Annotated in this window: 48 protein-coding genes, 1 tRNA gene and 1 riboswitch (2 of these 50 only partly in view); of the genes, 14 read left to right on the forward strand and 35 right to left on the reverse strand. The window is 62.0% G+C overall.

Annotated elements, in window-relative coordinates; all coding sequences use genetic code 11:
- A protein-coding gene (locus ACTJKL_RS19855; protein ID WP_440853616.1) for a vitamin B12-dependent ribonucleotide reductase crosses the window boundary here: on the forward strand, positions 1-1,319 show its end. It extends 2,473 nt beyond the left edge of the window; 1,319 of the gene's 3,792 nt are visible here — the last part of the coding sequence; the start codon falls outside the window, past its left edge; its stop codon occupies positions 1,317-1,319.
- Positions 1,320-1,541: 222 nt separating this feature from the next.
- On the opposite strand, the gene ACTJKL_RS19860 is transcribed toward ACTJKL_RS19855, so the two are convergent.
- The gene (locus ACTJKL_RS19860; protein ID WP_440853617.1) at positions 1,542-2,180 is read right to left on the reverse strand and encodes a glutathione S-transferase family protein; all 639 of its coding nucleotides are present in this window, start codon (positions 2,178-2,180) and stop codon (positions 1,542-1,544) included.
- 187 nt (positions 2,181-2,367) lie between these two features.
- Here ACTJKL_RS19860 and ACTJKL_RS19865 point away from each other — a divergent pair, with 187 nt between their 5' ends.
- Entirely contained in the window at positions 2,368-2,526 is a 159-nt protein-coding gene (locus ACTJKL_RS19865; RefSeq protein WP_018097708.1) for a hypothetical protein, read from the forward strand.
- Positions 2,527-3,482: 956 nt separating this feature from the next.
- A complete protein-coding gene (locus ACTJKL_RS19870) occupies positions 3,483-3,848 on the forward strand; it encodes a hypothetical protein (protein WP_440853618.1) in 366 nt (121 codons plus the stop codon).
- A 24-nt stretch (positions 3,849-3,872) separates the two neighbouring features.
- On the opposite strand, the gene ACTJKL_RS19875 is transcribed toward ACTJKL_RS19870, so the two are convergent.
- Positions 3,873-4,856 (reverse strand): DUF1775 domain-containing protein, encoded by a 984-nt coding sequence (locus ACTJKL_RS19875; protein ID WP_440853619.1) that lies wholly within the window; start codon positions 4,854-4,856, stop codon positions 3,873-3,875.
- A 92-nt stretch (positions 4,857-4,948) separates the two neighbouring features.
- Positions 4,949-5,344, reverse strand: a complete 396-nt coding sequence (locus ACTJKL_RS19880) for a hypothetical protein (RefSeq protein WP_440853620.1) — start codon at positions 5,342-5,344, stop codon at positions 4,949-4,951.
- Between the two features lie 156 nt (positions 5,345-5,500).
- Positions 5,501-5,588, forward strand: a riboswitch (glycine riboswitch).
- Between the two features lie 142 nt (positions 5,589-5,730).
- On the opposite strand from ACTJKL_RS19880, the gene gcvT reads away from it, so the two are divergent.
- The 3 genes from gcvT to gcvP are packed head-to-tail and all read left to right on the forward strand — an operon-like array spanning position 5,731 to position 10,113.
- Positions 5,731-6,870: a glycine cleavage system aminomethyltransferase GcvT gene (gene gcvT / locus ACTJKL_RS19885; protein WP_338283111.1), complete on the forward strand. Its 1,140-nt coding sequence runs from the start codon at positions 5,731-5,733 to the stop codon at positions 6,868-6,870.
- Between the two features lie 16 nt (positions 6,871-6,886).
- Positions 6,887-7,249 (forward strand): glycine cleavage system protein GcvH, encoded by a 363-nt coding sequence (gene gcvH, locus ACTJKL_RS19890; protein WP_029962390.1) that lies wholly within the window; start codon positions 6,887-6,889, stop codon positions 7,247-7,249.
- Positions 7,249-10,113 carry an aminomethyl-transferring glycine dehydrogenase gene (gene gcvP / locus ACTJKL_RS19895; RefSeq protein WP_440853621.1) on the forward strand — a complete coding sequence of 955 codons (2,865 nt, stop codon included), beginning with the start codon at positions 7,249-7,251 and terminating at the stop codon, positions 10,111-10,113. Before gcvH ends, gcvP begins: the two co-directional genes overlap by 1 nt.
- Positions 10,114-10,333: 220 nt before the next feature.
- Here the strand turns inward: gcvP and tig are convergent, their stop codons facing one another.
- Positions 10,334-11,809, reverse strand: a complete 1,476-nt coding sequence (tig, locus tag ACTJKL_RS19900; protein WP_018097716.1) for a trigger factor — start codon at positions 11,807-11,809, stop codon at positions 10,334-10,336.
- Positions 11,810-11,983: 174 nt separating this feature from the next.
- Positions 11,984-12,068, reverse strand: a tRNA-Leu gene (locus ACTJKL_RS19905).
- A gap of 1,141 nt (positions 12,069-13,209) precedes the next feature.
- On the opposite strand from ACTJKL_RS19905, the gene ACTJKL_RS19910 reads away from it, so the two are divergent.
- The 3 genes from ACTJKL_RS19910 to trmFO all read left to right on the forward strand — a co-directional run bounded on the left by ACTJKL_RS19910 (position 13,210) and on the right by trmFO (position 15,311).
- Positions 13,210-13,353: a DUF1127 domain-containing protein gene (locus ACTJKL_RS19910; RefSeq protein WP_003529522.1), complete on the forward strand. Its 144-nt coding sequence runs from the start codon at positions 13,210-13,212 to the stop codon at positions 13,351-13,353.
- Between the two features lie 303 nt (positions 13,354-13,656).
- The gene (locus ACTJKL_RS19915; RefSeq protein ID WP_003529520.1) at positions 13,657-13,800 is read left to right on the forward strand and encodes a DUF1127 domain-containing protein; all 144 of its coding nucleotides are present in this window, start codon (positions 13,657-13,659) and stop codon (positions 13,798-13,800) included.
- A 92-nt stretch (positions 13,801-13,892) separates the two neighbouring features.
- On the forward strand, positions 13,893-15,311 hold the full coding sequence (gene trmFO / locus ACTJKL_RS19920) for a methylenetetrahydrofolate--tRNA-(uracil(54)-C(5))-methyltransferase (FADH(2)-oxidizing) TrmFO (protein WP_018097718.1): 1,419 nt from the start codon (positions 13,893-13,895) through the stop codon (positions 15,309-15,311).
- A 34-nt stretch (positions 15,312-15,345) separates the two neighbouring features.
- Here trmFO and ACTJKL_RS19925 read toward each other — a convergent pair whose 3' ends face one another.
- From ACTJKL_RS19925 to yajC, 5 genes are all read right to left on the reverse strand, one after another.
- Complete coding sequence (locus tag ACTJKL_RS19925; protein ID WP_018097719.1) at positions 15,346-15,801, reverse strand: hypothetical protein; 456 nt, start codon at positions 15,799-15,801, stop codon at positions 15,346-15,348.
- Positions 15,802-16,504: 703 nt separating this feature from the next.
- Complete coding sequence (locus tag ACTJKL_RS19930) at positions 16,505-17,347, reverse strand: phytoene/squalene synthase family protein (RefSeq protein WP_018097720.1); 843 nt, start codon at positions 17,345-17,347, stop codon at positions 16,505-16,507.
- Between the two features lie 21 nt (positions 17,348-17,368).
- The gene (locus ACTJKL_RS19935) at positions 17,369-17,755 is read right to left on the reverse strand and encodes an Mth938-like domain-containing protein (protein WP_440853622.1); all 387 of its coding nucleotides are present in this window, start codon (positions 17,753-17,755) and stop codon (positions 17,369-17,371) included.
- A complete protein-coding gene (secDF, locus tag ACTJKL_RS19940) occupies positions 17,755-20,331 on the reverse strand; it encodes a protein translocase subunit SecDF (RefSeq protein WP_440853623.1) in 2,577 nt (858 codons plus the stop codon). The genes ACTJKL_RS19935 and secDF overlap by 1 nt, the downstream gene beginning before the upstream one ends.
- A 166-nt stretch (positions 20,332-20,497) precedes the next feature.
- Positions 20,498-20,830, reverse strand: a complete 333-nt coding sequence (gene yajC, locus ACTJKL_RS19945; RefSeq protein WP_011975343.1) for a preprotein translocase subunit YajC — start codon at positions 20,828-20,830, stop codon at positions 20,498-20,500.
- 340 nt (positions 20,831-21,170) lie between these two features.
- Between yajC and ACTJKL_RS19950 the strand changes: the two genes are divergently transcribed.
- Positions 21,171-22,046, forward strand: a complete 876-nt coding sequence (locus ACTJKL_RS19950; RefSeq protein ID WP_100674024.1) for an ATP-binding protein — start codon at positions 21,171-21,173, stop codon at positions 22,044-22,046.
- Between the two features lie 104 nt (positions 22,047-22,150).
- On the opposite strand, the gene ACTJKL_RS19955 is transcribed toward ACTJKL_RS19950, so the two are convergent.
- The 15 genes from ACTJKL_RS19955 to ACTJKL_RS20025 form a co-directional block, all read right to left on the reverse strand.
- On the reverse strand, positions 22,151-23,692 hold the full coding sequence (locus ACTJKL_RS19955; protein ID WP_440853624.1) for a LysM peptidoglycan-binding domain-containing protein: 1,542 nt from the start codon (positions 23,690-23,692) through the stop codon (positions 22,151-22,153).
- A gap of 261 nt (positions 23,693-23,953) precedes the next feature.
- Positions 23,954-24,607: a biotin biosynthesis protein BioC gene (locus ACTJKL_RS19960; protein WP_440853625.1), complete on the reverse strand. Its 654-nt coding sequence runs from the start codon at positions 24,605-24,607 to the stop codon at positions 23,954-23,956.
- Positions 24,608-24,847: 240 nt separating this feature from the next.
- Positions 24,848-25,501 carry a protein-L-isoaspartate(D-aspartate) O-methyltransferase gene (locus ACTJKL_RS19965; protein WP_018097726.1) on the reverse strand — a complete coding sequence of 218 codons (654 nt, stop codon included), beginning with the start codon at positions 25,499-25,501 and terminating at the stop codon, positions 24,848-24,850.
- Entirely contained in the window at positions 25,498-26,268 is a 771-nt protein-coding gene (gene surE / locus ACTJKL_RS19970; protein ID WP_102762919.1) for a 5'/3'-nucleotidase SurE, read from the reverse strand. The genes ACTJKL_RS19965 and surE overlap by 4 nt, the downstream gene beginning before the upstream one ends.
- Before the next feature lie 28 nt (positions 26,269-26,296).
- On the reverse strand, positions 26,297-27,580 hold the full coding sequence (gene serS, locus ACTJKL_RS19975) for a serine--tRNA ligase (RefSeq protein WP_440853626.1): 1,284 nt from the start codon (positions 27,578-27,580) through the stop codon (positions 26,297-26,299).
- 134 nt (positions 27,581-27,714) lie between these two features.
- On the reverse strand, positions 27,715-28,557 hold the full coding sequence (gene tatC / locus ACTJKL_RS19980) for a twin-arginine translocase subunit TatC (RefSeq protein ID WP_018097729.1): 843 nt from the start codon (positions 28,555-28,557) through the stop codon (positions 27,715-27,717).
- Entirely contained in the window at positions 28,554-29,201 is a 648-nt protein-coding gene (gene tatB, locus ACTJKL_RS19985) for a Sec-independent protein translocase protein TatB (protein WP_100674030.1), read from the reverse strand. The genes tatC and tatB overlap by 4 nt, the downstream gene beginning before the upstream one ends.
- Before the next feature lie 73 nt (positions 29,202-29,274).
- The gene (locus ACTJKL_RS19990; protein WP_003534564.1) at positions 29,275-29,481 is read right to left on the reverse strand and encodes a twin-arginine translocase TatA/TatE family subunit; all 207 of its coding nucleotides are present in this window, start codon (positions 29,479-29,481) and stop codon (positions 29,275-29,277) included.
- A gap of 94 nt (positions 29,482-29,575) precedes the next feature.
- On the reverse strand, positions 29,576-30,685 hold the full coding sequence (locus ACTJKL_RS19995; RefSeq protein ID WP_440853627.1) for an ABC transporter ATP-binding protein: 1,110 nt from the start codon (positions 30,683-30,685) through the stop codon (positions 29,576-29,578).
- A gap of 63 nt (positions 30,686-30,748) precedes the next feature.
- Positions 30,749-31,468 carry an SMC-Scp complex subunit ScpB gene (gene scpB, locus ACTJKL_RS20000; protein WP_440853628.1) on the reverse strand — a complete coding sequence of 240 codons (720 nt, stop codon included), beginning with the start codon at positions 31,466-31,468 and terminating at the stop codon, positions 30,749-30,751.
- Positions 31,461-32,300, reverse strand: a complete 840-nt coding sequence (locus tag ACTJKL_RS20005) for a segregation and condensation protein A (protein WP_164867107.1) — start codon at positions 32,298-32,300, stop codon at positions 31,461-31,463. Before ACTJKL_RS20005 ends, scpB begins: the two co-directional genes overlap by 8 nt.
- Before the next feature lie 72 nt (positions 32,301-32,372).
- Entirely contained in the window at positions 32,373-33,407 is a 1,035-nt protein-coding gene (gene nagZ / locus ACTJKL_RS20010) for a beta-N-acetylhexosaminidase (RefSeq protein ID WP_338283131.1), read from the reverse strand.
- Positions 33,408-33,515: 108 nt separating this feature from the next.
- On the reverse strand, positions 33,516-36,368 hold the full coding sequence (locus ACTJKL_RS20015; protein WP_440853629.1) for an SPOR domain-containing protein: 2,853 nt from the start codon (positions 36,366-36,368) through the stop codon (positions 33,516-33,518).
- A gap of 63 nt (positions 36,369-36,431) precedes the next feature.
- Complete coding sequence (gene argS, locus ACTJKL_RS20020) at positions 36,432-38,189, reverse strand: arginine--tRNA ligase (RefSeq protein WP_100674035.1); 1,758 nt, start codon at positions 38,187-38,189, stop codon at positions 36,432-36,434.
- Positions 38,190-38,286: 97 nt separating this feature from the next.
- Positions 38,287-39,504 carry a deoxyguanosinetriphosphate triphosphohydrolase gene (locus tag ACTJKL_RS20025; protein ID WP_100674036.1) on the reverse strand — a complete coding sequence of 406 codons (1,218 nt, stop codon included), beginning with the start codon at positions 39,502-39,504 and terminating at the stop codon, positions 38,287-38,289.
- A 216-nt stretch (positions 39,505-39,720) separates the two neighbouring features.
- Between ACTJKL_RS20025 and erpA the strand changes: the two genes are divergently transcribed.
- Entirely contained in the window at positions 39,721-40,050 is a 330-nt protein-coding gene (gene erpA, locus ACTJKL_RS20030; RefSeq protein ID WP_018097738.1) for an iron-sulfur cluster insertion protein ErpA, read from the forward strand.
- An 84-nt stretch (positions 40,051-40,134) separates the two neighbouring features.
- On the opposite strand, the gene ACTJKL_RS20035 is transcribed toward erpA, so the two are convergent.
- Positions 40,135-41,598, reverse strand: coding sequence for a phospholipase D-like domain-containing protein (locus ACTJKL_RS20035; RefSeq protein ID WP_440853630.1), 1,464 nt, complete (start codon positions 41,596-41,598; stop codon positions 40,135-40,137).
- Between the two features lie 208 nt (positions 41,599-41,806).
- On the opposite strand from ACTJKL_RS20035, the gene xth reads away from it, so the two are divergent.
- Positions 41,807-42,598 (forward strand): exodeoxyribonuclease III, encoded by a 792-nt coding sequence (xth, locus tag ACTJKL_RS20040; protein WP_440853631.1) that lies wholly within the window; start codon positions 41,807-41,809, stop codon positions 42,596-42,598.
- 59 nt (positions 42,599-42,657) lie between these two features.
- Here the strand turns inward: xth and exoR are convergent, their stop codons facing one another.
- Together exoR and ACTJKL_RS20050 are read right to left on the reverse strand one after the other, a co-directional pair.
- The gene (gene exoR, locus ACTJKL_RS20045; protein ID WP_003534542.1) at positions 42,658-43,464 is read right to left on the reverse strand and encodes a two-component system ChvIG regulator ExoR; all 807 of its coding nucleotides are present in this window, start codon (positions 43,462-43,464) and stop codon (positions 42,658-42,660) included.
- A gap of 371 nt (positions 43,465-43,835) precedes the next feature.
- Positions 43,836-45,125, reverse strand: a complete 1,290-nt coding sequence (locus ACTJKL_RS20050) for an OmpP1/FadL family transporter (RefSeq protein WP_338283136.1) — start codon at positions 45,123-45,125, stop codon at positions 43,836-43,838.
- Between the two features lie 298 nt (positions 45,126-45,423).
- Here ACTJKL_RS20050 and ACTJKL_RS20055 point away from each other — a divergent pair, with 298 nt between their 5' ends.
- Positions 45,424-45,597 (forward strand): hypothetical protein, encoded by a 174-nt coding sequence (locus ACTJKL_RS20055; RefSeq protein ID WP_440853632.1) that lies wholly within the window; start codon positions 45,424-45,426, stop codon positions 45,595-45,597.
- Here ACTJKL_RS20055 and ACTJKL_RS20060 read toward each other — a convergent pair.
- The 7 genes from ACTJKL_RS20060 to ACTJKL_RS20090 form a co-directional block, all read right to left on the reverse strand.
- Positions 45,594-48,437, reverse strand: a complete 2,844-nt coding sequence (locus tag ACTJKL_RS20060; RefSeq protein ID WP_440853633.1) for a valine--tRNA ligase — start codon at positions 48,435-48,437, stop codon at positions 45,594-45,596. The genes ACTJKL_RS20055 and ACTJKL_RS20060 overlap by 4 nt on opposite strands.
- A 255-nt stretch (positions 48,438-48,692) precedes the next feature.
- The gene (locus ACTJKL_RS20065) at positions 48,693-49,445 is read right to left on the reverse strand and encodes a PopZ family protein (RefSeq protein WP_440853634.1); all 753 of its coding nucleotides are present in this window, start codon (positions 49,443-49,445) and stop codon (positions 48,693-48,695) included.
- A gap of 791 nt (positions 49,446-50,236) precedes the next feature.
- Positions 50,237-51,607 (reverse strand): outer membrane channel protein TolC, encoded by a 1,371-nt coding sequence (gene tolC / locus ACTJKL_RS20070; RefSeq protein WP_100674043.1) that lies wholly within the window; start codon positions 51,605-51,607, stop codon positions 50,237-50,239.
- 276 nt (positions 51,608-51,883) lie between these two features.
- Positions 51,884-52,543, reverse strand: coding sequence for a protein-L-isoaspartate O-methyltransferase family protein (locus ACTJKL_RS20075; RefSeq protein ID WP_018097746.1), 660 nt, complete (start codon positions 52,541-52,543; stop codon positions 51,884-51,886).
- A gap of 306 nt (positions 52,544-52,849) precedes the next feature.
- Complete coding sequence (gene exbD / locus ACTJKL_RS20080; protein WP_100674044.1) at positions 52,850-53,275, reverse strand: TonB system transport protein ExbD; 426 nt, start codon at positions 53,273-53,275, stop codon at positions 52,850-52,852.
- A gap of 6 nt (positions 53,276-53,281) precedes the next feature.
- Positions 53,282-54,259 (reverse strand): tonB-system energizer ExbB, encoded by a 978-nt coding sequence (gene exbB / locus ACTJKL_RS20085; protein ID WP_440853635.1) that lies wholly within the window; start codon positions 54,257-54,259, stop codon positions 53,282-53,284.
- Between the two features lie 221 nt (positions 54,260-54,480).
- Entirely contained in the window at positions 54,481-56,886 is a 2,406-nt protein-coding gene (locus ACTJKL_RS20090; protein ID WP_440853636.1) for a ComEC/Rec2 family competence protein, read from the reverse strand.
- 305 nt (positions 56,887-57,191) lie between these two features.
- On the opposite strand from ACTJKL_RS20090, the gene gltA reads away from it, so the two are divergent.
- Positions 57,192-57,671, forward strand: the beginning of a protein-coding gene (gene gltA, locus ACTJKL_RS20095) for a citrate synthase (protein ID WP_003537363.1). Its footprint extends 810 nt past the window's final position; only the first 480 of its 1,290 coding nucleotides appear in the window; it begins with the start codon at positions 57,192-57,194; its stop codon lies beyond the right edge, outside the window.

Genomic DNA, 57,671 nt, shown 5'->3' on the forward strand with positions numbered 1-57,671 from the left:
ATGTCTGCGGCGCGATGACGCTCGAAGGGGCACCGTTCCTGAAAGCAGAGCACCTGCCGGTCTTCGATTGCGCCAATCCCTGCGGCAAGATCGGCAAGCGCTACCTCTCGGTCGAAAGCCATATCCGCATGATGGCGGCCGCCCAGCCCTTCATTTCGGGTGCAATCTCCAAGACGATCAACATGCCGAACGAGGCGACCGTCGAGGATTGCAAGAACGCCTACATGCTCTCCTGGAAGCTCGCGCTGAAGGCGAATGCGCTCTACCGCGACGGTTCCAAGCTCTCGCAGCCGCTGAACGCCTCGCTGATCGAGGATGAGGAAGACGAGGACGCGATCGAAGAGCTGATGCAGGCGCCGGCAGCCGCCCAGGCGGTCGCCGTCACCGAGAAGATCATCGAGCGCGTCATCGAGAAGGTAGTGCGCGCCCGCGAGAAACTGCCGAACCGTCGCCAGGGCTATACCCAGAAGGCGATCGTCGGCGGCCACAAGGTGTATCTGCGCACCGGCGAATTCGGTGATGGGCGCCTCGGCGAGATCTTCATCGACATGCACAAGGAAGGTGCGGCCTTCCGGGCGATGATGAACAACTTCGCCATCGCCATCTCGCTCGGCCTGCAATATGGCGTGCCGCTCGAAGAATATGTGGAGGCCTTCACCTTCACCAAGTTCGAGCCGGCCGGCATGGTCCAGGGCAACGACGCGATCAAGAACGCAACGTCGATCCTCGACTATGTCTTCCGTGAGCTTGCCGTTTCCTATCTCGGCCGCCACGACCTTGCTCATGTCGACACCTCCGACTTCAGCAACACCGCGCTCGGCCGCGGCATTCAGGAAGGAAAGACCAACCTCGTCTCCACCGGCTGGACCCGCGGCTACAAGCCGTCCATCGTCGGCGGCACGGGCGAGCGCTCCGAACCGAAGGGGGCTTCGACGGCCGCCCCGGCCCGCGCCTCGGCCGGCGCTTCCGTCACCTCGATCTCCGGCAATGCCGTGCGCAAGCTGGAGCCGGCAATCGCCGCCGCCACCTCCGAAGTCGTCGCCTTCAAGCGCGATTACGAGGAACGGGCCGTCGAACTCGCCGAGGAGATTGCCGAAGAAGCGGAACAGGAGGTGACTGCCCTCTTCTCCGACAAGGCCGCGGCAGAGGCCGCTGCGGCAAAGTCCGAGGCAAAGAAGGTCGAAGCCGAACGCCGCGCCCGCTCGATCATGCAGGGCTATACCGGCAACATGTGCTCCGAGTGCCAGAACTTCACGATGGTGCGAAACGGCACGTGCGAGAAGTGTGACACATGCGGCGCCACGAGCGGGTGCAGCTGAGATAGGCGGCGGAAGTTGTAATCAGCCATTGGTTACGACGCACTCCCACTGAAATGACGCAGTAACAGATATGGCCGCCTCCCTGGAAGCGGCCATATCGCTGTTCTGCAGGGGGATTTTGAAAGTCGCAGCGGCTGAGAATAGTCCTATGCGTCGTTCGAAATATGATCGTTCGGCATTGAGCTGTTCTATCCGTGGGCTTCCCGGAAGAGGAAACTCGGACTATGCGGGCCGCGTCTTCTCCATCGAGCGCCTCACCGAGATCCGCGCCCACCACGCCGCCAGATTCTCCTGTTCCCGGAGCATCTCCTGCCCCTCCCGCGCCCTGAGGAAATAATCGAATATCGGGGCGGCATAGAGGTCGGCGAGCGACATGGTCTCGCCTGCGAGCCATGGCGACGCCCCCATGAGATCGGACAACGCCTTCAGGCAGGTCCTTGCTTTCGGCAGCGCTGCAGCGAATACCGCTTCGTCGGCAACTGCGCCGCTTGCCGGCTTTGAGACGCGCTCGACGTAGATCCCCCAGACCAAAGCGGGATAGGCGTAGTTGTCCGCGATGCTGACGATCTGGTTGCAGCGGGCGCGTTCCCGTGGATCGAGGGGCTGAAGCTGCCTCCCGTCGAATACCTCGTCGACATAGCGCGCTATCGCGCCGGTCTCATAAAGCCTGAAGCCTGCATGGTAGAAGGCGGGAATGCGGCCGAAGGGATGTCGCTCGAGGTAGTGCGCTGGCGGCCCCTCGGCAGCGAAGATGTCGACGGGGACGAGTTCGTAGCCGATCTCCTTCTCGGCCAGCACCAGCCGCACGATCCGCACGTAGACACTGTAGTCCGCTCCGAACAGGCGCGGTCTTTCCGTCATTGCATTCTCCCCTTGCATCAATATTTCGTCCTAAGATGTAGCCGGCTTTCGCGGCATCGATGCGACGAGACGCGGGCAGCGTTCGTCTCACGAAGGAAAAAGCAAAGGAGTCAATGTGAAAGCGATGGACTGCCGCCTCGGGATACCGCAATTTATGCGCGTCTGACGAAGCAGAATCGGAGAGTTCATGTCCCTCAAATATTTGACCGCCCTATTGGCGCTTGCCGTCCTGTCGGGGTGCACCAGCACCGGCGGAAACAACACGACCTATGCTCAATGGTACGGACCGAATCCGGTTCCCAATTTCAGCGCCGCGAGCCCCGGCGGTGTTCGCGTAGGCTATTAAGCACCTGGACCGGCCAAGGAAGCTCGCGGAATTTCGCAGCCGCCTATGTTCTTCAAGGTGTGGATAAACCGGTTCCCCTGACGGAGGCGGCACAGTCGCAGCGCCTCCGTTTTGCCGTTGCGAGCCGCCGCCGCTTGGGTCGCATTGGATTTGGCCACGCAGAGGCGACGATGATCTCGGAGGCGATCACCTCGGCGGGATTAGACCATGATAGTAATCCCCGTCACCGCCGACCACCCGGTCCCCGGTGTGCGAGCACGCCGCCAGCGTGGCGAGTGCGAGCAACAACACGATCTTGCGCATAGGCCCCCATACCTTTCCTAACAGTTTGACGGCCATTGATATTCTGCCATTCGCGCCGGATCAATTCCAAACCTGTCGATCTGCAACTTATGCGACCGGTTGCCGGCCGAAGTTGGGACATGCGGTGCGCGGGCGCCTCTCGTGAGGCGCACCGCGACAGCCCTCTTGCGACGCGACTGAAACGAGTTCGTGCGCCGCGTTTCGGGCTTCGCTTCATGCTGTCGTTCTTAAAGCCGCTATGGGGCTGGGCGACATGCTTCAGAAAGGCGTCGGGGGTACGACGCCGGTATAGTATTGGCCTTCCCCCGCATAATACCGTTCGGCGCTGGGCCTTCCCGTTTGCGAGCACGCGCTGAGAGCAAAGATCGCCAACAACAATACGATCGCGCGCATGGATTTACGTCCTTTCGTGAGTGACCTTCTTCAATATGACTTTTATGAACTAAATTTTTTGCCGGCGCAGAAGCCGCGCCGGCTCTCGGTTACGGCTGCGATTGTACATACCGTTCAACCGACGGTACACAAAATTGCGCAACGTTTAGCCCGCAGCCCTCGAATCGTTACGATTTTCTTAAAATTCGATCACCCGATTTCACCTGCTCGCAATCGCAGTCTGGCACAGGAAAGGATTATCGTGCCCGAGGACTGACAGGATGACCCAGGTCGTTACCATCTCCGCGACGACGGCGGCCTATGCGGCGGATGCATCGAAGCCGCCCACGCGCCTGCGTGGCGATGGACCTGTCGACGAGGCAATCACACTGCTTTCCGCGCGCGGCCAAGAGCAGGCGGCAGTCCCGAAGATCAGAAGCGCGCTGCCGCTGCACCTCATGCTGATCGGCGCAGAGCGCCGTCTGCCGCAACAGACGCAGGCCGAAACGCTGCGCCGCTATCTCGAAAACGCCGAGGACGAAGACGGCCACGAAGAAGATCGCCGGCAGGAAGATGGACCTGCCGGCGACGAACCGGAGCAAGTTGCGCTCACCGACATGCTCGACCGGTTCATTCAGAGAACCTGAACCGATCAAGGATCACGCCGGCAGCTACTGATGGCTATGCCCGGAATGAGCGCTGCCCGCCGCCGTGCCGACCGGCAGGACATAGTCGACCTCGCCGGCCTTCTCGAAGGTAAGCGTCACCGGCACCATGTCGCCCTCGGCAAAGGGCTTCTTCACCTCCATGAACATGAGATGCAGGCTGCCGTTCTTCAGCTCGACTGCTTCACCGGCGGGAACGGCGATCCCGTCCTCGAGCTTGCGCATTTTCATGACGTCGTTCTCCATCGTCATTTCGTGAAGTTCGACTCGGCCCGCGGCCGGGCTCTCGACGGCAAGCAGGCGGTCGTCGGCACTGCCGTCGTTCCTGACCACGAAGCCGCCGCCGCCGACCTTGGCACCGGGCAGCATGGCCTTCACGGCTCCGCCCGAGATCTCGAGATCGCCGACCTTGACCGCTTCGGCCGCGGACTGATGATGCCCTGCGTGAGCGGAGTGCTCATCGCCGCCCGTCGCCATGGTGACGGTGATCGTTGGCGCCGGATGCTCGAGGGAATGGGCGTCCTGGCCCTCCGCCGCCACCTGATCCCAGACCACCTTGCCGTCGGCGCCGCAAAGCTGCGTCGTCGGAAAGGTAAGCACGGTCTCCTTGTCGAAACCCGCGAGTTTCCCGCGCATGACGAAGGTGTCGTAATGTTCGTCGGGAAGGTTGCCGCCTTTCCAGCGGATTTCCAGCGGACCGGAGGAAACCTTGGTGCCGTGATCGTCATAGGTCTTCCGGTAGTCGCCCTTGATGATCTCCAGCTCCCAGCCGGGCTTCGGCTGGGGCTTGGCAAAGACGAACCCCTCCGGCAACTGCACCCGTATTTCGGTCGTCGCCTTGCCGTCGCAGCCATGCGGCACCTGAAGGGTGGCGTTGACGGTCGTTTCGGCCGGCGCGCTATCCTTCTCGAATGTCGCATGGGCATGGGCGGGACCGGCCACGGCAACTGTGAGGCCGGTGGCAAGCAAGGAAAGTCTGATCTTGTTCATGTCGTAATCTCCGAACCACGTGCCGGAACGCGGCCTTCGTGGATCAATGCCGCATAGCAGCGCAAGAAATTCTGGGTTGGATTCGAGGAGATCTACGGTTGGGCCGGCGGACCGCGCGGTGGCGGCAACAGGCGCAGGGGCAGAAGCACCGCCTCGGCGGCGACGATCGGCGTTCCGGCAATCCAGTTGCCGTTTTCGGCCGTCGAGCTTTCATCGGGCGCCGCCGGCAGGAGCACGGAGGCGGCGAGCCGGCACGCTTCGCAGACGGGAGCCAATGACGACGACTTGCCGTGGCCGGTGTCATGATCGACGCCGCCCGTGCCGAAGCAGATATCGGCGAAGGTGCCGTCGGGGAGAAGATATTCGGCGGAGATCGCCGGGCCGATGGCTTTCGCAAGGGCTGGCTTGTGAGCGAAGGACAGGAATAGGAGTGCGAAGGCTGCGAGCAGCCGCACCCCAATTCCCCATTTCCGCTCGCGCCCCGTCATGGCCACCTCTCTTCGGTCTTCCCTATCCGCTGCCCAGGAAAATTGCAAAGGCCGATTTTGCCGCACCGGTCGCGGAGGATGAGGCCAGGGCGACAAAAATATGTTTGGTCGCGACATAGGCCCTTGCCAAAATCCGGCCTTCGCCGTTATCTGGATTCGACCTTGTTGGGAGAAACCGGTTCGATCCGGTGCCGAAGGAGCAACCGCCCCGGAAACTCTCAGGCCAAAGGACCAGCAAGGTGCCGGTAGGACTCTGGAGAGAAGCGTTCGCGCTCGCCGAAGGGATAACAATCTCAGGCAAAGGGACAGAGGGGGCTCGAATTTGTCGGCGCATGACGCCGGTATTGTGAGCCGGCGCGAAGACGCGCCAGACCTGGAGGCCGGACTTGGAAGACGTTTCCACCTTGAAACACACGCCGTTGCACGCGCTGCATCTTTCGCTCGGTGCGCGCATGGTGCCCTTCGCCGGTTACGACATGCCGGTCCAATACCCGGAAGGCGTATTGAAGGAGCACCTGCATACCCGCGCCGCCGCCGGCCTTTTCGACGTGTCACACATGGGGCAGATCGTCGTGCGGCCGAAATCGGGAAAAGTCGAGGACGCGGCGCTGGCGCTCGAAAAGCTCGTGCCGGCGGATGTGCTCGGCCTCCGGGAGGGCCGGCAACGCTACGGCCTCTTCACCAATGCCGCCGGCGGTATTCTCGACGACCTGATGATCGTCAATCGGGGCGATCATCTCTTCCTGGTCGTCAACGCGGCCTGCAAGGATGCCGATCTTGCGCATCTCAGGGACGGCCTCGGCAGCGCCTGCGACGTGACCATGCTGACAGACCGTGCCCTGATCGCCCTTCAAGGGCCCCGGGCCGGAGCGGTTCTGTGCGAGCTGTGGGCGGACGTCGCGTCGATGCGCTTCATGGATGTCGCCGAAGCCGACCTTCACGACGTGAGCTGTATCATCTCCCGCTCCGGCTACACCGGCGAGGATGGCTTCGAGATTTCCATTCCCGCCGACGCGGCTGTGGATGTGACGCAGCGCCTGCTCGAACATCCCGACGTCCTGCCCATCGGGCTCGGCGCTCGCGACTCGCTCCGCCTCGAAGCGGGGCTTTGTCTCTATGGCAACGATATCGACACGAATACGAGCCCGATCGAAGCGGGCCTCGAATGGGCAATCCAAAAAAGCCGCCGCGCCGGCGGTGAGCGCGCCGGGGGCTTTCCGGGCGCCGGCCGGATACTGGCCGAGCTCACCGACGGAGTTTCCAGGCGGCGTGTCGGCCTGAGGCCCGAAGGCCGGGCGCCCGTGCGCGGCAATGCCAATCTCTTTGCCGATGCGGAGGGCAGGACGGCGGCAGGAACCGTCACCTCCGGCGGCTTCGGTCCGAGCGTGGATGGACCGGTCGCCATGGGCTATGTCGCCGCCGAGCACGCCGAAATCGGCACCAGACTGTTCGCAGAGGTGCGCGGCAAATACCTGCCCATCGCCGTCACTGCCCTGCCCTTCATCAAACAAACCTACAAACGCTGATCAGGAGAACCTGCGTATGCTGAAATTCACCGAGGAACACGAATGGCTGAAGATCGAGGGCGACGTCGCGACCGTAGGCATCACGGAGCATGCCGCGGGCCAGCTCGGCGATCTTGTCTTCGTGGAGCTGCCGGAAGCGGGTGCCAGCTTCTCCAAGGGCGACTCGGCCGCGACGGTCGAGTCCGTGAAGGCGGCATCGGACGTCTATTGTCCGCTTGATGGCGAAATCGTCGAGGTCAATCAGGCGATCGTCGACGATCCGTCGCTCGTCAACAGCGATCCGCAAGGCGCGGCCTGGTTCTTCAAACTGAAGCTCGCCGATCCGGACGCTGCCAATGCGCTCCTGGACGAAGCGGCCTACAAGGAGTTCGTCGCCTGATGAGCATGCCCAAGGACTTTACCTTTACCGATTACAAGCCTTACGACTTCGCCAATCGACGTCACATCGGCCCTTCGCCGGCCGAGATGGACGAGATGCTGAAGGTCGTCGGCTATCCCAGTCTCGACGCGCTCATCGACGACACCGTGCCGCCGTCGATCCGCCAGCGGACGCCGCTTGCCTGGGGCGAGCCGATGACGGAGCGCGAGGCACTCGACAAGCTGCGCGAGACGGCGAACCGCAACCGGAAGCTCGTGTCCCTGATCGGTCAGGGCTACTACGGGACCATCACCCCGCCGGTCATCCAGCGCAATATCCTCGAGAACCCGGCCTGGTACACCGCCTATACGCCCTATCAGCCGGAAATCAGTCAGGGGCGGCTGGAAGCCCTGCTCAATTACCAGACCATGGTTTGCGATCTGACCGGGCTGGACGTCGCGAACGCCTCGCTGCTCGACGAGGCGACGGCTGCAGCCGAAGCCATGGCCATTGCGGAGCGCGTGGCAAAGTCAAAGGCGAAGGCGTTTTTCATCGATGAGAACTGCCATCCCCAGACGATTGCGCTCCTGAAGACCCGGGCGGAGCCGCTCGGCTGGCAGATCGTCGTCGGCGATCCCTTCGAGGATCTGGACGCTGCCGGCGTCTTCGGCGCGATCTTCCAGTACCCCGGCACTTACGGCCATGTCCGCGACTTCTCGGGCCTGATCGCCAAACTCCACGAGCAGGGTGCAATCGCCGCCGTCGCAGCCGATCCGCTGGCGCTGGCGCTTCTGAAATCTCCGGGTGAAATGGGCGCCGACATCGCGATCGGTTCGACCCAGCGCTTCGGCGTTCCGGTCGGCTACGGTGGTCCGCACGCCGCCTATATGGCGGTCAAGGACGCCTACAAGCGCTCCATGCCCGGCCGCCTCGTGGGTGTGTCGGTCGATGCACGGGGCAACCGCGCCTACCGGCTGTCGCTCCAGACCCGTGAGCAGCATATCCGGCGCGAGAAGGCGACATCGAACATCTGTACCGCGCAGGTACTGCTTGCCGTCATGGCCTCGATGTATGCGGTCTTCCATGGTCCGGACGGATTAAAGGCGATCGCCCAGAGCGTGCACCAGAAGACGGTGCGGCTTGCCATGGGATTGGAAAAGCTCGGCTATACCGTCGAACCGGATGTCTTCTTCGATACGATCACCGTCGAAGTCGGCAAGCTGCAGGGCATCATCCTCAAAGCCGCCGTGGCCGAGGAGGTAAACCTTCGCAAGATCGGAACGACCAGGATCGGCATCAGTCTCGACGAACGTTCGCGGCCGGTCACGCTCGAGGCCGTCTGGCGCGCCTTCGGCGGCGATTTCAAGGTCGAGGAATTCGAACCGGACTACCGCCTGCCGCAGGAACTGCTGCGCACCAGCGCCTATCTCACCCATCCGATCTTTCACATGAACCGCGCCGAGAGCGAGATGACGCGCTACATGCGCCGCCTCGCCGATCGCGATCTTGCGCTCGACCGCGCAATGATCCCGCTCGGCTCCTGCACGATGAAGCTCAACGCGACAGCGGAAATGCTGCCGATCACCTGGCCGGAGTTTTCGGAAATCCATCCCTTCGTGCCGACCGACCAGGCACTCGGCTATCAGCATCTGATCGAAGACCTGTCGCAAAAGCTCTGCGCGATCACCGGTTATGATGCGATCTCGATGCAGCCGAACTCGGGTGCTCAAGGTGAATATGCCGGTCTGCTCGCGATCCGCGCCTACCATATCGCCAACGGCAACGCACATCGCGACGTCTGCCTGATACCGACATCGGCGCACGGCACGAATCCGGCCTCGGCGCAAATGGCCGGCATGAAGGTGGTGGTCGTCAAGGTAAGCGACGCCGGCGAGATCGACATGGACGATTTCCGCGCCAAGGCGGAGCAGTATGCGGACTCCCTCTCCTGCTGCATGATCACTTATCCCTCGACGCACGGCGTGTTCGAGGAGAACGTCCGCGAGGTCTGCGAGGTCGTGCATAAGCACGGCGGCCAGGTCTATCTGGACGGCGCCAACATGAATGCGATGGTTGGCCTTTCCCGCCCCGGCGACATCGGCTCCGATGTCAGTCATTTGAACCTGCACAAGACCTTCTGCATTCCGCATGGCGGCGGCGGCCCCGGCATGGGCCCGATCGGCGTCAAGTCGCATCTCGCCCCCTTCCTTCCGGGACACCCGCAGACCGACGGGCACGAGGGCGCCATTTCCGCCGCACCGTTCGGGTCGGCCTCGATCCTGCCGATCTCCTGGAGCTACTGCCTGATGATGGGCGGCGAAGGCCTGACGCAAGCGACCAAGGTCGCGATTCTCAACGCCAATTACGTCGCCGCCCGGCTGAAGGGTGCTTATGACGTGCTCTACAAGTCGGCGAAAGGCCGGGTCGCGCATGAATGCATCGTCGACACCCGTCCGCTCGCCGAGCGCGCCGGCGTCACGGTCGACGACGTCGCCAAGCGCCTGATCGACTGCGGCTTCCATGCGCCGACGATGAGCTGGCCGGTCGCGGGCACACTGATGATCGAACCCACGGAATCGGAAACGAAGGCCGAGCTCGACCGCTTCTGCGACGCCATGCTGGCAATCCGCGAAGAGGCCCGCGCCATCGAGGACGGCCGGATGGACAAGGTCAACAATCCGCTGAAGAACGCGCCGCATACGGTCGAGGACCTCGTCGGCGACTGGGACCGGCCCTATTCGCGCGAGCAGGCCTGCTTCCCACCGGGCGCCTTTCGCGTGGACAAATACTGGTCGCCGGTCAACCGTGTCGACAATGTCTATGGCGACCGTAATCTCGTCTGCACCTGCCCGCCGATCGAGAGCTACGCGGAAGCGGCGGAATGACGATGTGATCCGATCGGGTGCGGTTCAAGCGCCGCGCCTGCGTGCCACGTCAAAAGCCCGGCTAAGCCGGGCTTTTTGCTGGTCTAAGCATTTCCAGGAGAAGTGTGCAGCGGTTTTCGGTCGGAAGGTAATTTCAAGGCCTTAGAGGGTTCACTAACGGTTCCTCTAAAAAAGAAAAAGCCGCCCGGAGGCGGCCTCTTCCTATCTCTGAGAGATGCGATTACTCGGCGCTCTCGTCCGCAGCCTTCTTCTTGGCCGGGGCCTTCTTCTTCGGCGCGGCGGCTTCTTCGCCCTCGCCGGCTTCGGCCTTGGCGGCTGCCTTCTTCTTGGAGGCCGTCTTCTTGGCCGGCTTTTCGTCGGCTTCGTCGTCAGCCGTCAGCTCTTCCTTCGAGACCTTCTTGTCGGTCACCGAAACCTCGGTGAGCAGGTGGTCGACAACCTTCTCCTCGAAGAGCGGTGCGCGCAGCGAGGCGGCAGCACCGGGCGTGTTGCGGAAGTATTCGAGGATTTCCTTTTCCTGTCCCGGGAACTGGCGCAGCTGCTCGAACAGCGAACGCTGCATCTCGTCATCGCTGACCTGGACGCCGGCCTTTTCGCCGATTTCGGAGAGAACCAGGCCGAGGCGGACGCGACGCTCGGCGAGCTTGCGATATTCGGCGCGCGCTTCTTCTTCCGTCGTGTCTTCATCGGCAAAGGTCTTGCCGGCCTGCTGCAGGTCGGTGTTGATCTGGCGCCAGATGTTCTCGAACTCGGCATCGACGAGGCGCTCGGGCGTATCGAACTGATAGAGTTCGTCGAGCTGATCGAGAAGCTGGCGCTTGACCTTCTGGCGGGTGATCGAGCCGAACTGGCTTTCGATCTGGCCGCGGACGATTTCCTTCAGCTTGTCGACGGATTCGAGGCCGAGCTTCGTTGCCAGCTCGTCGTTGATCTCGATCGGGGCAGCGGCAGCGACATCCTTGACGGTGATGTCGAAGGTTGCTTCCTTGCCGGCAAGGTTGGCTGCCGGGTAATCGGCCGGGAACGTGACCGTGATGGTCTTTTCATCGCCGGCCTTTACGCCGACAAGCTGCTCCTCGAAGCCCGGGATGAAGCGGTTGGACCCGAGCACGAGCTCCGCATCTTCGTCCTTGCCGCCGTCAAAGGCTTCGCCGTCGACCTTGCCGAGATAGTCGACCGTGACGCGGTCGCCATTGGCAGCCTTGCCCTTCTTCGATTCGTAAGTGCGGGCGCTCTCGGCGATGCGCTGGATCTGCTCGTTGACTTCATCCTCGCTGACGTCGACGACCTCACGGGTGACCTTGATGCCGCTTGCATCCTTGAGTTCGATCGGCGGAATGATTTCGTAGGCGACCGTGAATTCGAAATCGGCTTGGGCGCTCAGGATCTTGTCGGCTTCTGCCTCGTCCTCGGTCATCGCGATTTCGGGCTGGGTGGCCGACTTTTCGCCGCGGCTCGTGAGGATTTCCGTCGGCTTTTCACGAACGATCTCGTTGACGAGATCGGCCATGATCGACTTGCCGTAAACCTTCTTAAGGTGCGCAACCGGCACCTTGCCGGGACGGAAGCCGTTGATGCGAACACGATCCTTCACTTCGACGAGGCGCTCGTTCATCCGAGCCTGCATTTCGTCGGCCGGGATAACGACCTTGAGTTCGCGCTTCAGCCCTTGAGCGAGCGTTTCGATAACCTGCATGTTAAAACCTTCACTTCACGTTGACAGTGCTCTTCCCTTGAAAGGCTAGGCGAGCACGTGAGCCGATCCATTTGCCGGGAGTGGCTTTACGCAATTCCGACCGCTTTGCAAGCAAAATGGCGCCTTGCCGGCCCTCCCAGCGCCGAATACCGACGCGTGACTGCTATATCGTCCTGGTGCGGGTAGAGAGACTTGAACTCCCACGCCTTGCGGCACCAGAACCTAAATCTGGCGTGTCTACCAATTTCACCATACCCGCGTTCAGACGACCGCACCGCCCAATCGCATTCCTCACAAGATCTCATCAGCGGAATGCCGCGGATATTCTTGGGCCATGCGAAAGGTTCAGGGCTCCCGAGCGCGGCGTCTCTATAACACTCGTTTTCATCGGATCAAAGGGAAAATGCTCGCGCCCGTTGCCCGCTCGCAGCCACGGCTTCGAACGGGCAGCTCGAGGCTCCTTAGCAAAGGATGCCGGCAGAAACGTGATGTTGTGTTCCGCCGTATGACAGCCACTGGATCCTCGCCCTCCATCGGCGGGACGGCGAACGGCAATCCGCGTTGCGCAATCCGCATATCTTCCATGTGGACATTGCACTGCACAAATCGATTTAAGGCCACTATATTCCAAATCAACGAAGCGCCGCGGTGATAGCCGAATGGACGCCGGCGGGCATCATCGCCCGCAGCGGGAAATCCCGCGAAGATCCGAGCCTGAGCTCGACAGAATTCGAAGCTGCGCACTCCTCCTCCCATCGCCGCTTCGATAGGATTGGCAATACTCCTCCTCCCAGTTGCCAATCGCATTTATGACGCCCGCCGGTCCTCCTCCCCCGACGGGCGTCATTCTCCCCTCAGATATTCCGTACGGCACCTCCATCTGCCCATTTTTTCGGCATTTTGCGATCGTCCGACGCTTGAGCCATGCATCATTTGCATAGGTGCCATTCCCGGCGGCCCCTAGCAGAATCCGGGGGTTCGGCCTATATTCCAATCATCGATCGGGCAGCGCACTCCTCCTCCCAGCGCGCCCGATACGGATTGGCGACACTCCTCCTCCCGGTTGCCAATCAGATCAAGCAACGCCCGCTGGACCTCCTCCCCCAGCGGGCGTTGTTTATTTCTGCCAACTCCCTTGCTCCGAGAATCGCACAACGTGCCGCGCGCTCTGATAGACCGCCAAGGTCTTTGGAACGGTCTGGAAATGCGCAAGAGGCCGGCATCGGCAACAAAAGGTTAAGCTCCGGTTAATGCCACCGAAAAGCTTTGCACGCCGCGCATGGGTGCGATGCAGCATTAGCTCTGTAATCCTGGCTCAAACCGATTATACTCCGGTTCATAAGATGACGGCCAGCAAGAGAGATAGAGCGCTGGCGAACGACCTAGAAAGGAATAGGATCATGAACCTCGCACGTTCTTTCAACAACTGGCGCAAGTATCGTCAGACCTGCAACGAGCTCGGCCGCATGAGCGACCGTGAGCTGACTGACCTTGGCATCGGCCGCGCAGACATCCCCTACGTTGCCCGTCAGGCAATCAAGTAAGCATCAAGCTTTCGCCAGATAATGGCCGTTCAAACGCCTTCCGGTTCTCCGGCGGGCGTTTTTTATTCTGCTGAGTCGTTCTGATCTCGTGCAGCAATCCCTGCAAAAGCAACTTAACCGAAACTTAATCGATGGCGCAATTTCGGACCGGCCGAGATGCATGCCCACGAAACGATCGATGCACTGCACAAATGCATAGCAGATGCATCTACTTTGCACTCCATCTTCCAGTTAGACGAGCGTATAAGAACCTCAACGACGCAGACAATCACTGTCGCGAGCGATCTTCTTGAGGAAACGACCATGAACCCGATTCGCATTGCAAAAAGCTGGATCAACTACCGCCGTACCGTTGCCGAGCTGGGCAGCCTTTCCAACCACGCTCTGAACGATATCGGCATTACCCGCTACGACATCCGCAACATTGCGGCTCGCTCCTTCCGTTAATCGGATCGAGCATTGCTTGGCTTGAAGACGGCGCCCTCGGGCGCCGTTTTCGTTTCTTGGAAGCGACGGATGCCTGTGGTAGGAAGCCGCCCATGAATAAAACGACATCCTCCCATTCGCCCATCCACATCATTGGCGGCGGCCTCGCCGGGTCGGAAGCCGCCTGGCAGATCGCCGAAGCGGGCGTGCCGGTCATCCTGCATGAAATGCGCGGCGTGCGCGGCACGGATGCGCACAAGACCGAGAGCCTCGCCGAACTCGTCTGCTCGAACTCTTTCCGCTCCGACGATGCGACCAGCAATGCCGTCGGCGTGCTTCATGCGGAGATGCGTCTTGCGGGCTCGCTCATCATGAGATGCGCCGATCTCAACCAGGTGCCCGCAGGCGGTGCGCTCGCCGTCGATCGCGAAGGCTTTGCCGAGGCCGTCAGCGCAGCGATCGCAGACCACCCGCTGATCACGGTTCTGCGGGAAGAGGTCGGGGGCCTGCCGCCGAAGGACTGGGATCTCGCCATCATTGCGACGGGCCCGCTGACAGCACCGGCCCTCGCCGAGGCGATCCGCGCGGAGACCGGCGCCGATGCCCTGGCCTTCTTCGACGCCATCGCACCGATCGTCCATGCCGACACGATCGACATGGACATCTGCTGGCATCAGTCGCGCTACGACAAGGTCGGCCCGGGCGGCACGGGCAAGGATTATATCAACTGCCCGCTCACACAGGAGCAGTATGACGCCTTCGTCGATGCGCTCATCGCCGGAGACAAGGCCGGCTTCAAGGAATGGGAAGGCACACCCTATTTCGACGGCTGCCTCCCGATCGAAGTCATGGCAGAGCGCGGCCGCGAGACCCTGCGTCACGGGCCGATGAAGCCGATGGGCCTCACCAACGCCCATAATCCCTCGGTCAAGCCCTATGCCGTGGTTCAGCTTAGGCAGGACAACGCGCTCGGCACGCTCTACAACATGGTCGGCTTCCAGACGAAACTGAAATACGGCGCGCAGGGCGAAGTCTTTCGGATGATTCCGGGGCTCCAAAACGCCGAGTTTGCGAGGCTCGGCGGCCTGCACCGCAACACCTATATCAACTCGCCGACGCTCCTCGACAATTCGCTGACGCTCAAGTCACGTCCGGGCTTGCGCTTTGCCGGCCAGATAACCGGCTGCGAGGGCTATGTGGAAAGCGCGAGCATCGGCCTGCTGGCGGGCCGCTTCGCCGCGGCGGAACGCAAAGGCGCCTCACCCGTCCTACCTCCGGTGACCACGGCCTTCGGTGCTCTCCTCAATCACATCACCGGCGGCCACATCGTCTCCGACGACGAACCGGGCAAGCGCTCGTTCCAACCGATGAACATCAATTTCGGACTGTTTCCGCCGCTCGAACCGGGCGCCCTGACGAGGCCGGAGGGTGCCAAACGCTTCCGTGGCAAGGAGAAGGCACTCGCAAAGAAGCAGGCGATGGCGTCACGCGCGCTGAGCGATTGCGCAAGCTGGCTCGGCAACGCCGTCTGACGAGCGACGAGAACTCCGTTGCGGATTCAGCCGGTCAGTCCAGACCCTGCGCCGCGTCACCCGGTGCTTCCAACTCCGATTTCGGACTGAAGGTGCCGAGCAGCCAGAGCGAAACCTCGGCTGCCTCGGCGGCCGTCCGAAACTCGAAAGCGTTGTCCAGATAGGCGAAATCCGGGAAGTGGACAATCAGCCCGCGCCCACTCTCGGACGTGTTGACCCGCACCTTGCCGGGCTGAATGACGTGGCAGACATAATGCGTGCCGTGCGATTGTATGAATCCGGCCTTGCCATCGTGCAGCCGCAGGAAGATCGCCGTTCTGTCGACGGTCGAATGCAGCGCCCGGATCGCTTCGTCCGGGAATGCCCGGCCGAATTCCACGATCGCCGACCCGGCATCCGGATTGTCGGCGTCGCGCTCGGCGCGTGCGTTCATCCGAATATAAAATACGCAGACGGCGGCGATCGCCACCAGGAGCAGTAACCAAAGCATCGCGTGGGTCCCTTGATCGCGACGGGATTTCGATTGAGAAAGGTCATATCCCGCGAGACTTGCGCCAGCGTGACGGGCGAGCGCCTAGCGAATGATTTCTCGTCTAAGACGGGCGCTGTAGCACTTTTCGGAGGACCACACCCTCTCCACCTCATCCCTGTGCTCGTCACAGGGATCCAGCAGCGCCGCGTCGGCGGCGCGGGAAGCGTTCTTTCAGCCCAAGGACTTGGTCTGGCTGGATTCCTGTGACAAGCACAGGAATGAGGGACCGGGGATATGCGGCTGAAGCGAAACGGGACGCTGTGTACGGGCGTGACTTGGGGCCCTCCGCGACGCCTCGCTATCTTCACGGTTTATGAAACGCGCCGAGGACCGCACCCTCTCCACCTCATCCCTGTGCGCGTCACAGGGATGAGAGCAGCGCCGCGTCGGCGGCGCGGGAAGCGTTCTTTCAGCCCAAGGACTTGGTCTGGCTGGATTCCTGTGACAAGCACAGGAATGAGGGACCGGGGATGTGCGGCTGAAGCGAAACGGGACGCTGTATACGGGCGTCACTTGGGGCCTTCCGCGCCGCCCCGCTATCTTCATGGTTTATGAAACGCGCCTAGGGACCGCACCCTCTCCACCCTCATCCTGTGCTCGTCACAGGATGAGGAGATCAAACAAGCGGCGGCGGGTATCCGGAATCTCAACAGGCCTTCGTCTAAAACTGCCGGCGCCGGCTCGCCCGCCACATCCGCCATTGCCGCTGCCATTGCGGCGGCCGCAGTGGCTGACGAAGGATTCGCACACCGGCGGCCTCCGCGCGATCGAACACCGGTTCGGCCAGGGCCACGGGAAGGAAGGCGGAGAAATTCCGGGCGGAGATCGCGCCTGCACTTTCACGTGCCTTGGCGAGATGATCGCGACCGAGGCCGCAGAAGGCGCGAACGGCCCTTTCGATCGCACTCTCGTCGGTTCCGGCAAGAAGCGTTTCCCGGTCGAGGCCCGTTGCGCTCAAAAGCTCGGCAGGAAGATAGACCTGGCCACGCCCGGTATGAACCGGCAGAAGCAGCAGGAGACCGGCGACCGTCTGAGCAACCCCGGCATGACCGGCTGCGTCTGACGATTTCGCAGCATTTTCGGGGTCCAGGATGAGAGATGAAAGCTGAATGAGCGCCGATGCGGTTTCGCCGGCATAGCCCTCCAGCGCCGCCCTGTCCTGCATCGGGTCGTCGTAAAGATCGAAAATGCGTGCATCGATCATGTCCTGCAGGACGCGGACAGGAAGGTGATGCTCGCGGATGCAACGCAGGAGCGCTTCGGCCAGCGGATGCCCCGCGCCGTCCGACTGCTGGTTTTCGAGAATGTCACGCCACCACTGCAACCGGATCTCGCCGGGGAGCGGCTCCTTGACCGTGTCGCGGACACGGGCGATCTCCGCGTAAAAGGCATAGAGCGCCGCGAGCGAGTGGCGCTTCTCTGCAGGAGAAAGCAGACAGGCCAGGTAGCGATCGCGGTCGGTGTCCCGCAAGGTTGCGAGAATCTGATCATCGGACTGTTGCACGCCGGATTTCCTTCGAACGCCTCACACCGCGATCAATGCCGCGGCGACGGCCCGCGATTCCGCCAGCATTACGTTATAGGTCCGCACCGCCGCCCCCGTGCTCATCGGATCGGACGAGATGTTGGCGGCCCTGAGCGCCTCCTTCAGGTCACCAGGCAAAGGACGGATTTCCCGGCCGGTGCCGACGAGCAGCACCTCGATGTCACGCGCCTCATCGAAGATGCGCTGGAATTTCGCGACCGCGAGCACGTCGCCTTCGGCAACGTCCCAGGCGTAGATACCGGAAGGCAACATCAGAACGGACCCGCGATGCGACATATCGGCGAAGCGGAAGCCGCCATTGCCGTAGGCGTCGACAGGCGCGCGTCCCGGAAAGTGCGCTTCGCGCATTTCGATCCCTTTTGCCATCACACCGCACCCTTTGCTTCCGTCTCCGACGAGGTATCCCGGTCCGCCGGGTCCTCCGTGCCTCCAAGACGATTGTTTCGGCGATTGAAGAGGATGAGCAGCGGTCCCGCGACATAGATCGAGGAAACGGTGCCCACAAGCACACCGAATATGAGTGTCGCGCTGAAGGACTGGACGAGACCACTGCCTCCGAACAGATACAGCGCAACGAGAGCAAGGAGCGTCGTCAAGGCGGTCAGGACGGTCCGCGACAGGGTCTGGTTGATCGACGTGTCGATCAGGACCGAAAGCGGCATCCTTCGATAGCGCACCAGATTTTCCCGGACTCGATCATAAATCACCATGGTGTCACTCAGCGAGTAACATACGATCGTCAGCAGCGCTGCGATGCTTGCGAGGTTGAATTCGATGCCCGTCACGACGAGGAACCCGAGCGTCAGCAGCACATCATGCAACGTCGCGACGATGGCTCCGACGGCAAATCGCCGGCCGAAGCGGAGCCACACGTAAAGCAGCACGGCCAGCACGGCGGCGGCGACGGCGAGCGACCCTGCCCTCGTCAACTCGCCGGAAACCCCGGGGCCAACCACCTCGACACGCCGGAAGACATACTGATCCTCGAGTTCGGAGCGAACCAGCCCGACGGCCGTCTGCTCGGCATTGTCGCCGGCTTCCTGCGACGGGATACGGACGAGAACGTCTCGCGCCGATCCAAGTTCCTCGACTTGAACCTCTCCGAGGTTCAATTCATCGAGACGGGCACGGATGTCGGCCCCATCAGCGACGCCGGTCCGTGCCCTCAATTCTATGACGGAGCCGCCCCTGAAATCTGCTCCCATGTTGAGCCCGAGGCTCGTCAGGAGAACCAGCGAAGCGAGCGACAATGCCGTCATCAGAATGAAGACCGGATTGCGGATCGCCATGAAACGGAAATCCGCCCGACTGAAAAATCCCGTCCGGATGCCGCGCGGCAGACGCCGCGGCAGGCGGCGGCGATACCACCCGCGAATGAGGCGGCGTGTCAGGCTGTGCGCCGTCAGAATGGTGGTGACGCTGCCGATGGCAAGCGTAACCGCAAAACCCCGAATGGCGCCCGACCCGAGATAGAGGAGGATTACGCCGGCGATGAAAATCGTCAGATTCGCGTCGACGATGCTCCTCAAGACGCGCTCGAATCCGTCGTCCAGCGCCCTTCGCAAGGGTTTGCCGCTGGTACGCGCTTCTTCCCTCAGCCGCTCATAGATGAGAACGTTCGAGTCGACCGCAATTCCGATCGTGAGGATGATCCCGGCAATTCCGGGCAATGTCAGCGTGGCGCCGGTGACGGACAGGACCGCGATGATCAGCACGACATTGACGATGACGGCAATGACGGCGACGACACCGAAGAAGCCGTAGAAGCCAATCATACAGGCTGCGACGGCAATGGCCGCGATCAGGCCCGCCGTGAGGCCGTTTGCCACGGCGTCGGCGCCGTCCTCGGGACCGACGGTACGCTCCTCGATGACGGTCAGCGAAACGGGAAGCGGGCCGGCACGCATCAGGGCGGCAAGGTCGTTCGCCCCGTCCTCCGAGAGATTTCCGGAAATCCGGACGCTATCACCGGAAAGCGCGCCGTCTAGAACGGACGTCGAGATAACCTGCCCGTCGAGCACGATCGCGAACTGCTTCCGTGGATCCGACTGCAGGACCGGCGCGATCCGTGCGGCAGCCCCGGCAGTAATCCTTGCATTGACGACAGGTTCGCTCGTTGCCGGATCGAAGCCCGGTTGCGCCTCGACGAAGTCCGGTGCCGCAGCAAAGGCGTGTCTCTCGACCAGGTAGGGTATTGGTGGATCGTCCAGCGAATAGAGGACCTCGGACCCCGCAGGCGGCCTCGTATCCACGGCCTGTTGTGCCGGCATCGAGGAATCCAGCCACTTCAGAGCGACATCTCCTCGCTGTCCGAGGAGATCCTTCAATCTTTGCGGCTGGTCCAGACCGGGGACCTGCACGCTCAGCCGGTCACCGCCGCGACGCTCTATGATCGGCACGACCGCGATGACTTCGCCGACCCGCCGGCGTACGACCTCGATGGACTGGGCGACGGCATCTGAGACCCTGAGATTTATGCCCTCGTCCGTCAGGCGAAGCCGAAGCGTGTCGCTGGTCGCGCTTCCCTCGTAGACCAGTTCCTGTATGGAACTCCCGAAAAAGCCGCCCTGTCGAACGGGGGCGACCAACGCCTTCAGCGCGTCGCGTGCCGCTGGTGCTTTCGTTGCATCGCGGAGACGAAACTGCAGGCTCTGCCCGCTTCCTGACAGCCCCGTATAGCGGATATCCGCCTGTCTCAGGGCATCGGCGATCGTGTCGATGGTCGATTGCAGGCGCTCCGCGACGATGTCTTCGCGGCTGACCTTCAGGACGATATGGGAACCGCCCCTAAGATCGAGCCCGAGCGGCACCTGCCGATGCGGCAGCCAGATCGGCCAGTCGGCAAGCTGCTCTCTGGAAAGAAGATTCGGCAGTGCGAAGGCGAGGCCCGCAAGGACGACCAGCCAGATGAGAATGTTCTTGAACGGCGACAACCTGGGCATATTTCGAAATGCTCCATCCGCCGGTCTCTGCCGGTCGCGGCCCTTGCCCTAACCACGGTGATTTTGGCCTCGCGTCGCCCCAAAATCAAACCGTGATCGATGCCGATATCAAGCGCGGTATGCGGGCGAAAACCGCGCACGCTTCTTCACGTTCCCCGCGCCGGATTTATTCCTTGACGGGCTCGCCCTTCACGCGAACTTCGGATACGCCGCTGCGCACAACGCGGACTTTGGTGCCCTCGGCGATCTCCACCTCGAGCTCCGTATCGTCGACGACCTTGGTCACCTTGCCGACGATGCCGCCGCCGGTGACGACCTGATCGCCGCGCCGGATGTTCTTCAGGAGCTCTTCGCGGCGCTTCATCTGCGCACGCTGCGGCCGGATGATCAGGAAATACATCACCACGAAAATCAGCAGGAATGGCAGGATGGACATCAGAATATCGGCGCCGCCGCCCCCAGGGGCCGCCGTCTGCGCGAAAGCTTCGGTAATAAACATCGATCACTCCTTGAGTTCAAATTGCGCGCTTGCCCCCGCGGCAAACCTGCCGGAATATAGGCAAGCCGTCCCGTAACGCAAATCGTCGGTACACTTCCCCGTTTCTCCTGCCTCTGGCACAAATTCCGCAGCAGGAGAACCCCCTGGTTGCAGGCTGCCGGTCTTTTCCAGCGCAAACCGCCGTGCTACCGAGAAAAACGCCGCCGGCGGCAGCTTCAACGGATTCGACCGGAGGATGAACGTCGCGGCGATTCAAGGATTTGGGTTAAGCCGGCGCACGCCCGTTATCGCGCGGGTCGGCCGCTCATGTTCGAAATCCAGCCTGCCGGAGATAGATGAAATGCCCGAAAGCAAGATCGACGTCCTGCTCAACGAAATACAGAAGCTTTCGGCCGCGATGGAGCGCATCGCCGGACCGGCATATGCCGTCAATGACTGGCATGAGGCGGAGTGTTTCGTCTGGGCACCGGCCACGCGCCACCTGCAGCCCGTCCCTAACCCGAATCGCATCGATCTCACGCTCATTACCGGCGTCGACCACGTCCGCGACATTCTCTTCGACAACACGCTTCGCTTCGCTGACGGCTATCCGGCAAATAACGTGCTCCTCTGGGGTGCCCGCGGGATGGGCAAATCGTCGCTGGTCAAGGCCGTCCACGCAAAGGTCGCCCACGACACCGGAAGCGCACTCAAGCTCGTCGAAGTCCACCGGGAGGATATCGCCACCCTGCCCGTGCTGATGGAAATCCTGAAGGCGGCGCCGATGCCCGTGATCGTCTTCTGCGACGATCTCTCCTTCGATCACGACGACACCTCTTACAAGTCGCTGAAGGCGGTGCTCGACGGAGGCGTCGAGGGGCGGCCGGCAAACGTTCTGCTCTATGCGACGTCCAACCGTAGACACCTGCTTCCCCGCAACATGATGGAAAACGAGCAATCCACCGCCATAAACCCCTCGGAAGCCGTCGAGGAAAAGGTGTCGCTATCCGACCGCTTCGGACTGTGGCTGGGTTTCTACAAATGCAGCCAGGACGACTATCTGGCGATGGTTGACGGATATGCGCGGTACTTCAAATTGCCTCTCGAGCCCGAAGCGCTGCATGCCGAGGCTCTTGAATGGGCGACGACGCGAGGATCGAGGTCCGGCCGCGTCGCATGGCAATTCATTCAGGATCTGGCCGGTCGTCTGCGCAGACAGCTCGACGCTCCTGCCTAATCGCACTTGGCGTCAGCCGGCGTGATCGCAAAAGCGCCGCGCGTCTTGCCAGACACACGGCGCTTTCGGTTTGCGCATAAGCCGGGAGCGGCCGGTGCTACGGCTTATTCCAGATAGGTCGCAGGGTTGACCGGGGTCGCATTCTTGCGCACCTCGAAGTGCACTTGTGGCCGGGTCGCTCTGCCTGTCATGCCGGAAGATGCGAGCGTCTGGCCGCGTTGGACTTTCTGACCGCGTTGGACCTTGAGTTCGGCAGCGTTGCCGTAAACCGTCACCGTACCGTCGTCGTGGCGCACCAGAACGGCATTGCCGAGTTCTTTCAGGCTGCTGCCCGAGTAGATCACGACGCCGTTCTCGGCTGCCTTGATGGGCGTCCCCTCCGGCACCGAAATGTTGATGCCATCGTTTCGGTTGCCGTCGACATTGGCGCCATAGGCCGCGACGACCGCGCCACGGACCGGCCACCGGTACTTTCCGATGCCGGTCGATTTCGGAAGATCCTCGTCACCATCCGACCGGATGGCAACCTCCGACACGCTTTCCTTGGCGGCAAGCGCCTTGGATTCGGTCAGCTTACCCTGCTCGGTCGAAGCCGCCTGGGCCTCGTTCTTCTTGGCCGAAACAGAAGCCGTGACCACCGCATCGGTCGCCGGCGTTTTCGCCGAGGCGCTCGGGATGTTGAGTTTCTGCCCGATGCGGATGGCTTCTGTCGTAAGCCCGTTCGCCTGCTTCAGGGCAGCGACCGAAACGCCGTTCGCCTTGGCGATTCGGTTGAGCGAGTCGCCCGGCTTGACCGTATAGGCACCATTTCCACCGCCCTCCCCGGCGCTGTTGAGCTTGCCCGCCGCGACATCGCTACGGCTTTCGCTCTTTTCACGCGACTGGGACTGGCCGGGGAGGATCGCCACCTCGCGCTGATCGGTCGGCAGCGGAGACGGACGCTTCTTGCCGCCCTCCACGTCGGCAATCGAACCCGATGCGGCCGCCTTTGCGGCGCTGCCTGCAGTACCGAACGCCGGAATGACGAGCCGCTGGCCCGGCTCTACCTGGCTTGCCGATTTCAGGCCATTCGCCTTCAGTATCTCCTTCTCGGGGACGCCGAAGCGTCTGGAGAGAACAGTAATCGTGTCGCCTTGACGGACCATGATGGTCGGCGCGTTGGAGGCGCTCCAGCCACCCTTGCTGGACATATCCTTGGCAGCCCCCGCCAGCGGCTCCGCCTTCGGGAGGGCAGCAGCCTGCGACGCGAGGGAGGCGGTCTGAACCTGCGGCTGCCGAGATGCGGCGGATGGTTCATCGAGGCTCGTGCGCTGAACGCTCATCGGCGTCGATGCGACACGGGCGCTGGATACCGGCGAGGCCGCCGCCGTATTGTAGCCTCCGTTGCCGCTGCCGGAGGGGTAGGATTGACCGAGCGCTGCGTTGTTCCCGTAGGAGGGCGCCGCACCGCCGCTCGCGACATCGCCTCTCGGTACCGTGCTCGAGCCCTGCGGGATCGCACCCGTCATTATGTCGTCGGACCGCGAAAAGAGCCCGCCGAAGCGGCTGGCGTCAGAACTGCAACCGGTCGCTACACCCGCAAGCAGGATCGCCGCACAGAGACGGATCATGGACTTGCCTGCCTGGGGAGATACAAATTTACGCATGACGCTTTACCCACTCCGAACGCAACTCGCTGTAGAAGGATTAAAGCGCATTAGAGTTACCGCCCGGTTAAAGACGGCACCACTTTGGCGAAATGCTAACCATAGCCGCACCGAAGCGGGCGTTTTCCGGTCATACGTGCGCTGCGGAACCGGGATCGCCAGAGCACCTCCAGGAAAAGTGTGTAACGGTTTTCCGTGTGGAAGTGCGCAATTCCAAAAGTGGCAGAGTGTTTCACTGTTTCGGCGAAACAGTGAAACACCCTATAGCAGCTCGGAATAAAGCCGTTCGATTTCCGACATCGGTCTCGGCTCGGGCGCATTTACCTCATAGCTGATGTTGCACGCATCCCAGGCGAAAAAGGCGCGCTCCGCCGGCGACATCGTAGTTGGGGCCGGCGAAGGGACAATCTTGTCTTCTTCGAGAAACACGCTGACGAGGTTCTCGAACTTGGCATCTATGTCGAGGCCGCTGTCCGCATCATAGTCGAGCGAGCGCAGGCCCGCGACCGCCGCTTCGCGCGTCCCGAAATAGCGCAGGCTGTTCTGATCCTCCGGGCGAAGGCCGTCATAATAGTCGATGAAGGCCCGGTAATATGCCCTGTAGTCACCGGTTTCGGCGAGCTTGCCGAACGCCTGGTACTCGCGTGCCGCAAGTTGCGGCGAAAGACGATTGTTCCACTCGTCCTTCGTAAGCGGCGGCAATTTCTCAGGCGTTCTTTTGGCCCGGCCGAGATAGAGCAACGCGTCGGCGGACAGCGAAATGCGCGGTGTCGGGTCGACGAAGCCCGCAGGCGCAACCAGCGTCCCGCTCTCGCCTTTGTCCGCGGCAGCAGCCTGGTCGGCCGAACGCCCGGCGAGATTTCCCAAGCCATCACCGGACGCAGCGGCAGCGTTCAACCTGTTCTCGATCTGCATATGCCGTCTCCGTCTGTCGCATGACGACTGCGATGCGGAGCAAATGCGTACTCCGCGTCATCTCATGCCGTCCCGGCCTGGATCACGATGATTTCAGGTCGGGTACCTAAAGAGGGAAGCTTGCGCGGGGCTGGAGCGGGTTAAGATTGTATTAACCCGCTTCCGGGAGGCGCACGAGATCACGATGTTTCAGGTCGGGTCGGCCTAAAAGATGAACGTCATCGATTCCAAGAAATTAGACTAAAGGAACGACGCTACCTGTGGGACGATCGGAAGGTAAGGCGCATCGAACAGGTCTTCCCGGTCGAAGCGGCTACCGGTGCGGTTGACGCGAACGATACGGCAATGCGTTTCGCTCATCATGATCGGCACCAACAGCGTGCCGCCGGAGACGAGATGATCGGAGAACGTCCGGGGAAGGCTGTTGAACGCAGCGGTAATGAGTATCCGGTCGAAGGTGCCCTCGCCCGGCACTCCTGCACTGCCATCGGCCTGGCGGACGACGACGTTGCGCACGCCCGCCTTCTCGAGGTTTTTCTGCGCCGAGGCGACGAGTGTCTGGTACCGCTCGATCGTCAGTACGCGCTCGGCGATCCGCCCCATCACGGCCGCGGTAAAGCCGCTGCCGGTTCCGACCTCGAGTATACGCTGGCCCGGCTTAAGATTGAGACAATGCAGGAGCCGCACAGCCATGTCGCAGCCCTCCATGAACGAGCCGCAATCGAGCGGAATCAGCCGCTTGGAGTAGACTTCGTCCTGGTATTGCGGCGGAGCGAAGAGCGTCCGCGGCGTCTGCTCCACAGCCTTCAGCAGCTCATGATTGACGATGCCGCCCGAGCGAAGCCGCAGCGCCATCGCTGCAAACCCCTCCTGCTGCGAAATTCGTCCGCTCAAGCGACACTTCCTTCCCGCAATGCCCGCGCGATGCGCTCCTGAGCGGCATGATCGGTCATGTCCAGTTTAAGCGGGGTTACCGAAATCCTGTTGTCTCGAAGAGCCCTGATGTCGGTGCCGGAACGGAAATCGCCGGCACGTTCGCCGAAACGGAGCCAAAAATAGGGAAAGCCGCGTCCGTCCGTGCGCTCGTCGATGCTGAGACCGAATTCGAGCTTGCCCTGCGACGTGACTTCAACGCCCGCAACGGCATCGACGGCGCAGTTCGGAAAGTTCAGGTTGATAAGCGTTCCGTCCGGCAGGTCGACTCCCATCAATGTGCGGATGAGCGCCGGTGCGTGCGTCTCTGCTACATCCCAGGGAACGTCGCGGCCAACGGCATATTGAAAGGCCTGGCTGAGTGCGATCGAGCGAATGCCCTGCAGCGTTCCCTCGATAGCGCCGGCCACGGTTCCGGAATAGGTGACATCGTCCGCAAGGTTTGCGCCGACATTGACGCCGGAAAGGACGAGGTCGGGCTTGCGATCAAGAATCTTCTTGACCGCCATGATAACACAATCGGTCGGGGTACCCCGGAGCGCAAAGCGCCGTTCCGAAACCGGGCGCAGACGCAGCGGCTCCGAAAGCGTCAGAGAATGGGCAAGCCCGCTTTGGTCCACTTCCGGTGCCACCACCCAAACGTCGTCCGATATCGTCCGGGCGATCCGTTCCAGCACGGAGAGGCCCTCGGCGTGAATGCCATCGTCATTCGTTAACAGGATGCGCATTGCCGGTCTTCTTCCGCTTCATTCGTGCTTAGGCCGATTTCTCGATCCGCCGCAGGCCGCCCATATAAGGCACAAGGACGTCCGGCACCGTGATCGAGCCGTCGTCATTCAGGTAATTCTCGACAACGGCAATCAGCGCCCGGCCGAGCGCGACGCCGGATCCGTTGAGCGTGTGGACGAACTTCGTCCCCTTCTCTTCTTTCCCGCGGTAACGTGCGTTCATCCGACGGGCCTGGAAATCGCCGCAGACGGAGCAGGAGGAAATCTCGCGATAGGCGTCCTGCCCCGGCAACCAGACCTCGAGATCATAGGTCTTGCGCGCGCCGAACCCCATATCGCCGGTGCAGAGCGTCATGACGCGGTAGTGCAGGCCGAGGCGCTTGAGCACCTCCTCGGCACAAGCGGTCATGCGCTCGTGCTCGTCGATCGAACTTTCGGCGTCGGTGATCGACACCAGTTCGACCTTGTTGAACTGATGCTGGCGCAACATGCCTCGGGTGTCACGACCGGCGGAACCGGCCTCTGAGCGGAAGCACGGGGTCAGCGCAGTGAAGCGCAGCGGTAGTTTCTCACCGTCGAGAATCTGCTCCCGCACCATGTTCGTCAGCGGCACTTCCGCAGTCGGGATCAGCCAGCGCCCGTCGGTCGTGCGGAAGAGATCGTCGGAGAATTTCGGCAACTGGCCGGTGCCGTACATCGCATCGTCGCGGACGAGCAAGGGCGGCTGAACCTCGATGTAACCATGCTCTGCGGTGTGCAGATCGAGCATGAACTGGCCGAGTGCCCGCTCGAGCCGGGCGAGCTGGCCCTTCAGGATGGTAAAGCGCGACCCGGCGATCCGGGCCGCTCCCTCGAAGTCCATCAGTCCCAGCGCCTCGCCGATCTCGAAGTGCTCGAGAGGCTTGTGATTCCAGCCGGGCTTGGCGCCGACGACCCGCGTCACGACATTCGCGCTTTCGTCCGCGCCGACGGGCACGTCGTCGAGCGGCGTATTGGGGATGCGCGACAGCGCGTCCGAGAGCTCGGCCTCGATCTGACGGCTTTCCTCTTCGGCCGCCGGCAACGCATTCTTGAGGTCGGCCACTTCGGCCTTGAGCCTGTCGGCCAACTCGCTGTTCTTCTGGGCCATCGCCGCGCCGATCTCCTTCGACGCGGCATTGCGCCGCGACTGCATGTCCTGCAGGGATTGGAGGACCGCGCGGCGACGTTCGTCAAGTGCGATCAGGGACGCCGACAATGGCTCCGCACCCCGTTTCGCCAGGGCGTCGTCGAGCCTGTCTGCATTCTCACGGATCCATTTGATATCGAGCATAGTCGTTCCACGCGTTAGTTGCTGCAGGACGTCGGAGCCGCTTACGGCGAAATCCTGCAGCGATTCAGAATGCCACAGCGCCCCTTGCGCGTGCGAGGAGCGAGGGCGCCGTGAACGGCGCAAGACGTCCGCGGTCAGCCCTTGGCGGGGTCAGCCGTCTCGGACGAGCTTTCCTGCTCAGAGGCAGCCTCGCGCTCCAGGGCCTCGGCAGCCCTTCGCCTTTCGACGAGTCGCGCCGTGTAGATTGAAATTTCGTAGAGAAGGATGGCTGGCAGCGCAAGGCCGATCTGGGAAACCGGATCCGGCGGCGTCAGAACCGCTGCGACCACGAAGGCGATCACGATCGCGTATTTGCGCTTCTCGGCGAGCCCCTGGGCGGTGACGAAGCCGACACGCGCGAGGAGCGTCGTGATGACCGGCAACTGGAACACCAGACCGAAGGCGAAGACCAGTGACATGATGAGGCTGAGATACTCGGACACCTTCGGCAGGAGCTGGATCGCGACCTGCCCTTCGCCGCCGCCCTGTTCCATGGCGAGGAAGAACCACATGACCATCGGCGTGAAGAAGAAATAGACCAGCGCGCCGCCAAGCAGGAACAGGAGTGGCGAAGCGACCAGGAATGGCAGGAAGGCAGCGCGTTCGTTCTTGTAAAGGCCGGGTGCAACGAACCTGTACACCTGCGAGGCGATGACCGGAAATGCGATCACCAGCGCACCGAACATCGCAACTTTGATCTGCGTGAAGAAGAACTCCTGCGGCGCCGTGTAGATGAGCTCGACGTTGCGGTGGCTGAGCCCGGCCCAGCTCACGGCCCACTTGAACGGCAGAACAAGGAGGTTGAACAGCTGCTTGGCAAAATAGAAGCAGACGAGGAACGCCACGAAGAAAGCGCCCACCGCCCACATCAACCGCGTGCGCAGTTCGATCAGATGCTCGATAAGCGGCTGCGGCCGGTCCTCGATATCGCGGCTCATGCGTCACCTTTCTTGCGCGAAGCCGCGCGCGTCTTCGACTTGCTCGCAGCCGGCGCTTCGCCCGGCGCCTTGCGCGCCGGCGACTTCTTCGGCGCCGTTTCGCCTGCGGCCTTCTTCGTGACGGAAGCGCCCGACTTCTTCGATTGCGCTCTGGACTTCACGGCAGGTTCCGGTTCGCTCGCCTTCGGCGCGTCGGCGGCACGGTCCATCTGTCTCGATGCCGAGCTCACCGCTGCCGCCGCCACCTTATCCGTGGCTTTTGCCGCCGTTTCGCCGGCGGCGTCGGTACTGACCGGTTCGACCAGCGGTTCGGGCGTCGTGGAGGCTGGCGGCCTGTCGGGCGTGGTCGCCTTCTGCAGATCGGATTTGATCTCGTTACCGAGCTGCCGCAGCGGATTCATCGCATCCCGCAATGCCGCGGTCGGATTGAGGCTTTGCGCATCGCTGATCGTCTTGCGAACGTCGTCGAGATCGGCTTCGCGCAGCGCCTCGTCGAACTGCCGCCGAAAATCGGACGCCATCCCGCGCATCTTGGACGTCATCCGTCCAAACGCGCGCAGCATCGGCGGCAGGTCCTTCGGACCGACGACGATGATCAAGACGATTGCGATAACAACAAGCTCGGTCCAGCCGATATCAAGCATCCGACGCGCCCTAAAAACCCGTGATGCGGGCTACCGGGTGCCTGTCGCACCCAGCCCCGTCAGCTTCCGACCGTCAGCGGACTTCGTCAGATTTGTGGTCGACGGTCTTGCCGTCGATCGATTTGTCGGCCGAAGCGACCTCGTCGTCGCCCATGCCCTTCTTGAAGTTCTTGATGCCCTTGGCAACGTCGCCCATCAACTCGGGGATCTTGCCGCGGCCGAACAGCAGCAGAACCACCGCCAGAACGATCAGCCAATGCCAGATACTAAACGAACCCATCCACTTACTCCCTCGAGACCCTAAACAGATTAGAGCCCAGCACGTTGTCATTTTTCAGGCGCACCCTCCGGGCAAGCCATCCTCTTGGCGGACCCTAAGGTGTTGAGGCGTCTTTTTCAAACACCAATATGTCGCGCTCGTTAACGGAAAGCGTGACGTCACGCAATCCTTGCGGCAGCAAATCGGCGCGGATGCGGGCGCGAACCGTGCGTTCGGACTGCGGCACGGCGAGTTCCAGAAGCTCCACGACGCCCAGGAAGCGCCGGGATACGATGCGTGCCGGAATTTCTCCACCGGTCTCGTCGAGCCGGATGCCGGAAAGACGCACCGCTACGCTCAGTGGCTGCCCCTCCGTATATTGCCCTGTTGCCACAACCCCCAGCGGCGTTTCGACATGGCCGTCCCGCACGCGCGCATCGAAGACGTTAATTTCCGAGAAGAAGCCGGCAGTGAAGAGATCGCAGGGCCGGCGATAGAGCTCGTCCGCCGTGCCGACCTGCACCAGCCGACCGTCTTTCAGCAGTGCGATCCGGTCCGCCATACGCATCGCCTCTTCGGCGTCGTGCGTTACGACGATGGCGGTCGCGCGCGTCTCGCGCAGTATGGCCAGCGTGTCGGCGCGGATGGAATCCTTCAGGCGGGAATCGAGGCCGGAAAAAGGCTCGTCCATCAAAAGCACCGCCGGCCGCGGCGCAAGCGCACGCGCAAGCGCCACGCGCTGCTGCTCGCCGCCGGAGAGCACATGCGGATACCGCTCGGAATAATGCAGAAGGCCGACCCTCTCCAGCGCCGCATCGGCCTGCAGCAATGCCTTCTTCTTCGGCAATTCGGTCAAGCCGAAACAGACGTTCTCACGGATGGTCATATGAGGGAAAAGGGCGAAGTCCTGGAACATCAGGCCGACGCCGCGTTGCTCCGGCGGAATGAAGATGGAAGGGCCGGATATTTCCTGTCCATTCAGCAGCAGACGCCCGCCCGTCTGCTTCTCTATGCCCGCGGCGATGCGCAACAGCGTTGTCTTGCCGGAGCCGGAAGGTCCGAGCAGGCAGAGCACTTCGCCGGCCTCGGCCTTGAGCGAAACACCCTTGATAGTTTCCTTGGAATGATACCGATGGCTGATATTCTCGAATGCCAGGTTCGCTGCGAACGACACACCCGAGCGCCTCGTCATCGTGACGGCGCCGCTACGCGCATCTGAAACCATGCTTGCATTCCTCGACCCGAAGATCCGGCTCTAACCTAAAGCCGATATCCATACTCAGGATTTTTAATCGTCTTCTTCAGCCTTCGGTGTCAAGAGGCCCAGTTCTTCGAGGTCCATCTGCGTGATGGGATCCTCGTTTTCGGCAAACTCGTCGTCGCCGATCGGAACCGGAATGTTCAGATTGGAAGGGACACGCCCGGACAGCAGGCCGGCTCCCTTCAGCTCCTCGATGCCCGGAAGGTCGCGGATCTCTTCGAGGCCGAAATGATCGAGGAAGTCTCTCGTCGTGCCGAAGGTCACCGGACGTCCGGGTGTGCGTCTGCGACCGCGGAACCGCACCCATCCCGCCTCCATCAGCACGTCGAGGGTACCCTTCGAGGTCTGGACCCCGCGGATATCCTCGATCTCTGCGCGCGTCACCGGCTGGTGATAGGCGATGATCGCCAGCACCTCCAGCGCCGCGCGCGACAGTTTGCGGACGTCCGGCTCCTCCGTATTGACGACGAAGGACAGATCCGCGGCAGTGCGGAAGGCCCAATGATCGGCGACCTGAACCAGGTTGACGCCGCTGCCGGCATATCGGTTCTTGAGCCGCGCCATAACGCTTGCGACATCGACGCCGCGCGGCAGACGCCCGGCAATATAGGCTTCTGAAACCGGTTGGGCGGAAGCAAATACAAGGGCCTCGGCGATCCGCTCCGCTTCCTGCTCGAGCCTCGGATCGAAAGAGAATTCTTCCTCGTAATCCTCGTCACCCGGCACGAATTTCTGGGCTTCAGCCACGTGCCGCCTCCATCTCCGCCAAGGTTGCTGCATCGATCGGATTTGGCCCGCGCCGCAGATAGATCGGCGTGAAAGCGCCCTCCTGTCGGATTTCCAACCGCCCCTCGCGCACCATTTCGAGTGAGGCCGCAAAGGAGCTCGCAATCGCCGTCGCGCGCTCCTTTGGGCTTGTCATGTAGCGGATCAGGAAATGGTCGAGCGCGGTCCAGTCGTCAAGACTGCCGACCATTCTCGCCAGGATCAAACGGGCATCGCCGAGCGACCAGACATGCCGCTTCTCGATCGTCACCTGGGTTATGGCCTGACGCTGCCTGAGCGTCGCATAGGCGGTCAGCAGGTCGTAGAGCGAGGCGTCATAATCGGACTTCCTCTCCGTGACGATGTGTTCGGGCGCGCCGCGCACGAAAATGTCCCGGCCGAGGCGGTTTCTGTTCACGAGTTTCGTCGCGGCGTCGCGCATCGCCTCCAGACGTTTCAGGCGGAATGCAAGCGCCGAGGCCATCTCCTCGCCCGACGGGCCTTCATCCTTTGCCGGCTGGGGGATGAGCAGGCGTGACTTGAGGTAGGCAAGCCACGCCGCCATGACGAGATAGTCGGCGGCAAGCTCGATACGAATAGACCGTGCCCGCTCGACGAAGGCGATATATTGTTCCGCAAGCGCCAGCACCGAGATGCGGGAAAGATCGACGCGCTGGCTGCGCGCGAGGTGCAGCAAGAGGTCCAGCGGACCTTCGAAGCCGGCGATGTCGACGACGAGCTCGTCCTCGTGCAATCCGCGACGGGCAGACTCGTCCTGCCACAAAGGCTCCATCGGCGCCTTCGCGGAAGGCATTTCCTGCCTTTCGTCCGATTTGCTCACGACCCTGCCCTTTCAGCAACTGACCCGCGCGCCAGGCTCGAGAGCCTAGGCGAGCGCGAACATTGCGTTGAATTCCGCGCGCAGTTCAGCTTCGACTGCGTCGTCCGGTTCCCGGAAAGCGGCCTCGGCAGCCCTCGCCCGGCGGAGCCTCTCGCCGGAGAGAACCGGAACGACATCTGCCACGGCCTTCATTTCTTCCATAATGCCATGACAATGCAAGACGAGATCAAGACCGGCCGCGATTATTCCGCCGGCACGTGCAGTCATGTCGCCGGCAAGCGCATTCATGGAAACGTCGTCGGACATCAGCAGGCCGTCGAAGCCGATGTGGCCCCGGATGATCTCGCTCACGACCTTCGCAGAGGTCGTCGCCGGGTTGTCCGGGTCGATAGCAGTGAAGACCATGTGCGCCGACATGGCCATCGCTTCGTCTTTCATGGCCGCGAAGGGCAGAAAATCGCTGCTCTTCAACTCATCGATACCGGCGCTGACGACCGGCAGGTTGTGATGCGAGTCGACGAAGGTCCGGCCGTGACCGGGCATGTGCTTCATCACCGGCAACATGCCGCCCGCCTTCAAACCTTCGCTCATCGCGCGACCGATCGCGGTTACCGTCGCCGGGTCATGCCCATAGGCACGATTGCCGATGACGTCATGGCTGCCGGGTACCGGCACATCGAGTACCGGCAGGCAATCGACCGTGATGCCGAGGCGCATCAGGTCGAAGGCATGCAGACGCCCCATGACCCATGCGGCACGCAGGCCCCGTTCCCTGTCCCGCCGATAGATTTCGCCGATCGCCGCGCCGTTCGGATATTGCTGCACGAGCGGCGGGCGTATGCGCTGAACGCGACCGCCCTCCTGATCGATCAATACCGGAGCCCGGGGGTTGCCGATGCTGTCACGCAGGCTCGCCACCAGGTCGCGGATCTGCTCTTCCTCGCCGATATTGCGTCCGAAGAGAATGAAGCCCCATGGGCGCTCGCCCGCAAAGAAATCGCGTTCTTCCTGCGTCAGCGTAAGGCCCTTGCAGCCGGATATGAATGCTTTTGATTCGCTCATACGAAAAGCATACTGCATGTTTCCCTAAAGCGTAGCCGACTTGGCCATATAAACGTGCGGCAATCCCGCAACGAAAACGGGCGCGGCATTCCTGCCGCGCCCGTTTCTTGTTTTCACTTCTCAGGCTTATTTCGTTACGAGGCAGCTTCCGCCGGCGCTTTTATAGCGAGAGCAAAGCGAATTGGCCTCCTCTCGCGAGCCGACGGGGATCCTGACCCGGTAATAGGTGCCCTTGCCAGCAATCTCCGCCTTGCGGATGTCCACCCCGCGACCGCCGATCACGCTCGCGTACTTCGAGGAGAGATTGTTGTAGCTCTTCTGCGCCTCGGCCTCCGAAGGCAGAGAGGCAATCTGGATCACGTAGCTGCCGGCGGGAACCGAAGCCGTCGCCAGCGGTGCGGCTGCCGTTTCGGTTGCAGGCTGGCTTTCCGCGGGGGCCGCGGCGGGAGCAGCGGCCTGCGGCTGAGCGGCCGGGCGTGCCTGCGGCAGCGCGGTCGTCTTTACGCTTCGAACGGGCGTGGCCCCTTCGGAGGCTGCAGCGAGCTGATCCGGCTGCGCGGCAGCCGTTGCTTCGGCTTGTGAACCGGCGGCAACGGCTTCACCGGACGCACGGGCCGGGATCGGCGCCGCACCGCCGGCTGTTGCCGCCGCGCTTTCCAGCGGAGCCGGTTCCTCACGGGGGACAAGCGTACCGTCCGGCTTGACGATCATGGTGCGGACCTTGCGCGGTGCAACCGCGGGAACCGCTTCCTCTTCATCGGCGGCATTCCCGGCATCGGTCCCCGGCAGCAAGCGGGCGACCTCGTCGTCGTTGGCGGGCGAAGCACCCGGCAACGTATCAACGTCTCCACGTCCCTCGAGCGGCAAAGTCTCCGGCGTCAGCGTCCGCTGCACCACGTCCATCGGCTCCTCCGTCGATGAGACCAGGCTCTGCTGGAGCGGCGCCTTGCCCGAGACGCCGGCAACGCGGTCGTAAACCGCCTTGTCCTGGTTCGGCACAGTCTTGCCGCCCTTCTCCTCGGGCACGACCTTCACCGGCGCCTTGTCCGCCAGGATGATCTTCGGACCATCGCCGGAAAGCACCGCGTTGCTGCCGCCCATCCAGGCGTAGACGGCGGCGCCGCCGACGATGATGATGCCGGCAACGCTGGCAGCCAGCAACATCGAGCGCTGGGACCGCCGGCCATAACCGTCTTCGCGATATTCCTCGGCCTGAGCATGGGGCATCGCCGTCATGCGCTCGGCTTCCTGCGTTGGGCTCCGGCGCTCCGCCATCGATCGCTGGAAGTCTTCCTCCATCGCCTTCTCGAACTCGTCGAAATCATCTGCCGGTGCGAATACAGGATCCGCTTTGTCCGCCGATGCAGCCACGGGTTCGAGGTTTGCGCCGTTCTTGGCAGCAGGCGCCGGCGCGCTGAAAAGCTGCGCCATCTCGGCGTCGATATCCAGATCGTAATCGGCCGGATAAGCCGCTGCTTTTTCCTCCGCCTCGACCGGAGGGAGCTGTGGAACGTCCAGTTCGCCGATCGGTGCGACACCGCTTTCGGTCTCGCCGATCATCGCCGGGTCGAAAGGCAAGGCTACGTCGACGGATGGCTTTTCGGGCTCCACCGGCACAGGCATGTCCCGCGACGATACCGGCGCTTGATGGACGAATGTCTCCTGCTCGCGTGGCGCGCCCATAGCCTGCAGATAAGGCTGCGCAGGCGTTTCCACGAGCGCCGGGTGCGCTACGGCGGCCTGCGTAGCGACAATGCTCGCCGGCGCATCGGCAACCGGGCTGTCCGCAAGATCGAGGTCGAGCGCTATGTCGGCCAGTTCGAGTTCGAAGTCCTCGATGTCGAAGCTCGGCTCGACTTCCGCTTCCGGCATCCGGTTTTCGGGCACCTGAGGCGCTGCTTCCGCACGCATCTCGGGCGCTCGTTCCGGCGACAGGCTCTGAACGACGACCGCCGGGCTTGTGGCAGCCGCGCTTGTGGCAGCCGGGCTTGCGACAGCCGTCTCGACGGTCGGCGTGGCAAAAGCCCGTTGCTGCGAGACGCCGCCTGACGACGCGACCGGAGTCGCGCGGCTGAACGTCGGAGTAAAAGGATAGTTGTTCTTCTTCACGGCCGCCGGAGCGGGCCGATCCTGCGTTTCGGCCACTGCCGGGGCAGCGACTTCGGCGGCGGCAGGCACCGGAAAACGTTCGACATCGGTCAGGAGCCGGTCGGCGTCAGTGGAAGCCGACGGTTGCGACGGCATTTCCGGCGGCGCGACGGCAATGTCCGTAAGCTCGTTGCTCTCGACCGCACCGGCGAGATCGCCGGCCATGTCGACATAGACGGGCTCTGCAAGCCCCGCCTGCTCGGCGAGTTTGCCGGCTACGGCCAGCTTGGCGGAAAGCGGCTCCTGCCAGTCGGAGAAGATAGGAACGTCGCTTACGCCGGCAGGCACAACATCCGGCTGGGCGGCGTCGGTCGCATCCGGCGACGCATCGTAGCCAAGCGACAATTCGAGCTCGCGCTCCAGGTCGACGGCCGGTTCGTCATGGGACGCTACGGCGACCGCAGCCAGATCGTCGTTCGACGTGCGTTCCACCGGGGTCTCGATCGAAGGCGACGCAGCGGCCTCGGCGACCCCCTCGGGGGCCGGAGCGACATCGGTGACGACTGCATTCTGAGCGACCTGTTCGTCGAAGACAGAGTGCGGGCCATCGGTCGACACTAGGGCAGACGGATGTTCGACAAGGCCGCTATCGGGCCGAACAGGCGCTGCATGGGGCGTATCGTAGCTATCGAACGCGCGGAGGAGCTCCTCCTCGAGATCGAAGGCCGGCTCGCGCCGCATCGCCTCCTGGTGGCGCTGAAGTTCCTGCAGTTGCTGAACGGCTGGCCGAGCATCGTAACCGACAATGCGGGCAAGTTCGCTCAACGGATCATCATCGGCCAATGGTTCGAATTCTGCCGGCCCGCTTCGTGCGAATTGTTTGTCTGCCATACTCTCCACTCACAACTGCCTGCGTTGAATTGCCAGTGCATTGTGGGGAATTGGTGACACGACTTACCGCATCTCATCCGGTGCAGAAGTGCCTGTGATCGACAGGCCTGACTTCAATACCGAGGCGACAGCATGCACCAGCCCGAGTCTGGCAATGCTTAATTCTCTATTCTTATCGTTAACAAAACGTAATTCCGGGTTTTCCTTACCTTTGTTCCAGTGTCCGTGGAAGACCGCGGCAAGATCATACAGGTAAAAAGCGATCCGGTGAGGCTCGTGCGAGAGTGCTGCCGCCTCCACCACGCGGGGATATTCTGCAAGCTTGGCGACGAGCTGCATTTCGGTGGGATCGACAATCGCGCCGGCCGCGCCTGCGAGATCGACGGAGGACAGATCAAGATCAGGGAATGCTTCCGCAGCCTGGCGGAAGACGGAGCGGCAGCGCGCGTGGGCGTATTGCACGTAGAAGACCGGGTTGTCCTTCGACTGTTCCGTCACCTTTGCGAAGTCGAAGTCGAGCGGCTCGGAGCTCTTGCGGTAAAGCATCATGAACCGCACGGGATCGCGCCCGACTTCGTCGACGACGTCGCGCAGGGTCACGAAATCGCCCGAACGCTTGGACATCTTCACGGGCTCGCCGTTGCGATAGAGCTTCACGAGCTGGCAGAGCAGCACCGTCAGCTTCGCCGATCCGCCGGAGATCGCACGCGCCAGTGCCTCCAGCCGCTTGACGTAGCCGCCATGGTCGGCGCCGAGCACATAGATCATCTCGTGGAAGCCACGATCGAACTTGTCCTTGAAGTAAGCAACATCGGCCGCGAAATAAGTATAGCTGCCATCGGACTTGATCAGCGGGCGATCGATGTCGTCGCCGACCTCGGTCGAGCGGAAGAGCGTCTGCTCCCTGTCTTCCCAGTCTTCCGGCAGCTGCCCCTTCGGGGGCGGCAGCGTGCCCTTGTAGACGTGACCCTTGAAGGTCAAATCGTTGATGGCCGTGCGGATCCGCGCCGCACCGTTGTCGTGCAGGGCGCGCTCGGAAAAGAACACGTCATGGTTGACGTTAAGCGCCGCCAGATCCTCGCGGATCATCGCCATCATCGCGTCGATGACACGCTCCTTGACGAGCGGCACCCATTTGTCCTCCGGCATGATCCGGAGGCTCGTGCCGTACTCGTCCGCGAGCGCCTCGCCCACCGGCACGAGATAGTCACCCGGGTAGAGCCCCGCCGGAATTTCGGCGATATCCTCGCCGAGCGCCTGGCGGTAGCGCAGGAATGCCGAGCGGGCGAGAACCTCGATCTGCGAGCCCGCGTCGTTGATGTAGTATTCCTTGGTCACGTCATAGCCTGCAAAGGCCAGCAGGTTGGCCAGCGCGTCACCGACGACCGCGCCGCGGCAATGGCCGACATGCATCGGCCCCGTCGGGTTTGCCGAGACATACTCCACGTTGATCTTGCGTCCGGCGCCGGACGTGCTGCGTCCGTAATCGACGCCGGCACGCGTGATGGCTGCCAGAAGCTTCTGCCAATAGGAAACCGACAGGCGGACATTGATGAAACCGGGACCGGCAACCGAAACGCCGGCAACCTCCGGATCATGCCCGAGCTTTTCGACGATCAGTTCCGCAAGCGCGCGCGGGTTCATGCCAAGGGGCTTGGCGAGCACCATGGCGGCATTGGTCGCCACATCGCCGTGACTTGCATCGCGCGGCGGCTCTACATTGATGCGCCCGAAGTCCAGCTCGGATCGCTTTTCACGAATGATCTCAATCGATTCCAGAATTCTGTTAATTCTTGCTTCGAAGTCTGTGAAAAGGTTCATCTAATCCGTCCGCTTTTTCCAGCCACACTGGAGAATGGCGCAAATTCAAAGGAGGCCGGGTCCATCGAGAACCTGCAGCCTCCACGCGGGGGCGTCACTAGCGCAAATCAGGCGTATGGTCAAACAAGCGCCTATGCACGCTTATCGCGAAAGTATCGGTCATACCGGCGAGGTAATCGCCAACGTGGCGCGCCCGGGCCGGCACCGCCATACCGGCGATTTGGTCGATCCAGTAATGCTCCTTCATCAGCGACGGATCGTGCATGAAGGCCCGGTAGAGGTCCGTCACGATCGATGCCGCTCCCTGTCGTACCCGCATGACCTCCGGATGCCGATAGATGCGCGTCATGAGCAGATTCTTGATCTGGCGGTCCGTCTCGCCCATCTCATCCGAGAAGGTTGCCATTACCCTGCCCGCGCATCGCACGTCTTTCGCGCTTTCCGGCCGGACTTCACCGAGCCTTTTCTGCGCCACGGCGATGACGTCCTCCACCATGGCGGTGATCTGCCGCCGCATGATCTCATGCGTGAACCGGCTGCTTTCAAGGCCTGGATAGCGGTCGTGAACCTCGCGCATCAACCGGGCGAGAAACGGTATCTCTTCCAGCATTTCGAAAGTGAGATAGCCGGCACGCAGACCATCGTCGATATCGTGGGTATTATAGGCGATATCGTCGGCAATTGCCGCCACCTGCGCCTCGAGGCTCGCAAAGCTCGCAAGCTCGAGGTCGTGAAGCGCGCAGTAATCGAGAATCGGCTGCGGAACGGGGCCGCGAAGGCCCTGCCCGTCTGCCGTCATCAGCGGGCCGTTGTGTTTGACGAGCCCTTCGAGACTCTCCCAGGTGAGATTGAGGCCGTCGAACTCCGCATAGCGCCGCTCCAGCTTGGTGACGATGCGCAGCGACTGGGCGTTGTGATCGAAGCCGCCATAGGGCTCCAGCACCTCGTGCAAAGCGTCCTCGCCGGTGTGCCCGAACGGCGTATGGCCGAAATCATGGACGAGCGCCACCCCCTCGGCGAGATCCTCGTCCAGTTTCAAGGCCCTGGCGAGGGCGCGAGCGATCTGGGCGACTTCGATCGTATGCGTGAGCCGCGTGCGGTAATGGTCTCCGTCGGCGGCAATGAAGACCTGCGTCTTGTGCTTCAGCCGCCGGAAGGCCGTGGTATGGACGATGCGGTCGCGGTCGCGTTGGAAATCGGAACGTGTGGGGCTCGATGCCTCGGGATACAGTCTGCCGCGGGAAGCCCAGGGGTTCGATGCATAAGCTGCGTGTTCACCGTAACCGAAACCAAGGGCCTGCCTGTCGACTGTCATTTCACACCTGCGCGCGTCATCCCATTGACGGGACATTCAAGCCTTCATACCTATAGAAAGCGCTACAGGAAAGCGACGCTGGCCGGCGACTCCGTCCCCTCGGGGCGGAACAACGGCTTGCGGCAAGCCTGAAGATCGCCTGTCACGGCATGCGATTATAGCGTCAGAGCGAAGACGAATCTCTCCGGTTCTTGACCCCGGCAGGAGGCAAATAAGATGCAGGAAACAGTTACGCTTTCGGATGCGGCGGCCAGACGCATTGCCGCAATTCTCCAGGCGGAGAAGGACAAGAGCGCGATGCGCGTCTCCGTCGAAGGCGGCGGGTGCTCGGGCTTCTCCTACAAGTTCGATTTGGTGGACGCGGCAAATGCCGACGATCTCATCCTCGAAAAGGACGACGCCAAGGTCCTGATCGACAGCCTGTCGCTGGTCTACATGGGCGGCTCGGAGATCGATTTCGTCGACAATCTTCTCGGACAGTCGTTCCAGATCAACAATCCGAACGCGGTCGCAAGCTGCGGGTGCGGAACGAGCTTTTCGATCTGACGCCTCGCGCCACATCGTTATCGATTCCAGGACGTTAGAGCGAGATGCGGGCGGAAAACCGCGCACGCTTTTCCTCATCCAGCACTAAAGATAGGGCGATCCGAGCCAGAGCAATCGGTTTGCCAGCCGGTTTACGAGCGGCTGCGCGCGGAGCCCCGCAAGGGTCACTTCATCCGCTGTCGCGCGTATGGCGCAGACCTTTTCGCCGATTGCGCGTGCGAAGGCTTCGTCGAGTATTTCGAGGTCGAACTCGAAATTGAGGCGCAGGGAGCGAGGATCGAGATTGGTCGATCCGACATAGACCCAGCGGTCGTCGATGACCATCAGCTTGGAATGATTGAAGGCGCCCTTTGCCCGCCAGACGCGGCAGTGACCTTTCAGCACCTGGTCGAACTGTGCCGTCATCGCGCGGTCGACGAGTGTCAAATTGTTGACGGAGGGCACGATGATGTCGACCTCGACACCCTTCCTCGCCGCCGTCACGAGCGCGCTGATCAATTCCTTGTCGGGCAGGAAATAGGGCGACATCAACCGGATATGTTTTCGCGCCATCGAAAAGGCGCCCATAAGCATCTTGTGATTCGTCTCGTTGGTGTTGTCAGGACCTGAGGGAATGGCCCGCATCAGCACCGATCGCACGTCCGGCTCCGCGGGAAGGTCGGCGAGCCGCCAGCCGTCGCCTGTCAGTACCTCCTCGCTCGAGAACTGCCAATCTTCCGCAGCAACCTGAAAGATATCGGCGACAACGGGTCCCGTAACGCGGAAATGCGTGTCGAAAGAAGCAGCCTTTCCTGCGATTTCAGCGGAAAAGCCCGCACGGATGTTCATGCCGCCGGCGAAAGCGACCGTACCGTCGACAATCATGATCTTGCGGTGTGTCCTGAGGTTGGCATAGGGCAGCCGCAGGCCCATGATGATATTGCCGTTGAAGACGGCGGTCGGCACGCCTCCTTCCTTAAGATAGCCCACAATGGACGGCACGGAATAGCGCGCACCCACGGCGTCGATCAGGACGCGCACGGCGACGCCGCGTTTCACTGCGGCGATCAGGGCATTGGCGAAACGCATGCCGATGGGATCGCGGTCGAAAATATAGCTCTCGATGAGAATGCTGCGACGGGCGGACGAGATCTCGTCGAGCATCGCTGCATAGACCGCGTCGCCGCCCTCGAGCATGGTGATGTGGTTTCCCGCCGACATCGTGAAGCGCGCAACGCGGTCTCCAAGCATCTTCATTGCCGCGAAACGCTGCCCGAAACGGGCCACCACCTGATCATGCGTGACATCGAAGCGCCCGAACGGGTCCCGCTCGGTCGAGCGCAGCAGCGAGCGCTGCAGGCCGATAGACGAGCGGCGCATCCGATTGATGCCAGCGACCGCGTAGATGACCGCACCGATGACCGGTGAGAGCAGCACAACGCCGACCCAGCCGGCAGCCGCACGCACATCGTCTTTCGTCATCGCCGCATGGATGATTGCCGGGACGCCGAGGACGACCGAAAGCAGCGCCAGAAAATGCGGCCAGTAACTCTCTATGAACGCGATCATGCGCGGGACTATAGACGGACGCGGAGCGGAATCAATTCGGCTACTTAAGGGTGAAACCTAACGTGGGGAAGAAGCGGAAGATGCGCCGGACCGGCGGCCGCCCGATCCAGAACCCAAATGGCGGATCCCGGATTTGTCAAAAGAATTTCCAGCCGCTAGAACCAATCGACCGAACGGACTCAAATGTCGTGAGAGGCAAGGCTGCCCAATGAAGATTGCCACATGGAACATCAACGGCGTCAAAGCGCGTCTCGACGGCCTCGTCGGCTGGCTTAGGGAGTCGAACCCCGACATCGCCTGTCTGCAGGAGATCAAATCCGTCGACGAGACATTTCCGAGAAGCGAGATCGAGGCGCTCGGCTACCATGTGGAGACGCATGGACAGAAAGGCTTCAATGGCGTTGCCCTGCTCTCCAAGACAAGACCGGACGAGATCAATCGCGGATTGCCGGGAGACCCTGCCGACGAACAGTCGCGTTTCATCGAAGGCGTATTCTCCGTCAATGGCGGAGCCCTTCGGGTCTGCTGCCTCTATCTGCCGAACGGAAATCCGGTAGAGACGGAAAAATACCCCTACAAGCTCGCATGGATGCGGCGTCTGGCCGCCTTCGCGGAACAGAGGCTCGCCCTGGAGGAACCGCTCATCCTGGCCGGCGACTACAACGTCATCCCGGAGGCGCATGACTGCTGGGACGTCAAGGTCTGGCGGAACGACGCTCTCTACCTGCCAGAGACACGTGCCGCCTTTCGGCGGCTGCGCAACCTCGGCTTCACCGACGCGGTGCGCGCGACCTCCGACGAGGCGCCGCTCTATTCGTTCTGGGATTATCAGGCCGGCTGCTGGCAGAAGAATTTCGGCATCCGCATCGATCATCTGATGCTGTCGCCGGAGGCGGCCGACAAGCTCGTGTCGACCTCTATCGAAAAACACGTCCGTGCCTGGGAAAAGCCGTCCGACCATGTGCCCGTAACGGCTGAATTCGCGTTCGCGACGACCTGAGGCGAGTCGACCTTCCCTTCCCTGCGGTCAGCCATCCTCGGGTCAGGCCGCACAGGACTTCAATCGTCGTCGTTCTGCAGATGCATGTTCTGGGACATGGTTATCGCCACCCGGCGATCGTCTTCGGTGGCGAGCGAGAACGCCTGTTCCTGCATCGCCTGGAGCCAGGGCCGGTCCTTGGGAGAACATTGGCCGAGCGCCGCCGTCATGTATGCGAGACCGCGAGCGGTCTGACCTTCCTGGAAAATGACGTTTCCGAAAACGCCCATGGCGCCGGCATGACCATTCTTGCGCGCCCGGTTGAGCCATTTCTTGGCCTGCTGGACATTGACGCTTCCGCCCTCGCCCGAAAGCAACATGCGCGCGAGCTGGAATTGCGCTTCCGCCACGCCGAAGGTGGAGGCCGCCTGGAAATACAACTGCCTGGCCTGCGACAGGTCGGACCTTACCGGGGTGTCGGGAATGCCGCGCCGGTAATAGCCGGCAAGCGAAATCAAGGCATTGACGAAGTAGCCCGTATCTTCCGAGCCCGGCTCGACACCCTGTTGTGCGATTTCGCTGTAGATCTTGAATGCTTCGAGATCGTTCTCCGCGACACCATCGCCATAGGCATACATATTGGCGAGCGCCCAGCGAGAGCCCGTGTGCCCCTTTTCGGCAGCATATCGATAGGCCTCGACCGCTTCGTCTTTCCGGCCGCTCTTATAGGCGGAAAAACCGAACTTGAAGAGCGCGAAGGGGCCGGACTCCTTGGTCACGCCGGCTCCGGGATCGAAAGCCCGTGCCGGCCCGGCCGCGGTTGCGCCAACCGCCAGCGACATGCCAAGCACCGCAACCCTAAGCGACTTCAATTCACCCGCGCGCATAACAATCAGTTTCTTTCGTTCGAGCCGGCCACGCCGACCCCATCACCGTCGCGAAGATGCTGCACATACTGGCTCCTGCGCCCACCGGTGCTCCGGCTGCGCGCCTGAGGCCAATTGCTACGGGATGTCATGACGGCACACAAACTCACTTCACCTCAACGCGGGCATGGAACTCGACTAGCCTTCGTCCCTATATCGCTGCTCTCATTTTGTGGCGGGAAATGGACATAATCGACCCGGCCCAGATAGTAGCAAACCGTAGCAGGAAATGTGTTGCTGAATCGTCACATTCACAACCGCTTATAAGCGTGGTTACCAGACATAAAAAAGGCCCGGCGGAGACCGGGCCTCGAGCAGTGGATTTTAGGAGATCAGAACCTGACCTTCAGCGATGTCGAGATCGCACCGACGAAGTCATTGTCGAAGTCGTAGGAGACATCGCCGCCGATCGTCTCCCCTTCGAAATCAACCGGACCGGAACTGCCGCTGGTCAGGATACCGACGACGCCGGCAAGACGGATTTCTACATTCTCGGTCGGCGTATAGGAAACGCCTGTGCCGAGCGTCCAGGTATCGGTCTGAGCCCCGTAGCCTTGGCTTGTTCCACGATCCCAGGTGAGGCTGACTGCACCGCTCCATTGATCGTTGAACTTGTGGCCGATGCCCCCGGTGACGGTCCAGCCATCCCGGTAAAGGAGATCGAGGCTGGTGCACGGCGTAGTAGGCGATATCGTCGCAGGGCAGAATGTTACAACCTGCAACTGACTCCAATCGGTCCATTTGATGGAGCCAAACGCCAACCAGCCGGGGGCAATGCCGGATTGAACCTTGAGTTCAAGCGAATCCGGCATCGAGGCCGAACCCCGAACGTCATATTTGGTGCCGGTGATCAACGGAGGACCGACCGGGAAAGGGTTCGGAAACGCAAGCTGACGCAGATCGATGAAGCCTGAAAGATCATCCAGATCTACAGCACTGTTGTACACCAAGCTCGCCCGCATAGCATATTCAGGAATTTCGTATGCAACGCCGGTGCGCCAGCCCCATCCGCTGTCTTCCAGCTCGAGACGACCGACGCCAGAAAAGGTCGAAAGCGGAAACGGCGCGAAGGTGTAATCCTGCACGAGTCGCTCTTTAAAGCCGCCCACTTCCTGATAGAATCCACCGCCAATAACCCGGAAATAGCCAGGTCCCATTTCCCACTTGTAGGAACAGGTGGCCGCATAGTTGTCGCTCTCCACCTTCGTCTCGATGTTGTTGTTGGCACCGGCCCAGTTTTTGCCGGGGTTGGTGTGGGCGCCCCAAGGCTGCGAGTAGTCCGCCATACAGTCAATACTGTCACCCAAAGCAGCCTTAACGCCGATGCGGGGCGCCCAATAGCTCTCAGTGTCGTCCGCGGTGCTTGGACGATAATTCAGGTTTCCGCCACCAAATGTCCCTCCGAGAATGTCCGTATTGGCGGTATCGGTGTCCTCGACATTCTTCAGCTTACGTTGCGGATTGACATAGGTCGCCGTCGCTTCGGCCGCATAGTCCGACGGGTCGAACAAGAGATCGATATTATAGCCGCTGCGCTCAAGCCCTCCCGCCTGCGCAGCCGAGGCCACGAGCACTCCGGCCACCGCGGCCAGAATACCCTGCTTCAATCCAATTCGAGCCATCAAGCTCCTCCCCTGCATTCCAATTCTGCGGCCATCCGCCTCGGGGCCGCGCTTGAGGGAAGTATCCTCACGATTGCGTGAAATGGCAAACTGGAAGCCCCGGAGCCGACCGGGCGGGACCGGTCATCGGATTTACGTAAGAATTCCCACTTCTCGCCACAATTCGACCACCGATAGAATTTCATTTCCAGAAAGTCCGCGATTTCGATCAAGCAATGGAATTAAATACTACCAAATTGCGGTGTGTGACGCTGGAACAACATCATGGCTTTTTACACGGCACCCTTACGAGGCACCATTGAAACGCCGTCAGCTAAAACCCATGCGTGCATTGTCGATCGCCCCCACCTGCGTTGCCGCCGAGCCAGACCAAGAAACCGATTCGCCGCATCGGTCAGAAACTGGAAAATCCGCGGCATTGCTGCCGCGGATCGTGTCGGCCTTCGAGTTTGTCTCGCAGATGAAAAGCTAACCGGCTTCCGTAACGCGGGACAAAGCAACGCCGAGCGAGTCTCTTTGCAGGTCGAGTTCGACCAGCCGCTCGCGCTCGGCCTCGACCAGTTCCGGCTTGGCATTGGCGACGAATTTTTCGTTGGCAAGCTTGCCGAGGATCCGCTGCCGCTCGACGTCGACCTTTGCGATGGCCTTTTCCAGACGCAATTTTTCGGCCGCGAGATCGATGAGACTGCCGAGCGGAAGGCAAGCCGTCGCTTCGCCGACCACGATCTGAGCGCTGCCGCGGGGCGCCACTGACGCGTGCTCGATGTTCTCCACTCTCGCCAAACGCTTGATCGCAGAGGCGTGCCGGTCGAGCCGCTCGCTCGTCAGCGCCTTCGCCCCGACGATGACCAGTGGAGCCATCGCCGCCGGAGGGACGTTCATTTCGGCGCGAACCGAACGAATGCCGGAGACGAGATCGATCAGCCAGTTGATTTCGTCTGCAGCCGCGTCATCCGCATAGAAGGCGGCCGGCCATTCGGCGTGACAAAGGAGCGTCGTACGCTCTCGCCCGGGGCCGGTCGTCTTTTCCCAAAGCTCTTCCGTCATAAAGGGCATGAACGGATGCAGCAGCTTGTAGATCTCATCCAGGACATAGGCCGTGCAGGCCTGGGACTCGCGCTTGGCCGCTTCATCGTCGCCATTGAAGACAGGCTTCAGGAGTTCGAGATACCAATCGCAGAACTGGTTCCAGACGAAGCGGTAAAGGGTTCCCGCCGCCTCGTTGAAGCGGTAATCCTCGATCGCCTCGCTCACATCGCGGATGGTGCGCGACAGTTCCGTCAGGATCCACCGGTTGATCGTCAGCGACGCTGCCTCGGGGATAAAGCCGTCGCTGCTTACTGCCCCGTTCATCTCGGCAAAGCGGGTCGCATTCCACAGCTTGGTTCCGAAGTTGCGGTAGCCTGCTATCCGGGCCGGGTCGAGCTTCACGTCGCGCCCCTGAGCCGCCATGATCGCCAGCGTGAAGCGCAGTGCGTCGGCGCCGTATTCGTCTATGAGCTCCAGCGGGTCGATGACGTTGCCCTTGGACTTCGACATCTTCTGCCCGTTCTTTTCACGGACGAGCGCATGAACATACACCGTGTGGAAAGGCTCGACAGGTGTGCCGTCCGCATCCTTCATGAAATGAAGGCCCATCATCATCATCCGGGCGACCCAGAAGAAGATGATGTCGAAACCGGTTACCAGCACATCGGTCTGATAATATTTGTCGAGCTCCGGCGTCTCCTGCGGCCAACCGAGCGTCGAGAAGGGCCAGAGCGCCGAGGAGAACCAGGTGTCGAGGACATCCTCGTCGCGCGTCAGTATCTCACCCGGCTTGAAGTTTTCGAGCAGGTCTTCGACATAGGCCTTCATCGGTCCTTCATGGGCGATGTAATGCTGAATCGCCGCGTGCAGCGCTTCCTCCTCGTTTCGTTCAACGAAGATCTGCCCATCGGGACCGTACCAGGCGGGGATCTGGTGGCCCCACCAGAGCTGGCGCGAAATGCACCAGGGTTGGATGTTCTCCATCCATTCGAAATAGGTCTTTTCCCAGTTCTTCGGGACGAAATTCGTCCTGCCTTCCTTGACCGCCGCAATCGCCGGCTTCGCCAAGGTCTTGGCGTCGACATACCATTGCTCGGTCAGGCGCGGCTCGATCGGCACGCCGCCGCGGTCACCATGGGGCACCATGTGCTTGTGGGGCGCGATGTGATCGACGAGCCCGGCCTCTTCGAGCATCTCGACGATAAGCTTGCGCGCTTCGAAGCGATCCTTGCCCTCCAGTTGATCCCAGGCGCCGTGCAGCGCCGCCGGGTGGTCGAGCCCCTCGAGGAAATCCTCGTTGTTCTTGATCGTTATCCGGCCGTCTGCCGTGAGAACGTTGACCTGCCGCAGTCCCCTGCGTTTTCCGACGTCGAAATCGTTGAAGTCGTGCGCAGGCGTCATCTTCACCGCGCCGGTGCCGGTCGTCGGATCCGGATACTCGTCGGCCACGATCGGAATGCGGCGGCCGACGATCGGCAGAATGACGTGCTTGCCCACGATGCCCTTGTAACGGGCGTCTTCGGGGTGCACGGCAACGCCGGTGTCGCCGAGCATGGTTTCCGGACGCGTGGTCGCGACGACGAGATAGTCGCGCGTCTCCCATTCCGTCGCATTGCCTTCCTCGTCGAAGGCGACGGGATGCTGATAGGTCACACCCTCTTCGAGCGGGTAGCGCAGATGCCAGAGATGGCCGTTGACCTCGACCGGCTCGACCTCGATGTCGGAGATCGCGGTTTGCAGCTTCGGGTCCCAGTTGACCAGCCGGGTGTCGCGATAGATGAGGCCTTCCTTGTAAAGGCTGACGAAGACCTCGATGACCGCCTCGGACAGCCCCTCGTCCATCGTGAAGCGCTCGCGCGACCAGTCGCATGAGGCGCCGAGCCGCTTCAATTGATTGAAAATCAGGCCCCCGGACTCGGCTTTCCACTCCCAGACTTTCTCTATAAAGGCCTCACGGCCCATATCGCGGCGGTTCGGAAGCTGACGTTCCATGAGCTGGCGCTCGACGACCATCTGGGTCGCGATACCCGCATGGTCCATACCCGGCTGCCAGAGCACATCCTTGCCGCGCATGCGCTCGAAGCGGACCATGATGTCCTGCAGCGTATTGTTGAGCGCATGGCCCATATGGAGCGATCCCGTCACGTTCGGCGGGGGGATCACGATCGTGAAGGTCTCCGCGTCCGGCTTCGCGTTGACACCGGCGCGAAAGGCATCCGCTTCGTCCCAGGCCTTGGCGATCTTCGGTTCTACCGCTGCGGAATCGTAGGTTTTATCAAGCATTCTTTGGCCGATTTCTGGAGATTGATGTCAGCGTTTGTAAACCGGAAGGCCCGGGGCAAGTCAACCTGAACGGGGAAAAAGCCGCAGCCATCGCGCATGCGGCTTCCATCTTAGATTACTTCCGGGAAAAGTGTGTAACGCTTTTCTGTCCGGACGTGCGCAGGTTCAAATGCGCTACTGGGGAAAAGAGCTCGGCGATTTTCCTGAAATCGTCCACGGGCGGCAGACGCAAGTCGGGCACCTCTACCGTTTACGTCAGCGCCGGGGCCCGCGTGCCACGCGTTCGATTTCCTCGCGCACCAGTCTTTCGACCAATGTCGGCAAGTTGTCGTCCAGCCATTCCTGCAACATCGGACGCAGCATCGCCTCGGCGATCTCGTCGAAGGAACGCCGGGGTCCGTTCTCGACGGCATGTGCCAATTCGTCGAAAGCGCGCGCAACCTGGCGGCTTACAGCCGGGGAAACGATCGTTCCAGGCGTGCCTTCCGGCTCCGTTGCCTCGTCCGGGGCCGCATGCGCGGCCGCCGATACATCCCCGGCCACGGGAGCCGACCCGGCGTCCGCTGCCGCACTCGCCGGGATGGCCGAAGACGGAAACGCAGCGATGCGGGACATCATCGCCGGATTGTCCGCTGGCGACCGCGCCTCCTCGCCTCCTGCTTGATCCCTCGGAACCGTATGCACCGCCTGCCGCTCCGAAGCCGCCCTCACCCTTGCCGCGACATCGGCAAGCGAAAGCGGCGCAGACGACGGTACCGGCGCGTCGGTACGGTTATCGACCGCGGATGGTGACGTCCTGACCGCGGAAAATTGGTCGTCGACGGACCCGAACGCATCCGCTTCGATCTCCGGATCCATCGACAGTTCAACATCGTCGCCGGCGTCGTCCCCGAAGCTCTGCCGCGCGGAGGTTCCGGCCGGACCAGGCTCGTTACTCTCGATGATCTTGCGAATGGATGCCAGAATCTCATCCATCGAAGGTTCACGTGCGACGTTGAGCTGCGCCATTTCAATCCCCGTTTGCTGCGGACGAACACGGAAAAGCCGCTCCGTGTGCCGATTCGAACAAACCTTAAGTGAGTTCGCCGACGAAACAAACGCCGCGAATCAGCTCGGTAAATTCTTGCACAGATTTGTTTTTTTCGGCAGGGGCAATGGCACTTGCGCTCTAAAGCCTGGTGAGATTCGGGCCACCCGCCGCCGCTTGTTTGATTTCCCCATCCCTGTGCGCGTCACAGGAATGAGGACGGGGATGTGCGAAGCGGGACGGGACACTGTCCACGGGCGTGACCGGCGAACTTCCGCGCCGCCTCGATATCTTCACGGTTTATGAAGCGCGCCGAGGGGCCGCACCCTCTCCGTCCCCATCCTTGTGCTCGTCACAGGGATCCAGCAGCGTCGCGTCTGCGGCGCGGGAAGAGTTCTTTCAGCCCAAGGACTTGGGCTGGCTGGATTCCTGTGACAAGCACAGGAATGAGGGACCGGGATGTGCGGTTCCTACAACTTGCGCTTGGGAATATGCGAGGGAATGTTCAACCTGTGACGCAATGAAACGCGCCGAGGGTCGCACCTCTCTATCCTCATCCCTGTGCTCGTCACAGGGATCCAGCAGCGCCGCGTCTGCGGCGCGGAAGACTCTTTTCAGCCCAAGGACTTGGGCTGGCTGGATTCCTGTGACAAGCACGGGAATGAGGAAATCAAACGAGCCGCCGCGGGTGGCTCGAATCTCAACGGGCTTGGCACAAAACGCCGCGACCCTGGGGGACACGGCGTTTCGTGTCGAATTGGCTAAGGGCCGTCTAGCGCCCGTCGACGGTGCGCAGGCCGAACCATTTGTCCTTGACGGCCTCGTAATGTTCCTCGGCCCGATATTCGGCCACCTGCAGGCCCTGGCTCCTGACTGTCAGGTGGCCCATTGCGGCGAGCAAGGCATAGCTTGCAACCACCGCATCGCGTTGCGCGCCCGCCAGCGACTCCTGCGCGTCCAGCACGTCCTGCTGCGCGTCGAGCACGTCCAGCGTGGTGCGCTGACCGACCTTGCGCTCTTCGATCACGCCTTCGAGCGCGAGGTTCGCTGCGGAGATCTGCGACCGGCTGGCCTTGATTCGTGCAAGTGCCGATTCGAGCTGCGCATGCGCCGATACGACTGTCTGCTGCACCGAGGCCCGCTCGGAGTCGACGAGGATCCGCTGCTGCCCCAGAATTTCCTTGGCCTGGCGAATCTGGCCGTATTCCGCACCGCCCTGATAGATCGGAACTTCGAGCCGAGCCGTGACGCTCGCCGTCGTATCATCAAGCCCTTGACCGGCATTACCGGTGTTACGGCTCACGGCACCCTGGAGAACGACGCCCGGCAGCATCGTGCCTTCCGCCGATTTCACCTGGTAACCGGCCGAATCGACGGCATATTGCGCCGCCAGGATTCGCGGGTTTTCGCGCAGCCCCGTCGCCACGGCCTGATCGAGGGACCTCGGCATGGCCTTCGTGGCAGGTCCAGGCTGTCTGATGCCGGTCGGCGCTGCGCCGACGATCTGCACATAGACCGCTTCGCTCTGTTTCAGCTGCGCGATTGCAGCAACGAGCAGCGACTGGGCGTTGGCGAGTTCGGCTTCCGCCTGGCTCACATCCGTCCGCGTGCCTTCGCCCACATCGAGGCGGGCCTGTGCGGCGCTCAACTGTTCCCGAAGGAAGGCGAGGTTCTGACGGCGAATGGAAACGACCTGCTGATCGCGGGCTATGTTCGCATAGGATTGCGCGGCCGAAAGAAGAATCTGGATCTCATTGGCCTTCAGCGTCTCGCGGCTCGAAAACACCTCCGCTTCGGCCGCCCTGACATTGTTCAGGGTCTGAAATCCATCGAAGATCGTCTGCGTGATGGAAATCCCGACCTGTCCGGAATGAAAGTCGCGGGTGCCGGTCCGTTCGGCGTCGACCCGTGAGAGCGTCCCAGTCGCCGACGCGGAAACCTGCGGCCGGTAGCCGGCCTTCGCAATCGGAACCCCTTCATCGGTCGCGCGCAGCCCGGCGCGAGCGGCGTTGAGATCCGGGTTGTTCGCATAGGCCTTGGCCATCGCCCCGAAAATCGTCTCCGCGAGAACGGCGTGGGGCGCGAGCAGCACACTGGTCGAGACAGCCGCCCACAAGGCTGCTTTGCGGACAATCGACACCATCTTCCCTCCGATCAATCGGGGCAGCGTCGCCACCCCGCATTTTTCAGCAGGCCCTTTGGCGGCCTGCACAAACACTGCAATGAAGCCCCGCGCCACCCATGGCGGGCAAATCACCGCTTCCAGGCTCTTTTGAACTCCGGATTCGGGTCTACGACAACTGCGCACCGACCCTCTGCACGGCCATTTCAAAAAGAAACAAATAACACGTTGCCGATTGGCAACATTGCAGTTTTCGCTTCAACACTCATATGTTGAGCTACCTCAATAAGAGGCACATCAAAAAACAAAAGAACGGTCGCGGCGGAAGCCGGGAAGCGGCTTCACGGCGGTGTTGAAGTCAGCTCGCTCCGACGTCATGCCCGATTCGCGCACGTAAAGTTTCGCACGAGATGCGTTACCAAAACCTTCCACGACCACGAGCCGGCCGCCGTCGCGAAGCTGCTCGAACAGCTCGGCAGGGATCATCTCGACGGCACCGTTGATGAAGATGACGTCATAGGGCGCCTCCGCCGCGTACCCCTTGGTGAGATCGCCGCTCACCACGGCGATATTGTCGTAGCCGAGGCGTGCCAGCGTCTCCGTGGCCGTGGCGGCCAGGGCTTCGTCGCTCTCCAGCGCCACGACGGAACCGGCGAGAAGCGAGAGCAAGGCAGAGGCGTAACCTGTCCCGCAGCCGATTTCGAGGACCAGATCCGAGTTGGAGATCTCTGCGAGCTGGAGGAGCTTCGCCAGCGGCGACGGCTCCATGAGGTAACGCGGCTGGGGACCGCCGACGAGCTCGATATCGGTGTCGATATAGGCCAGCTCCCGCATCTTGGCAGGCACGAACTCCTCACGCGGGACCGACAGGAAAGCAGACAGGACTGAATGGGAGGTCACATCCGTGGTCCGGATCTGATTGTCCACCATCTTGATGCGGGCTGCTTCGAAATTCATGATATTGCCTCGTGTCGGAATGGGCGCGGCGCCGGGAAGATCGTGCGTTCGGCGGCCGCTAGCCCGTTGCCTGAAGCGCGAAGCGCCGTATTGATGCGTCGCGCCTCAGGTTGTTGTCTCTGTGCCTGTCATCGGTCCGAAACCGCTCCGCGCTTTCGGACACATTCATAAAGCTCATAGATCGCCGCACGGCCGGTTTCAAGCGACTGCGTCTCCGTGCACGCAAAAAGGCACCCCCAGCCCACATCGGAACTGGCGGCCGGGCCATGAGGAACCTGCCGAGACGAGGATGCGGACGGAAAACCGCTAGCGGGCGGGAGCGGCCTCCAGGCCGACGAGTGCGATCTTGCCGTAGCCGGCATTCTGAATGAGGTTCATCACCGTCATCAGTTCGCCGTAGTCGACCAGGCGATCGGCGCGCAGAAGCACGCGCGTATCCGTGTTGCCGCCGGTTATCCGGTTCAGCTCGGAAACGAAGGCTTCGCGCGGCGCCTCTTCATTGCCGATGGCAAGCGTGAGGTCGGCTTTCAACGTCACGAAGACCGGTTTGTCGTCGCGCGGCGCCGGCTTTGCGACGGATTGCGGCAGGTCGACCTTCATGTCGACCGTCGCGAGCGGCGCAGCCACCATGAAGATGATGAGCAGCACGAGCATGACGTCGATGAAGGGGGTGACGTTGATCTCGCTGTTCTCGTCGAGATCGCCGCCGCTCTCGGAAATTCTTCCAGCCATTTTCGCTTATCCGATTCTGGCGATCGAGTCGGGGCCGTGAACGAAGCCGTCCTGGCGGCGCGGCGGCGCTCTGCGGGCGTGGCGATGATCGAGATCGCGGCTTACCAGTCTTTCGACGGCTGCCGCCGCATCTGCCAGGATGAGCTTGTACCCCCCGACGGACCGGGCAAAATAGTTGTAGATCACCACCGCCGGTATTGCCGCGACGAGGCCGATCGCAGTCGCCAACAGCGCCTCGGCGATGCCCGGCGCAACGATAGCGAGGTTGGTCGTCTGCGCCTTGCTGATGCCGATGAAGGAATTCATGATCCCCCAGACGGTACCGAAGAGGCCGACGAATGGACCGACGGACCCGATGGACGCCAGGATCCCGGTACCGGAGCTCATCCTCTTGCCGGCGCGAACTTCGATACGCGTGAGCAGAGAGGAGACGCGTTCCTTGACACCTACTGCCGGCGCGAGGTCCAGAACGGCGTCCGAGCGTGTCATTTCGTCGGCCGCTGCGGCAATCATCTCCCCAGCCACGCCAGCGCGGCGCTCGAGCTTTGGCTGCACGTCGGCGAGACCATTCGCGGAAACGAGGGCCGCCACGGCGCGCTTGAGGCGTGACTTGGCATATATGAGCTCCAGCGTCTTCACGAGGAAGATCGCCCAGGTGGCGACGGAGGCGAGCGCCAGAGCGACCATCACCGCCTTTACGACGATGTCGGCAGCGAGAAACATGCCGACCGGCGAAAGATCATGCGGAAGCACGGGATTTGCTCCTCCCGCCGTTGCGGCGCCCACCGCTGCCTCGGCCGGCGCCGGTGGCACGCCCGGATCATCGCCGCCGGGAAGGTCTGTCGCCGGCGGCTGCGCGTCGACCGAAACGGACGAGGGCTGTTGTGCGGTCTGCGCGAGGCCGGTCGCGACCGGGCCGGCAAGGAAAACAGTCAGCGTTGCCGCCAGCAACATGTTCAATTTCGGCCGGATCCGATCAGACATCTCGTTCCTCGTTTTTCCGTATTCGCCCGAGCGTCACGGGCCTGCAATCGATTTCAACAATCAGGTGGGCGCGGGATGCAAACCGCAGCCGCTCGCGCCCGCCCCTGTCGGTGAAGCGCTTTCGCAACGCTCTTTACGACAAACAATGGCGGGATGACAAGATTGTGGAGTACGATAATCAAGAATATCACGACAGATGGGCGATGAGGAACGCGCGGTCGTCAGGGCGGTGAACCCTGCGGCAAAAAACTGCCCGTCCGCCAGTCGTAGCGGCGATGACGCTGCCAGGGGCGCTCAGTGGAGGAGAACGACGTGACGACGCGCATGCGTGGCGGCACGCCCGGTTGTTCCTGCTCGGCATGGATCTCGACCGCCCCCGTCCGCCGCAGCGTCTCGGCGCTTATGACCAGCGATCCGCCGGACGGGCAGGCTGCGGACGGCCGGCGGCTGGCGACGACGACCAGATCGGCGCGACCGCACAGGTTGGAGAGCGATTCGGCCTTTTCGATAACAGCCACTGTCCATCCCTCGCGGCTGCGCCCGGCGCACCCTATTCCCTTTCTGCAGGCGAAAACGCCGGGCTGGGCCGAGGTCAGGAAGGCTGCTGTCTCGACGGCGGTGTCCGGCTCCGTCGCAACGTCGAGCGGTGCCTTATGTTCCGCGATCGCAAGTGCGCGCTGCCATTGCGAGAAGATGAACTCCGGCGGACGGCTCCGATTGGTCGCGATCGCATCCGCGGCGATCAGGCCGACCAATTGCGCATCCTCCGATATCGCGATCGATGGGCGCTCCTTCCGCGGCTCGAGCGCGATCGCGCATATACCCAGAGCGATCAGCCCCGCGCCGACGAGCGCCAGCCGCGTTCTCAGAACGCAGACCAGGATGCCGCCGAATGCGATAAGGAAGAACGGCGCGTCGCCCATGCGGCCGGTCATCCACTCCCCGTCGAGCGATGCGACATATCTCGCGACCGCCAGCATCCAGTCCAGCCCCTGCCCCATGACCACAAGGGGATAATATTCGAGCCCGAAGGGCATAAGCAGCATCGCGAACAGTGCGAAAGGCATGATCAGCACGCTGATCAGAGGCGTCGTGAGAACGTTTGCGGCCAGCCCGTAACCGGGGAGCCGGTTGAAATGGGCAGCCGCGTAAACCGCCGTCGCCAGGCCGCCGATGACGGAGGTGGCGACAGTACCGATGGCGAGGCCGGACACGACCCCCACGCTCCCCCGCTTCTTCGAGGTTTCGGGATCCTTTCTCCTGTGGTCGCGCCAGCGGGAATAGCCCGCAACGAGGGCCAGCGTCGCCGCAAAGGACATTTGGAACCCGGGTCCGGCTACCGCCGACGGCGTCCAGGCAAGGATGATGAGTGCGGCAAGCGCCACGTTGCGCAGGCTGATCGAGACGCGGTCGAAGAACAATGCGACGAGCATGATCGAGATCATGATCCAGGATCTGAGCGCTGAGACCGCACCTCCGGAAATCAGAATATAGAAGAACACCATGAGAAGAGCGCCGACGGCAGCGATCTTCTTGACGGAAGCTCTTTCCGCCAACCCCGGAACGAAGCTCAACAGAGTCCGGGCGCCGATGAGAAACGTGCCCGCCGCCAGCACCATGTTGAGTCCCGAGATCGCCAGGACATGCGACAGGCCCGCGGCGCGCAGCATCTCGACGGCCTCGCGGCTGATCGCGCGCTCCTCGCCGGTCACGAGCGCCGCAGCGATCGCACCGGTATCGCCGCCGATCGCTGTCCGGATGCGATTGCCGATCACTTCGCGGATCAGTGCCAGATATGCGGCCGCTTTCGCCGGCAGCGAGGCTTCGGACCGACCGGTGACAGCGCCGGCATCAACCGGCGCTCGCGGCGCGCCATAGAAATACCCGACCGCGCCTACGCCTTTGAAGTAGGAGCCGAACGCGAAATCGTTGAGACCCGGGAGAGCCGGCCCGGAGGGCGGCGACAAACGCGCCTTGCCTTCGATGATAGCTCCGACCGGAAACGGTTCGTGGCGGCTCCGCGCCAGCAGCGTCGCCCTTTCCGGCGCCCGGCGCAGCCGCGGGCCGGATGTTTCTTGTATGCGAACGAGATAACGCCAGCGTCCCCTGTCGTCGGGATCCCGGGTGAGGACCGTTCCGCGAACGGTCGTCGTCACTGGCGTGTCGAGAATGACCGTATCCAGCCTCGCTGTTTCGGCCGCGGCCAGCAGCATGCCCGTGGTAAAGAGAGCGGGCGCGATCACCAGCGGCCGCCAGCTTCGCAGGTCCCCCCGGCAAAGCACCGCAGATATGCCGAAAACGCAAAGCAGCGCTGCAAGTTTGGCAATTCCGACGGATTCGGGCACTGCGAGCCATGCAAGCGAGCCAAGCGCAAGCATGACCGGGATCAGGACGAAGCCGTGGCCGTATTCCTGCTCTTCCGCAACTGCAGCGCCTATGCCGAGGGAAACCGCCGTGGCCGCCGAGCCTATCCGATGGCGAATGTTTGCCGCATGCCAGCCCACAGGCGCCCGGCGGCCGGAGCCGATGGCGGGCAAATCGCCGGTGAGAACCCGCGTGCCCTCGCTCCGGGGCCACGCGCTGCGCTCCCCATCGCGCACGACCGCTCGTGCCCCGCTCTCCCCCATTCCGCTCCGCCCGCGCCTGTTTTCTCGATCCTGCAGCCAACCGCGCAATCTTGCAACTCGAAGGCTGATGCTCAAAAAAGAGGCAGACTAGATAGAATGGTACCGCATTATCAGCTTAGCGATCATTGATCTCTTCGAACGAATTGCCGTAACATGCGTTTGTTGCGTTGCCATATGCGTTTTCGCATCGCACAAGTTTGCCTTTGGTACTGCTTGGCAGTCGAAAATAAATCATATAGCAAATTCGCAACGCTCAAATTCGCGGCACAGAGCTATGCCACGATGTCACAAAAACGGAGGGTCCCATGTCAGAAAAAAGCGCGACAGTAACATTCGGCGGAAAGTCCGCGGACCTGCCGGTGCGATCGGGATCAATCGGTCCGGATGTCGTGGACATCGGCTCGCTCTACAAGCAGACGACGATGTTCACCTACGATCCGGGCTTCACCTCCACGGCATCGTGTGAATCGAAGATCACCTATATCGATGGCGACGAGGGCGTCCTGCTTCACCGCGGATTTCCGATCGAGCAACTGGCAGAGCACGGCGACTTTCTCGAAGTCTGCTACCTGCTTCTCTACGGCGAACTGCCGACAAAGGCTCAGAAGGCCGATTTCGATTATCGCGTCACGCACCACACCATGGTCCATGAGCAGATGTCGCGGTTTTTCACCGGCTTCCGCCGCGATGCCCATCCGATGGCCGTCATGTGCGGCTGCGTCGGCGCCCTTTCCGCCTTCTACCACGACTCGACCGACATCACCGATCCGCATCAGCGGATGGTC

Origin of the sequence: Sinorhizobium sp. 22678, from assembly GCF_052044265.1 — a bacterium.
In the GTDB taxonomy this organism is placed as follows: Bacteria; Pseudomonadota; Alphaproteobacteria; order Rhizobiales; family Rhizobiaceae; genus Sinorhizobium; species Sinorhizobium meliloti_A.

What these genes read in the sequence shown, in the direction of transcription:
- ACTJKL_RS19880 (WP_440853620.1), bottom strand. Translation starts at nt 5,344, where the DNA reads ATGACGGGGCGCGAGCGGAAATGGGGAATTGGGGTGCGGCTGCTCGCA.
- ACTJKL_RS20060 (WP_440853633.1), bottom strand. Translation starts at nt 48,437, where the DNA reads ATGCTTGATAAAACCTACGATTCCGCAGCGGTAGAACCGAAGATCGCC.
- ACTJKL_RS19860 (WP_440853617.1), bottom strand. Translation starts at nt 2,180, where the DNA reads ATGACGGAAAGACCGCGCCTGTTCGGAGCGGACTACAGTGTCTACGTG.
- ACTJKL_RS19875 (WP_440853619.1), bottom strand. Translation starts at nt 4,856, where the DNA reads ATGAACAAGATCAGACTTTCCTTGCTTGCCACCGGCCTCACAGTTGCC.
- ACTJKL_RS20065 (WP_440853634.1), bottom strand. Translation starts at nt 49,445, where the DNA reads ATGGCGCAGCTCAACGTCGCACGTGAACCTTCGATGGATGAGATTCTG.
- surE (WP_102762919.1), bottom strand. Translation starts at nt 26,268, where the DNA reads ATGCGCATCCTGTTAACGAATGACGATGGCATTCACGCCGAGGGCCTC.
- trmFO (WP_018097718.1), top strand. Translation starts at nt 13,893, where the DNA reads ATGAATAAAACGACATCCTCCCATTCGCCCATCCACATCATTGGCGGC.
- ACTJKL_RS19870 (WP_440853618.1), top strand. Translation starts at nt 3,483, where the DNA reads ATGACCCAGGTCGTTACCATCTCCGCGACGACGGCGGCCTATGCGGCG.
- serS (WP_440853626.1), bottom strand. Translation starts at nt 27,580, where the DNA reads ATGCTCGATATCAAATGGATCCGTGAGAATGCAGACAGGCTCGACGAC.
- ACTJKL_RS20015 (WP_440853629.1), bottom strand. Translation starts at nt 36,368, where the DNA reads ATGGCAGACAAACAATTCGCACGAAGCGGGCCGGCAGAATTCGAACCA.
- ACTJKL_RS20025 (WP_100674036.1), bottom strand. Translation starts at nt 39,504, where the DNA reads ATGACAGTCGACAGGCAGGCCCTTGGTTTCGGTTACGGTGAACACGCA.
- yajC (WP_011975343.1), bottom strand. Translation starts at nt 20,830, where the DNA reads ATGTTTATTACCGAAGCTTTCGCGCAGACGGCGGCCCCTGGGGGCGGC.
- tolC (WP_100674043.1), bottom strand. Translation starts at nt 51,607, where the DNA reads ATGGTGTCGATTGTCCGCAAAGCAGCCTTGTGGGCGGCTGTCTCGACC.
- ACTJKL_RS20090 (WP_440853636.1), bottom strand. Translation starts at nt 56,886, where the DNA reads ATGGGGGAGAGCGGGGCACGAGCGGTCGTGCGCGATGGGGAGCGCAGC.
- gcvP (WP_440853621.1), top strand. Translation starts at nt 7,249, where the DNA reads ATGAGCATGCCCAAGGACTTTACCTTTACCGATTACAAGCCTTACGAC.
- exbB (WP_440853635.1), bottom strand. Translation starts at nt 54,259, where the DNA reads ATGTCTGATCGGATCCGGCCGAAATTGAACATGTTGCTGGCGGCAACG.
- tig (WP_018097716.1), bottom strand. Translation starts at nt 11,809, where the DNA reads ATGCAGGTTATCGAAACGCTCGCTCAAGGGCTGAAGCGCGAACTCAAG.
- ACTJKL_RS20035 (WP_440853630.1), bottom strand. Translation starts at nt 41,598, where the DNA reads ATGATCGCGTTCATAGAGAGTTACTGGCCGCATTTTCTGGCGCTGCTT.
- nagZ (WP_338283131.1), bottom strand. Translation starts at nt 33,407, where the DNA reads ATGCAGTATGCTTTTCGTATGAGCGAATCAAAAGCATTCATATCCGGC.
- ACTJKL_RS19950 (WP_100674024.1), top strand. Translation starts at nt 21,171, where the DNA reads ATGCCCGAAAGCAAGATCGACGTCCTGCTCAACGAAATACAGAAGCTT.
- ACTJKL_RS19915 (WP_003529520.1), top strand. Translation starts at nt 13,657, where the DNA reads ATGAACCCGATTCGCATTGCAAAAAGCTGGATCAACTACCGCCGTACC.
- ACTJKL_RS20005 (WP_164867107.1), bottom strand. Translation starts at nt 32,300, where the DNA reads ATGCCTTCCGCGAAGGCGCCGATGGAGCCTTTGTGGCAGGACGAGTCT.
- ACTJKL_RS19995 (WP_440853627.1), bottom strand. Translation starts at nt 30,685, where the DNA reads ATGGTTTCAGATGCGCGTAGCGGCGCCGTCACGATGACGAGGCGCTCG.
- ACTJKL_RS19910 (WP_003529522.1), top strand. Translation starts at nt 13,210, where the DNA reads ATGAACCTCGCACGTTCTTTCAACAACTGGCGCAAGTATCGTCAGACC.
- ACTJKL_RS20075 (WP_018097746.1), bottom strand. Translation starts at nt 52,543, where the DNA reads ATGAATTTCGAAGCAGCCCGCATCAAGATGGTGGACAATCAGATCCGG.
- tatB (WP_100674030.1), bottom strand. Translation starts at nt 29,201, where the DNA reads ATGCTTGATATCGGCTGGACCGAGCTTGTTGTTATCGCAATCGTCTTG.
- ACTJKL_RS19935 (WP_440853622.1), bottom strand. Translation starts at nt 17,755, where the DNA reads ATGGCAAAAGGGATCGAAATGCGCGAAGCGCACTTTCCGGGACGCGCG.
- ACTJKL_RS19990 (WP_003534564.1), bottom strand. Translation starts at nt 29,481, where the DNA reads ATGGGTTCGTTTAGTATCTGGCATTGGCTGATCGTTCTGGCGGTGGTT.
- exbD (WP_100674044.1), bottom strand. Translation starts at nt 53,275, where the DNA reads ATGGCTGGAAGAATTTCCGAGAGCGGCGGCGATCTCGACGAGAACAGC.
- ACTJKL_RS19925 (WP_018097719.1), bottom strand. Translation starts at nt 15,801, where the DNA reads ATGCTTTGGTTACTGCTCCTGGTGGCGATCGCCGCCGTCTGCGTATTT.
- gcvH (WP_029962390.1), top strand. Translation starts at nt 6,887, where the DNA reads ATGCTGAAATTCACCGAGGAACACGAATGGCTGAAGATCGAGGGCGAC.
- ACTJKL_RS19960 (WP_440853625.1), bottom strand. Translation starts at nt 24,607, where the DNA reads ATGCAGATCGAGAACAGGTTGAACGCTGCCGCTGCGTCCGGTGATGGC.
- ACTJKL_RS19955 (WP_440853624.1), bottom strand. Translation starts at nt 23,692, where the DNA reads ATGCGTAAATTTGTATCTCCCCAGGCAGGCAAGTCCATGATCCGTCTC.
- erpA (WP_018097738.1), top strand. Translation starts at nt 39,721, where the DNA reads ATGCAGGAAACAGTTACGCTTTCGGATGCGGCGGCCAGACGCATTGCC.
- secDF (WP_440853623.1), bottom strand. Translation starts at nt 20,331, where the DNA reads ATGCCCAGGTTGTCGCCGTTCAAGAACATTCTCATCTGGCTGGTCGTC.
- ACTJKL_RS20050 (WP_338283136.1), bottom strand. Translation starts at nt 45,125, where the DNA reads ATGGCTCGAATTGGATTGAAGCAGGGTATTCTGGCCGCGGTGGCCGGA.
- tatC (WP_018097729.1), bottom strand. Translation starts at nt 28,557, where the DNA reads ATGAGCCGCGATATCGAGGACCGGCCGCAGCCGCTTATCGAGCATCTG.
- ACTJKL_RS19865 (WP_018097708.1), top strand. Translation starts at nt 2,368, where the DNA reads ATGTCCCTCAAATATTTGACCGCCCTATTGGCGCTTGCCGTCCTGTCG.
- xth (WP_440853631.1), top strand. Translation starts at nt 41,807, where the DNA reads ATGAAGATTGCCACATGGAACATCAACGGCGTCAAAGCGCGTCTCGAC.
- exoR (WP_003534542.1), bottom strand. Translation starts at nt 43,464, where the DNA reads ATGCGCGCGGGTGAATTGAAGTCGCTTAGGGTTGCGGTGCTTGGCATG.
- argS (WP_100674035.1), bottom strand. Translation starts at nt 38,189, where the DNA reads ATGAACCTTTTCACAGACTTCGAAGCAAGAATTAACAGAATTCTGGAA.